This window comes from Gracilimonas halophila, assembly GCF_042684365.1.
Taxonomy (GTDB): domain Bacteria; phylum Bacteroidota; class Rhodothermia; order Balneolales; family Balneolaceae; genus Gracilimonas; species Gracilimonas halophila.
Genome location: NZ_JBHULI010000003.1, coordinates 1 through 57,671, shown reverse-complemented (window position 1 = coordinate 57,671; position 57,671 = coordinate 1). Strand labels below are relative to the sequence as shown.

The 57,671-nt window shown below is 42.4% G+C and carries 52 protein-coding genes (1 of these 52 running past the window's edge); 27 read left to right on the top strand and 25 right to left on the bottom strand.

Annotated elements, in window-relative coordinates; translation table 11 throughout:
* Positions 1–1,415 carry the 3' portion of a M14 family metallopeptidase gene (locus tag ACFSVN_RS02970; RefSeq protein ID WP_390298397.1) on the top strand. 520 nt of this gene lie to the left of the window's left edge, so the window shows 1,415 of its 1,935 coding nt (coding positions 521–1,935); its start codon lies beyond the left edge, outside the window; the stop codon is at positions 1,413–1,415.
* Positions 1,416–1,472: 57 nt separating this feature from the next.
* On the opposite strand, the gene ACFSVN_RS02965 is transcribed toward ACFSVN_RS02970, so the two are convergent.
* Entirely contained in the window at positions 1,473–2,084 is a 612-nt protein-coding gene (locus ACFSVN_RS02965) for a class I SAM-dependent methyltransferase (RefSeq protein WP_390298394.1), read from the bottom strand.
* A 170-nt stretch (positions 2,085–2,254) separates the two neighbouring features.
* On the opposite strand from ACFSVN_RS02965, the gene ACFSVN_RS02960 reads away from it, so the two are divergent.
* Positions 2,255–3,772 (top strand): DUF7282 domain-containing protein, encoded by a 1,518-nt coding sequence (locus tag ACFSVN_RS02960; protein ID WP_390298392.1) that lies wholly within the window; start codon positions 2,255–2,257, stop codon positions 3,770–3,772.
* 58 nt (positions 3,773–3,830) lie between these two features.
* On the opposite strand, the gene ACFSVN_RS02955 is transcribed toward ACFSVN_RS02960, so the two are convergent.
* Together ACFSVN_RS02955 and ACFSVN_RS02950 are read right to left on the bottom strand one after the other, a co-directional pair.
* A complete protein-coding gene (locus ACFSVN_RS02955) occupies positions 3,831–4,268 on the bottom strand; it encodes a copper chaperone PCu(A)C (RefSeq protein WP_390298389.1) in 438 nt (145 codons plus the stop codon).
* Entirely contained in the window at positions 4,265–4,840 is a 576-nt protein-coding gene (locus ACFSVN_RS02950) for an SCO family protein (protein WP_390298387.1), read from the bottom strand. The genes ACFSVN_RS02955 and ACFSVN_RS02950 overlap by 4 nt, the downstream gene beginning before the upstream one ends.
* Positions 4,841–4,913: 73 nt before the next feature.
* Here ACFSVN_RS02950 and ACFSVN_RS02945 point away from each other — a divergent pair, with 73 nt between their 5' ends.
* The gene (locus ACFSVN_RS02945; RefSeq protein ID WP_390298384.1) at positions 4,914–5,408 is read left to right on the top strand and encodes a hypothetical protein; all 495 of its coding nucleotides are present in this window, start codon (positions 4,914–4,916) and stop codon (positions 5,406–5,408) included.
* Positions 5,409–5,424: 16 nt separating this feature from the next.
* On the opposite strand, the gene ACFSVN_RS02940 is transcribed toward ACFSVN_RS02945, so the two are convergent.
* From ACFSVN_RS02940 to ACFSVN_RS02930, 3 genes are all read right to left on the bottom strand, one after another.
* Positions 5,425–6,342 (bottom strand): cation diffusion facilitator family transporter, encoded by a 918-nt coding sequence (locus ACFSVN_RS02940; RefSeq protein WP_390298381.1) that lies wholly within the window; start codon positions 6,340–6,342, stop codon positions 5,425–5,427.
* Positions 6,343–6,495: 153 nt separating this feature from the next.
* Positions 6,496–6,960, bottom strand: coding sequence for a hypothetical protein (locus ACFSVN_RS02935; RefSeq protein ID WP_390298378.1), 465 nt, complete (start codon positions 6,958–6,960; stop codon positions 6,496–6,498).
* A gap of 44 nt (positions 6,961–7,004) precedes the next feature.
* Positions 7,005–8,243 (bottom strand): M14 family metallopeptidase, encoded by a 1,239-nt coding sequence (locus tag ACFSVN_RS02930; RefSeq protein ID WP_390298375.1) that lies wholly within the window; start codon positions 8,241–8,243, stop codon positions 7,005–7,007.
* A 246-nt stretch (positions 8,244–8,489) separates the two neighbouring features.
* Between ACFSVN_RS02930 and ACFSVN_RS02925 the strand changes: the two genes are divergently transcribed.
* Positions 8,490–10,352, top strand: a complete 1,863-nt coding sequence (locus tag ACFSVN_RS02925) for an autotransporter assembly complex protein TamA (RefSeq protein ID WP_390298372.1) — start codon at positions 8,490–8,492, stop codon at positions 10,350–10,352.
* Positions 10,352–14,905: a translocation/assembly module TamB domain-containing protein gene (locus ACFSVN_RS02920; RefSeq protein ID WP_390298369.1), complete on the top strand. Its 4,554-nt coding sequence runs from the start codon at positions 10,352–10,354 to the stop codon at positions 14,903–14,905. Before ACFSVN_RS02925 ends, ACFSVN_RS02920 begins: the two co-directional genes overlap by 1 nt.
* Before the next feature lie 218 nt (positions 14,906–15,123).
* On the opposite strand, the gene ACFSVN_RS02915 is transcribed toward ACFSVN_RS02920, so the two are convergent.
* The 3 genes from ACFSVN_RS02915 to ACFSVN_RS02905 form a co-directional block, all read right to left on the bottom strand.
* Positions 15,124–16,035 (bottom strand): MBL fold metallo-hydrolase, encoded by a 912-nt coding sequence (locus tag ACFSVN_RS02915; protein ID WP_390298366.1) that lies wholly within the window; start codon positions 16,033–16,035, stop codon positions 15,124–15,126.
* Between the two features lie 87 nt (positions 16,036–16,122).
* Entirely contained in the window at positions 16,123–16,782 is a 660-nt protein-coding gene (locus ACFSVN_RS02910; RefSeq protein WP_390298363.1) for a YitT family protein, read from the bottom strand.
* A complete protein-coding gene (locus tag ACFSVN_RS02905; RefSeq protein WP_390298360.1) occupies positions 16,783–17,154 on the bottom strand; it encodes a co-chaperone GroES in 372 nt (123 codons plus the stop codon).
* Between the two features lie 95 nt (positions 17,155–17,249).
* Between ACFSVN_RS02905 and ACFSVN_RS02900 the strand changes: the two genes are divergently transcribed.
* Positions 17,250–18,086, top strand: a complete 837-nt coding sequence (locus ACFSVN_RS02900) for an SDR family oxidoreductase (protein ID WP_390298357.1) — start codon at positions 17,250–17,252, stop codon at positions 18,084–18,086.
* Between the two features lie 37 nt (positions 18,087–18,123).
* Here ACFSVN_RS02900 and ACFSVN_RS02895 read toward each other — a convergent pair whose 3' ends face one another.
* The 4 genes from ACFSVN_RS02895 to ACFSVN_RS02880 all read right to left on the bottom strand — a co-directional run bounded on the left by ACFSVN_RS02895 (position 18,124) and on the right by ACFSVN_RS02880 (position 21,561).
* Positions 18,124–18,327 carry a hypothetical protein gene (locus tag ACFSVN_RS02895; RefSeq protein WP_390298354.1) on the bottom strand — a complete coding sequence of 68 codons (204 nt, stop codon included), beginning with the start codon at positions 18,325–18,327 and terminating at the stop codon, positions 18,124–18,126.
* A gap of 175 nt (positions 18,328–18,502) precedes the next feature.
* Positions 18,503–18,979 (bottom strand): DUF411 domain-containing protein, encoded by a 477-nt coding sequence (locus tag ACFSVN_RS02890; RefSeq protein WP_390298351.1) that lies wholly within the window; start codon positions 18,977–18,979, stop codon positions 18,503–18,505.
* 95 nt (positions 18,980–19,074) lie between these two features.
* Complete coding sequence (locus ACFSVN_RS02885; RefSeq protein ID WP_390298349.1) at positions 19,075–21,339, bottom strand: heavy metal translocating P-type ATPase; 2,265 nt, start codon at positions 21,337–21,339, stop codon at positions 19,075–19,077.
* Positions 21,340–21,342: 3 nt separating this feature from the next.
* Positions 21,343–21,561, bottom strand: coding sequence for a heavy-metal-associated domain-containing protein (locus ACFSVN_RS02880; RefSeq protein ID WP_390298347.1), 219 nt, complete (start codon positions 21,559–21,561; stop codon positions 21,343–21,345).
* A 180-nt stretch (positions 21,562–21,741) separates the two neighbouring features.
* On the opposite strand from ACFSVN_RS02880, the gene ACFSVN_RS02875 reads away from it, so the two are divergent.
* The 7 genes from ACFSVN_RS02875 (at position 21,742) to ACFSVN_RS02845 (ending at position 31,286) form a co-directional block, all read left to right on the top strand.
* Entirely contained in the window at positions 21,742–23,820 is a 2,079-nt protein-coding gene (locus ACFSVN_RS02875; protein ID WP_390298344.1) for a S9 family peptidase, read from the top strand.
* A gap of 169 nt (positions 23,821–23,989) precedes the next feature.
* Positions 23,990–25,030 (top strand): MBL fold metallo-hydrolase, encoded by a 1,041-nt coding sequence (locus ACFSVN_RS02870; protein ID WP_390298341.1) that lies wholly within the window; start codon positions 23,990–23,992, stop codon positions 25,028–25,030.
* Between the two features lie 83 nt (positions 25,031–25,113).
* Positions 25,114–26,934 carry a DNA polymerase III subunit gamma/tau gene (gene dnaX, locus ACFSVN_RS02865; RefSeq protein WP_390298338.1) on the top strand — a complete coding sequence of 607 codons (1,821 nt, stop codon included), beginning with the start codon at positions 25,114–25,116 and terminating at the stop codon, positions 26,932–26,934.
* Positions 26,935–26,976: 42 nt separating this feature from the next.
* Complete coding sequence (locus tag ACFSVN_RS02860; RefSeq protein WP_390298335.1) at positions 26,977–27,324, top strand: YbaB/EbfC family nucleoid-associated protein; 348 nt, start codon at positions 26,977–26,979, stop codon at positions 27,322–27,324.
* Between the two features lie 79 nt (positions 27,325–27,403).
* Entirely contained in the window at positions 27,404–28,009 is a 606-nt protein-coding gene (recR, locus tag ACFSVN_RS02855; protein ID WP_390298332.1) for a recombination mediator RecR, read from the top strand.
* A gap of 107 nt (positions 28,010–28,116) precedes the next feature.
* The gene (locus ACFSVN_RS02850; protein ID WP_390298329.1) at positions 28,117–30,000 is read left to right on the top strand and encodes a M1 family metallopeptidase; all 1,884 of its coding nucleotides are present in this window, start codon (positions 28,117–28,119) and stop codon (positions 29,998–30,000) included.
* A gap of 134 nt (positions 30,001–30,134) precedes the next feature.
* On the top strand, positions 30,135–31,286 hold the full coding sequence (locus ACFSVN_RS02845; RefSeq protein WP_390298326.1) for an NAD(P)-dependent malic enzyme: 1,152 nt from the start codon (positions 30,135–30,137) through the stop codon (positions 31,284–31,286).
* A gap of 56 nt (positions 31,287–31,342) precedes the next feature.
* Here the strand turns inward: ACFSVN_RS02845 and ACFSVN_RS02840 are convergent, their stop codons facing one another.
* From ACFSVN_RS02840 to ACFSVN_RS02820, 5 genes are all read right to left on the bottom strand, one after another.
* Positions 31,343–32,455 carry a class I SAM-dependent methyltransferase gene (locus ACFSVN_RS02840; RefSeq protein ID WP_390298323.1) on the bottom strand — a complete coding sequence of 371 codons (1,113 nt, stop codon included), beginning with the start codon at positions 32,453–32,455 and terminating at the stop codon, positions 31,343–31,345.
* Between the two features lie 11 nt (positions 32,456–32,466).
* On the bottom strand, positions 32,467–33,033 hold the full coding sequence (locus ACFSVN_RS02835; RefSeq protein WP_390298320.1) for a hypothetical protein: 567 nt from the start codon (positions 33,031–33,033) through the stop codon (positions 32,467–32,469).
* 130 nt (positions 33,034–33,163) lie between these two features.
* On the bottom strand, positions 33,164–35,710 hold the full coding sequence (gene topA / locus ACFSVN_RS02830) for a type I DNA topoisomerase (protein ID WP_390298317.1): 2,547 nt from the start codon (positions 35,708–35,710) through the stop codon (positions 33,164–33,166).
* A gap of 13 nt (positions 35,711–35,723) precedes the next feature.
* The gene (locus ACFSVN_RS02825; RefSeq protein ID WP_390298314.1) at positions 35,724–36,200 is read right to left on the bottom strand and encodes a peroxiredoxin; all 477 of its coding nucleotides are present in this window, start codon (positions 36,198–36,200) and stop codon (positions 35,724–35,726) included.
* 431 nt (positions 36,201–36,631) lie between these two features.
* Positions 36,632–37,207, bottom strand: a complete 576-nt coding sequence (locus ACFSVN_RS02820) for an NUDIX hydrolase (RefSeq protein ID WP_390298311.1) — start codon at positions 37,205–37,207, stop codon at positions 36,632–36,634.
* Here ACFSVN_RS02820 and ACFSVN_RS02815 point away from each other — a divergent pair, their 5' ends adjacent.
* The 6 genes from ACFSVN_RS02815 to hemW all read left to right on the top strand — a co-directional run bounded on the left by ACFSVN_RS02815 (position 37,208) and on the right by hemW (position 42,522).
* Entirely contained in the window at positions 37,208–38,389 is a 1,182-nt protein-coding gene (locus ACFSVN_RS02815; protein ID WP_390298308.1) for a phosphorylase family protein, read from the top strand.
* 358 nt (positions 38,390–38,747) lie between these two features.
* Positions 38,748–39,410 carry a DUF2975 domain-containing protein gene (locus ACFSVN_RS02810; RefSeq protein ID WP_390298305.1) on the top strand — a complete coding sequence of 221 codons (663 nt, stop codon included), beginning with the start codon at positions 38,748–38,750 and terminating at the stop codon, positions 39,408–39,410.
* A 2-nt stretch (positions 39,411–39,412) separates the two neighbouring features.
* Positions 39,413–39,619 carry a helix-turn-helix domain-containing protein gene (locus tag ACFSVN_RS02805; protein WP_390298302.1) on the top strand — a complete coding sequence of 69 codons (207 nt, stop codon included), beginning with the start codon at positions 39,413–39,415 and terminating at the stop codon, positions 39,617–39,619.
* Positions 39,620–39,928: 309 nt separating this feature from the next.
* The gene (gene radC / locus ACFSVN_RS02800) at positions 39,929–40,645 is read left to right on the top strand and encodes a RadC family protein (protein ID WP_390298299.1); all 717 of its coding nucleotides are present in this window, start codon (positions 39,929–39,931) and stop codon (positions 40,643–40,645) included.
* A gap of 124 nt (positions 40,646–40,769) precedes the next feature.
* Positions 40,770–41,312 (top strand): gamma carbonic anhydrase family protein, encoded by a 543-nt coding sequence (locus ACFSVN_RS02795; protein WP_390298296.1) that lies wholly within the window; start codon positions 40,770–40,772, stop codon positions 41,310–41,312.
* A gap of 64 nt (positions 41,313–41,376) precedes the next feature.
* The gene (gene hemW, locus ACFSVN_RS02790) at positions 41,377–42,522 is read left to right on the top strand and encodes a radical SAM family heme chaperone HemW (RefSeq protein ID WP_390298293.1); all 1,146 of its coding nucleotides are present in this window, start codon (positions 41,377–41,379) and stop codon (positions 42,520–42,522) included.
* A gap of 1 nt (position 42,523) precedes the next feature.
* Here the strand turns inward: hemW and ACFSVN_RS02785 are convergent, their stop codons facing one another.
* The gene (locus ACFSVN_RS02785; protein ID WP_390298290.1) at positions 42,524–43,561 is read right to left on the bottom strand and encodes an HU family DNA-binding protein; all 1,038 of its coding nucleotides are present in this window, start codon (positions 43,559–43,561) and stop codon (positions 42,524–42,526) included.
* Complete coding sequence (locus ACFSVN_RS02780; protein ID WP_390298287.1) at positions 43,551–43,838, bottom strand: HU family DNA-binding protein; 288 nt, start codon at positions 43,836–43,838, stop codon at positions 43,551–43,553. The genes ACFSVN_RS02785 and ACFSVN_RS02780 overlap by 11 nt, the downstream gene beginning before the upstream one ends.
* 122 nt (positions 43,839–43,960) lie before the next feature.
* Here ACFSVN_RS02780 and fahA point away from each other — a divergent pair, with 122 nt between their 5' ends.
* A complete protein-coding gene (gene fahA / locus ACFSVN_RS02775) occupies positions 43,961–45,265 on the top strand; it encodes a fumarylacetoacetase (protein WP_390298284.1) in 1,305 nt (434 codons plus the stop codon).
* A 95-nt stretch (positions 45,266–45,360) separates the two neighbouring features.
* Here the strand turns inward: fahA and ACFSVN_RS02770 are convergent, their stop codons facing one another.
* Positions 45,361–47,172 (bottom strand): T9SS type A sorting domain-containing protein, encoded by a 1,812-nt coding sequence (locus ACFSVN_RS02770; RefSeq protein ID WP_390298281.1) that lies wholly within the window; start codon positions 47,170–47,172, stop codon positions 45,361–45,363.
* Between the two features lie 78 nt (positions 47,173–47,250).
* Between ACFSVN_RS02770 and trhO the strand changes: the two genes are divergently transcribed.
* Both trhO and ACFSVN_RS02760 read left to right on the top strand, forming a co-directional pair.
* Positions 47,251–48,207 (top strand): oxygen-dependent tRNA uridine(34) hydroxylase TrhO, encoded by a 957-nt coding sequence (gene trhO, locus ACFSVN_RS02765; RefSeq protein WP_390298278.1) that lies wholly within the window; start codon positions 47,251–47,253, stop codon positions 48,205–48,207.
* Between the two features lie 310 nt (positions 48,208–48,517).
* The gene (locus ACFSVN_RS02760; RefSeq protein ID WP_390298275.1) at positions 48,518–49,435 is read left to right on the top strand and encodes a pseudouridine synthase family protein; all 918 of its coding nucleotides are present in this window, start codon (positions 48,518–48,520) and stop codon (positions 49,433–49,435) included.
* 50 nt (positions 49,436–49,485) lie between these two features.
* Here the strand turns inward: ACFSVN_RS02760 and ACFSVN_RS02755 are convergent, their stop codons facing one another.
* Positions 49,486–50,274, bottom strand: a complete 789-nt coding sequence (locus ACFSVN_RS02755; RefSeq protein ID WP_390298272.1) for an alpha/beta fold hydrolase — start codon at positions 50,272–50,274, stop codon at positions 49,486–49,488.
* A 247-nt stretch (positions 50,275–50,521) separates the two neighbouring features.
* A complete protein-coding gene (locus ACFSVN_RS02750) occupies positions 50,522–51,130 on the bottom strand; it encodes a transposase (RefSeq protein ID WP_390298269.1) in 609 nt (202 codons plus the stop codon).
* A 362-nt stretch (positions 51,131–51,492) separates the two neighbouring features.
* On the opposite strand from ACFSVN_RS02750, the gene ACFSVN_RS02745 reads away from it, so the two are divergent.
* The 4 genes from ACFSVN_RS02745 to ACFSVN_RS02730 all read left to right on the top strand — a co-directional run bounded on the left by ACFSVN_RS02745 (position 51,493) and on the right by ACFSVN_RS02730 (position 54,570).
* On the top strand, positions 51,493–52,035 hold the full coding sequence (locus ACFSVN_RS02745) for a ComEA family DNA-binding protein (RefSeq protein WP_390298266.1): 543 nt from the start codon (positions 51,493–51,495) through the stop codon (positions 52,033–52,035).
* A gap of 99 nt (positions 52,036–52,134) precedes the next feature.
* The gene (gene porX / locus ACFSVN_RS02740) at positions 52,135–53,676 is read left to right on the top strand and encodes a T9SS response regulator signal transducer PorX (RefSeq protein ID WP_390298263.1); all 1,542 of its coding nucleotides are present in this window, start codon (positions 52,135–52,137) and stop codon (positions 53,674–53,676) included.
* Positions 53,677–53,845: 169 nt separating this feature from the next.
* Positions 53,846–54,283 carry a tRNA (adenosine(37)-N6)-threonylcarbamoyltransferase complex ATPase subunit type 1 TsaE gene (gene tsaE / locus ACFSVN_RS02735; RefSeq protein WP_390298259.1) on the top strand — a complete coding sequence of 146 codons (438 nt, stop codon included), beginning with the start codon at positions 53,846–53,848 and terminating at the stop codon, positions 54,281–54,283.
* A complete protein-coding gene (locus ACFSVN_RS02730; RefSeq protein ID WP_390298256.1) occupies positions 54,283–54,570 on the top strand; it encodes a hypothetical protein in 288 nt (95 codons plus the stop codon). The genes tsaE and ACFSVN_RS02730 overlap by 1 nt, the downstream gene beginning before the upstream one ends.
* A 170-nt stretch (positions 54,571–54,740) precedes the next feature.
* Here ACFSVN_RS02730 and ACFSVN_RS02725 read toward each other — a convergent pair whose 3' ends face one another.
* Complete coding sequence (locus ACFSVN_RS02725) at positions 54,741–55,073, bottom strand: GIY-YIG nuclease family protein (RefSeq protein WP_390298253.1); 333 nt, start codon at positions 55,071–55,073, stop codon at positions 54,741–54,743.
* Between the two features lie 205 nt (positions 55,074–55,278).
* The gene (locus ACFSVN_RS02720) at positions 55,279–56,241 is read right to left on the bottom strand and encodes an integron integrase (protein ID WP_390298251.1); all 963 of its coding nucleotides are present in this window, start codon (positions 56,239–56,241) and stop codon (positions 55,279–55,281) included.
* Between the two features lie 232 nt (positions 56,242–56,473).
* On the opposite strand from ACFSVN_RS02720, the gene ACFSVN_RS02715 reads away from it, so the two are divergent.
* Positions 56,474–57,430 carry a PD-(D/E)XK nuclease family protein gene (locus tag ACFSVN_RS02715; protein WP_390298248.1) on the top strand — a complete coding sequence of 319 codons (957 nt, stop codon included), beginning with the start codon at positions 56,474–56,476 and terminating at the stop codon, positions 57,428–57,430.
* The last annotated feature ends 241 nt before the right edge of the window (positions 57,431–57,671 follow it).

Below are 57,671 nucleotides of genomic sequence, written 5' to 3'. Positions count from 1 at the left end.
AAAATAACCCGGACGGATCAAACCTTTATCTTCATACCGCACAGGCAAATCGTAGCTCGGTCAGGCCACACGACAATGACAGGGATGGTCTTTTAGATGAAGATTCTTCCGAAGACCTAGACGGTGATGGTGTAATTTATTCCATACGCAGGAAAGCAGGCCCCGATGAAATGGATGAGGCTAATTACATCATTGATCCAAGAGACCCTGAAGGACGCTTAATGAAGCGAGTACTTGCCGGAAAAGGGAATTGGTTTGTTTACTCTGAAGGCATAGACAATGATGGTGATGGTGATATAAATGAAGATGGAGTTGGTGGGTTAGACCTGCACCGAAATTATGCCGAAAACTGGCGACCTGACGTTGGCCGTGAGCTTACCGGACGTGGCTATACTCAGTATGGCGCAGGTGATTACCCGCTAAGCGAACCCGAATCAAGGTCTGTTGTAATGTGGATGCTTACTCATCCCAATATATCTGTTGTAAACTCTATGGATACCCGCGTCCCGATGCACTTGCGCCCGCCATCTACTTCAAAAAGTGAAGAACGCATGTACCCGGATGACCTCGCTTTGTACGAAAAATATGATCGTCTTGGGCTGGAAATCACCGAGTACCCTTGGGCCGGTGATGTTTATGAAACCTACATGACCCGCTACCCTACCAATCGTGTTACAGGAGATCCTTCCAGACCAAGCCCTCTTTTTGGTCACGGCCCTGATTTCGGATATTTCTATTTCGGCTCCATCTGGTATGGTGATGAGCTCTGGAATAACGGTGCGATGGAGGACTATAATAACGATGGCATTTATGATGACTATGATGCCTTGCAATGGGATCTTCGGGAAAATGAAGGCCGAGGTTTTAAGCCATGGACTAAATTTGACCATCCCGAACTTGGTGAAGTTGAGATCGGTGGGTTCCATCCCAAATTCTTTAGCCAGAACGGGCCACCTTGGCAACTTGAACGCTGGGCTGAGAAACAAGCCTTATTCAATCTGATGATGGCAAAAGAACTACCTCAAATTACTCTTGATGAGGTAAACGTTGAACGATCCGAAGACAATATCTATAGAATCTCTGTGAGCTGGACAAACACCGGAAACTTACCGGTTGCTTTGAAGCAGGCTCAATTGGTTAAAATAGTTCGGGAAGACCGGGTTCTGCTCGATTTTGATTCTGAGCTTACCAAAGGACATGAAGATGCCAAACTTAAGATCATTACTCCAGAATTATATGACAAAACAATTCGCGCCGGTTATACGGATGCCGGAGAGTCACAGGAAGTCGTCTTCGAAGTTGAGCTGAACGGTATTGAAGGAGCACGGGGAACTGTGAAGATCCTTTCTACCCGCGGCGGTTATGTTGAAGAGGAGATCGAATTAGGCAATCCACCTGATAAGGACGAAGAGTAACTTCTCTATATATTCTTATTTTTCAGAAGCCCGGATGAGTTTTCTCATTTCGGGCTTTTATTTTTTTGCCTTGATCAGGAAAAAATTCCAATAATTATATTTCCACTTTTCACTTCTATATACTTTAAACGAAGAGGTCTTCAGCATCTTTTTTACATCATCAGCACTACTTGTTCGGATAACCTCTCCAGTAACAACATTGATGAACATATTGATGAATCGAAAAACTCCCTTTTTATTCCAGTCCAGGATATAGAAACTTCCTCCGGGCTTTAATACCCTGTAAATTTCCGATAGCGCCGCTTCCTGATCCGTATAATTATGAAAGGCACTCATTGAAATAACAGTGTCAAAGCTATGCTCTTCAAACCCAAGTCTTTCTACAGGAAATTCAGTGAAAGAAACAGTTTCATTCTCACTAAATCGGCTTTTTGCCATACTTAGCATTTCTTCAGAAATATCATTCAATACCAGTTCAGAAAAAGCATTGTCTTCTTCAAGCAGATGCTGTGCCAATAAACCCGTCCCTGCACTTACATCCAATATTCTATGCTCTGAGTCTGAGCTAAAGTTAACCAGCATTTTATGATGTGTATGAGATAAATAGTTCTCCCACTTTTCCTCATACATTTTTGCCTGCTTGTTATAGGATTCGGCCGTACGACTCATTCTTTTATTATCAGTATACAATATTCAGTCTTTCCTCATTTTTTTGTGCCCTATTCTTTCAAGATACATGAACCATGATTCTCATTAAGAGAATTCATTCCAATCTGCCTTCCGAAAGCTTTCGTATTCAAAAGTGACTAGCAAATAAAATCAAACAAAACACTTTAAATATGAAACTAACAAATAAACTATTCATTCTTATTGTGGCTTCCCTTTTTACCTTAGCCGCATGCAGTAACGATAATAATTCCTCCGGTGAGAACATCGAAGAGGAAGACATTCCATCCGTTGAGGCCAATACTCAAGGCACAATGAACGGGAATCAGGTCGTGATATCTGAAGTTGACTCCCCTGTAGATGGCTGGATCGTTATTCACCGTTCCAACGAAAGTAATGATGGTCCTCAAGTTCCCGAGATCATCGGTAAGGCTTCTGTTGAAATGGGAGCGAATTCAAACGTAAGTATTCAGCTTGAAGAAGGAGTCGCCAACGATGAAACCTTGTGGGCCATGCTTCATGAAGACACCGGAACAATCGGTGAGTATGAATTTGACGGCGAAAACGGGCTCGACCTTCCTGTCACTTTCAACGAAGAGATCGTCATGAGTTCATTTATGATCAGCCAAACCGATCCTTCTATTACTGCAGCAGATCAGGTTAACCAGGGAAATATATTTACCGTTTCTGTAAATGCTGCTGAAGACGGATGGATCGTGATTCACGGACCAAATGCTACTAACGATGGACCGCAAATTCCTGAAATTATTGGTAAAACTGCTGTAAGCGCAGGCATGAATGAAGACGTTGAGATCATCCTTAACGATGGTGAAACTGCAGAAGCAGGCGACAACTTGTTCCCAATGCTACACTATGATACCGGTGAGATCGGCGCCTATGAATTTGACGGGGCCAACGGTTTAGACCAACCGGTATTTTTTGAAGGAGATATTGTTCTGGAATCATTTACCGTTCTTGAAAATACTTCAAGCCTTACGGCCAATGATCAAACCGTTATAAACAATTCTATTATGGTTGATGTGGAATCTGACACTGACGGATGGGTGGTGGTACACCGTTCGAACGAGAGTAATGACGGTCCCCAAGTTCCAGAGATCATTGGAAAAGCTCCAATTGAAGCCGGAATGAATACTGATGTTCAGATCACCTTCAACGATGGCGAAGTAGTGGAAGACGGAGAACAACTGTGGCCTATGGTTCACTTTGACACCGGTGAGAAAGGCAGCTATGAATTTGACGGTGTTGGCCCTCACGATCAACCGGTAGTTACTGCTAATGGTATCCTTATAACAAACATCATTGTCAATGGTTCTACAACACCTTCGGTTGTAGCCGAAGATCAGTCTGTTCAAGATAACACCCTTACTATTTCTGAAACCATGACGGAACAGATCGGTTTTGTGGTTCTGCACAGGGATAACGGCAGCGATGCTCCCGTTGTACCGGCGAGTATTGGACATGGACAAGTATACCTCGGTCAAAATGATGACTTGGTAATCACCCTGGACGAAGGCGAAACGCTTGAGACAGGAGATAAAGTTTGGGCCATGCTTCATATCGATAACGGAACCATCGGTTCTTACGACTTTGATGGATCACAGGGGTCAGATGACCCTCCCGTATCCGATGCCATGGATAATGTAGTAATGGTTCAGTTTACTATTCAGTAAACTGAATGTTAAGTGATAAAAGGCTTTCGGGAAACCGGAAGCCTTTTTTATTTTGTCCTTATGGCTTAACCTGCAATACTGTTGATACCTTACCTGCCAGCTTCAGTTCAAGCTCTATACGAACAGAATCACCTGCACTCAGGTCTTCACGAAGATCCATCATCATCACATGTAGCCCTCCTTGTTTAAAAACCACACTTCCTCCTGAAGGAATGATCACTTCCTTTTGCTCTCTCATTCCCATCATACCATCTTCTGTTTCATAACTCTCATGTACCTGCGTTTCCCTTGCAATCAAGCTGTTAACTGAGATCAGCGTATCAGGCTTATTTAGATTATTGGAATAGCTAAAATAAGCAGCACTTGTCCCACCGGAAGCGGCCGGACGAACCCGTTCTTCTACCACTTCCTCTTCCATCACCTGTTCTTTTTCTGCCCCACAAGAGATCGTTACCAATAGTATTAAAGCTGTAAAAAAGTGCGTTAGATATCTCATCGTATTTTATTGAGGTCTTCTTTGACTAATGATGGTATCATAGGCTGACTTCCCCCATATTCGAATACGATGCGTGATTGCTTGTCAAGCACCATTATCTTGTCAGAATGATTTATAAAATATAATTCACGTCCATCATCTGTTGTGTCTCTCATCGAGATCTGGCTTCGGACTCTTGCGCTATCCATCAAAGCAAAAACTTCTGTCGAATCGCCTGTTAAAAATGTGAAATTCTCGTCTACCCCAAAAGCTTCCCCATATTTTTTCAACGTGGATGGAGTATCTCTTTCAGGATCAAAAGTTGCCGCTATAAAATGCACGTCATCCGGATAATTCATCTCTTTTTGAATTCGTACCAGGTTTTGTGTGATCAGTGAACAGATGTCCGGACAGTTGGTATAAATGAATCCCATCACTATAAATTCACCTTCAAAATCATCCGGGAAAGTAACTGCTGTACTATCCTGATCAAGCAATTGAAAAGATGTACCGCTCAGATCATCGATCACATCAGGACCGCTGTTACAGCTAAATAAAAGTACCGGAAGGAGTAGAAATATTAATTTTTTCATGATTTGAATGTATCTAGGTTAGGAAATAACTTAGGCATTGTTAGAACAAGTAATCAATTCATATTTATCCCTCATGAAAAATTCATTTAAAGTCGGTTCTGTATTGCTCATCACTTCTTTAATTTTTATCGGAATTGCATGCCAACCCAACCATCAGCAGAGGGGCCGTATGGATACTGATGAGCACTATATGGATGCCGTTCCCTTGATCTATCACATGTCTTTCATGCAGCGTTATAGTGTTAAGTTATATTTTGCAGGTATAGAAGAAAACTGGGGGCTGGCCGATATCTACGCTCATGAGATCGAAGAACTTACAGAAACTATCGTTGATGGAAATCATATGGATGATGATGTGGATGTAAGCGGGTTACTTGAAAGTATGTTGCCACCTCAGATCGAACAAATTGAAGCCGCTATAGATGCAAAAGATCGAAATATGTTCGAAGAAAATTATCAAACGATGATACAGACTTGTAACCAATGTCACCAGGCAGCAAACTATGGACTTGTTCAGATCACAGTACCGGAGGCCAATCCATTCAATCAGGATTTTTCTGTAGAATGAGATCTATAAAGCACCTCTAATGCTGATGAGCAACTTCGTGCTTATGATCGTTACAAGGCTCGAACTCGAATTCCAGTGTACTATGGTAGATCTCAAACTTATCATGAAGTAATTTCTTGATAGATGACTTTATAGTCTCCATTTCATCAAGGTCTTCTTTTTCTATCACAATATGGCTTTCTAACAGTGTGCTGTGTTCATCAAGACGCCATACATGGATATGATGTACATCACACACTTTATCTACACCTGCCATTTCCAGTTTCAACTCATCGATATTAATATTTTCGGGTTTAGCCTCCATAAGAATATCTATGGTTTCCCGTAGCATATGATAGCAATGCCATAGAATATAAGACCCGATAAACAAAGTGAGGATAGTGTCAATAATATACCAATTGTATTGAATGATCAGCCACCCACCAATGATTACTCCCACCGAAGAGAGCGCATCAGATAGGATATGGATGAATGCACTCCTCATATTGATATCATCTTTGGAGTTCTTCCATAGCAAGGCTGCTGTAATCAGGTTTGCAGCCAAACCGATCATAGCCACCCAAAACATGGTCAGCCCATCAATAGGCAGGGGATCTACAAATCGCTCAATCCCCTCTTTAATTAAAAATAATGCAACAATAACTAAAGTAATCAGGTTTGCGAATGCTCCTATAATCTCAGCCCTCTTGTACCCAAATGTCTTGGATGAACTGGCTCCTTTTTTAGCAATTTTCTTGGTAACCAAAGTGGTTACCAGCGACATTGAATCATTGAAGTTATGAACCGCATCAGACAACAGAGCAAGGCTGTTGGCTATAATACCCCCAATCACCTGTGCCAGTGTTATAGTAAGATTTAAAAGTATAGACACCCAAAGTTTCCAAATAGAGGAATCGTCTACATTTGGATGATGGTGGTGGTGATTATGGCCCATAGCTTTGAATTAATGTTCTATTACTCTTCTGATGAGGTTAAAATACGACACATTTATAAGTAGCACAGAATTTATTGACCTGAAAGGTGCCTATTTCTGAAGAGTTTGTATCGAATTATGAGCCTGAAAATGAAAAGTGCGAAAAATGAGCTTTTAGCCAATGTACCAAATGCTAAAACTTCCCGCTAAAGATAAGAGGAATAAAAAATATGCTTGTTTTACAGGCTTATCAGGAAGATAATTATCTAAAGGATTTTCAGTAAAAAACTCTTCAAGTTGCTCACGCCTGGTTTTTTCTTCTTCATCAAGTTCTTCTTCTTTTTTTACAAGTACTTCTGCGTCTCCCTGTACTTCCTGAAGACTCTCATTTAAAAAACCGGCGATCGTATATTGATCAACTTTACCCAGATTGCTTGCAATAAGATATGCCGGAGTACCTACCATAAAAACAGCAATGCTAACGATAGTTTTATCCATAACCGTAAGCTCCACAAACTCCCCCAATACCATACTTATAAGCCCGGCCAATCCCATAATGTATAACAATGCACTTAACACTAAACGTAACTTCCAGTTTTGAATACCTTCATGTAAAATATCCGATCCTTTCACTGCCATAGCCATAACATTCTTGTTTTTGTATAAATATGATTAACCCACTGTTAGTTTTCAAGAGCTATTTTATCCCATTCATCCAACAATAATCGCATTAGCGACCTAGCTGCTGAGCGTGAAACGATATCAAGCTGCTGCTCCCCAATACGGTCATCAACTTCGTAGGTAAGGGCATCAATACCAAAGGTATGATAAAACCAATTCTTAGCAATAGGGGATGATGTATCAAATTCTTCAACAGTGAATTTTATATCCGGATTGTCTCCCATAATCTCCTTTATCCATTTCTGAGTAATATTATCCGGATTGGTTTGTATTTCTTCATTTATTGGATAAAAAATATTTTCGTTGGTAGAATGAAAGTCTATCGCATAGAACATTCTCCTCAATTCATGATCTTTGATCCATGAAAAAGCGTCTCGTACGATCCTTGTTTCCGGCTGATTAAAATTCTCCCAATCCCTGTTTAGATCGATACCCCCAGCGTTGTGGCGCCAGTGCCCAAGATCAACACCATCAGGATTTATCATTGGAAAGGCTTTTACAATAAATGTTTCTCTGAATTCCCTGGCTAGATCAGTGTCTGAAGTCAGCTCCTCAAGAAAGATCAAAGATGCCAAATACCCCGTAACTTCAGGAGGATGCTGCCGACTTAAGATAGCCAAAACAGGCGCTTTTTGTTCTTTTTTAACTTCAGTGATCTCCACTTCCCAAACAGTCCTTCCTTTTTTTGAAAGCCCTGCCTCCCTGAACTTTGTAAATTTCTTACCAATAACACCCCGACTACTAAGTTCTTTTTTAAATAAGGGTGTGGTATTTAATGGCTGAGCACTTATTATAATTGGGTCTTCTGCGAGTAAAACATCAAAAGTAGCGGTACCGCTGGCGGTATCATACTCAACAGGAAGCTCAAACTGTTCTTGCCACATGCTGTCGGGCCAAACCCAACTTTGTAACTTGGGAACATATCGGTGGGTGGCATCCTGATAATTTAGCTGTATTTTAGCCATACGTACTGAGTCGCTCCAAATTTTAAATCCATACCAAGGGCTGTTATTGATCGGAGCATTCTCAGGTGCTATAAGTATTTCAAAAGTAGAATCATTAAGAGCGTAAAAATCATTTAGACGAGCACCATCAAATTCATTACTTACCCACACTTTAGGTGATCCTACACCAATAGTTCTCCTGGGCTGCGGGGAGATCTCCTTATCAATGGTATTGGTTACATCAGGCGGATCATAAGAAAAGCCTGAAAACTCTTCCGTGCTCTTGCAAGAAATCATTAAAAACACTGTTATAAATAACCCAACTACTTTATGCATAAATTGAACTCTGAACAAATCCCAAAATTTTGGCTTTAATTATAGTATGAAGGCTTCAAAGATAGTGAACAATCCTTTATACTTGTTACACTCTAAAGATATACCACACATTTGATTACTTCTATTAATTTTAAACAATTCATACCTTTATTGCTATGTGTAGGATTTATTCTCTTACCCTCTAAAGTCATTCTGGCACAAGACGAAATGGTGACACCACGGGTATGGGCTGTAAAGATCCAAGGTAATGAGACTTTTGACGGGCTGGTACTCCGAAGTATCATTACCAATGAGCCTCCTTCCACATTCAAAAAAATGCTCTTCTGGAAAAAATCGGGAATGATCCTGAATGAAAATGATGTGCGGAGAGATGTTATAAGGATAGAGCGTTTCTATAAAAGAAGAGGTTTTGATGATGTGATAGTAAATTACAGTATTGAAGATCTCTCCAAAGAGTGGAGAAAAATGGTTGTTTTCGAGATCACTGAAAATAAGCCTATTCGGATAACCAGCGTAAAATTTCAGGTTAATGCAGCAGAACGCGACAGCGCTATTATTTTTAATAATGAGAGATTCAATACCATTAAAAACCGACTTCCCTATCGTGAAGGCAATAGATATGAAATAGTAACACAGTCAGAGGTAGAAGGAAACCTGATCGGGGCATTGCGCAATATGGGTTACCCTTATGCCAGCAGTGAAGTTTCCGCCACCATTGACAGTGTCTCAAAAACAGCGGAAGTTCTTCTTAAGAGTATTCCGGGACCCCGGGCCCGGTTCGACTCCATCCTCGTTGAGGGGGAAGAAAATCTCCCAGCAAAATACATTGCAAGAGAAACGGGTATTAAAAAAGACAAATATTTCAGTGAAGATCAGCTTCGCGAAGCTCAGCGGGAAGTGTTCAACCATCATATGCTCCGTTTTGCTTTGGTATCGATCCCTGAGCAACCTGAAGATTCCCTCATTAATATTCAAGTTCGGGTACGAGAATCTTCCCTAAGGTCTATTCAGCTTCGGGCTGGTATTGGTAACCTGACACGCATTGATAATGGCTGGGCCGATGCCTACAAACTATTCAGAGGGCAGGCTACATGGATCCACCGTAACATGCGTAACCGAGGTGAACGAATTACAATATCCGGAAATGCTTCGGCAATAGAGCAACGTGTTGGTATTGATTATCTGTTTCCCTATCTATTCAATACTAAGTCTTCTCTTATTACCTCGCCCTTTTTGAGCCATCAGCTGGAACCTTCTTATGAAATTATGCGAGGCGGTCTGATAAATAGTTTTGTGTATCAGTATAGTTCAAATTTTACGGGCACTTTTTCTTATGAGTACACCCTTAATAATGAAGTTACCACCGGCTCCCAGGAAAGCCTTCCTGATAGCATTCAATCTTATAATGTTTCTTCCTTCAACCTGAATGCTTTTTATTCTACCGGACAACGTCGTGGAGAAAGCGGATGGTCTCTACAACCTTTCTGGGAGTTATCAGGTTTATTCGGTGAATCTACATTTAGTTTTCAGGAAGCGGGTTTGGATATACGAAAATTTACTCCGCTGACCGATAAGATCATTTTTGCAAAAAGGATCAATCTTGCCGGTATTTATTATTCCAAGCAAGATTCCCTGCCTTCCGATATTCGGATATATAATGGAGGAACTAACTCGGTGCGAGGGTGGAACAGGCAGGAGTTAGGCCCAAAACGTCCTATTTTGGATGAAGAAGGAAATTTCGACCGCTATGTCCCTATTGGGGGTAAAGCTACATTAAGCTTCAATGCAGAATTTAGGTTTAGGCTCAACCAACTTATAAAGGGATTTGGTGTCGCTGCTTTTTTAGATGGCGGACAGGTTTGGAAGGAATTCAACGACATTGCCACTACCCCCATGCAATTCGGGCTTGGGGGAGGACTTCGATATCAATCACCGATTGGGCCTATTAGAATTGATATTGCTTATAAAGTAAACCCTACCGATCAGGACTTGCGTATTTATGAAGGACATAATTTTGGAAGCAGTTGGGATAAATGGGGAATTCACTTTAGCATAGGACAAGCATTTTAGTGAGTGATAAGAAAAACCATATTGTCATCAAAATACTCAAATACATCGGGTGGAGTCTGTTTGTGCTAACCCTGCTTATTGTTGCAGCCCGCTATTCACTCAAAACATCCTGGGTACATTCATTTGCAAAAAATGAAATTGTTTCGATTGCCAATCAAAACCTAAATGGTTCACTTTCAATCGACCGCATCACCGGTGACCTTTGGAATGACTTTAAGATTCATGGCCTTCATATCATCCAAACTGATACAACTGTTTCATTGGATTCATCCCATATCAAATATAACATATGGGCATTACTAAGCAGTGAGTTCTCAGCTTCTGAGATCTCCGCATCCGGTCTCAGAGTTAAGCTTTCTGAAACCGAAAACGGAGCTTTCAACCTACAGGAAATTGTCAAAAGTGAAACCAGCGAAAAACCTGAAGAGTCAACTTCAACACTTGGAATTGATATACAGAATCTTTTGATCGATGGAAGCTCCATACAAGTACAATCGCCGTCTTATTTACCCGATTCTACCCTTTCTATAGAGCAGCTTTCTGCCCATGCCGGCTTTAGTTTTGACAGGGAGTTATCAGCCTCACTTTCATCCCTTTCTTTTAAACTTAAAGAAGGCCGGCCTCCACAACCTGTTTTGTTCTCCAGTTCAGCTTCCTACAAAGATGAGACCATTTCTTTGAATGAACTCGTGATTGAGACGGGGCGTTCTTTGATCAGGGCAAATGGTTTTACAAACCTCAGTGACTCTACCTTAGACGTTGAAGCCACAACCATGCCTTTTTCCTTAAGGGATTTTCAACCCTATCTGGATTACGACCTCCCCCCTGAAAACCTGCAGCTTTCCCTTGACATAGCCGGAAGCCTTGATGATCTAAAATTAGAACTGAAAGGGGAGGGAAATGGGTTCGATGACCTTTTAATCATTTCGAATGTATCCTTTTCAGAAACTCCTACATTAACGAAGTTTGGGCTAAACGGCCGTAATCTTGATCTCGGTTATTTCACTAACGACTCCACTGATGCTGAGGTAGGTGACTTCCAATTTTCATTTGAAGGACAGTTGAGTCAGCAGCCTGATTCCATCGATATTACCTGGGGATTTACACTCAATAATATCAGATATGAGAACTATATATTTGAAACACTCTTTGGCAGCGGAACGGTAATAGATGAAAACCTCCTGGCTAATATTCAACTCAGCGATGGTTCTGATACCATTGTTCTAAACACTGATGTCGAAAGCTTATTTTCTGATTACCCGGGCTGGAGTGTGGATGCTCGTGTTTCCTATATAGACCTTGGTTGGTGGGCAAAAAATCCTGAATTAAGCGGAAATATCCATTTCAGGGCATTGGCAGAAGGAAAGGGTTTCCAACTTTCAAATGAACCGTGGACTTTTTCAATTTATCCTAACAGTAGCTTAAAAGGTGTAACCAGAATTCCAGACAGTACGGGAACTAAAACGCCTCAACTCAAACCTATCATAGCTAAGGATACGTTGATCATTGCCGACCAACCCTTTTCAGATTTTGACCTTAAGGGAACGATCTCAAAGGATTCAGCGAAAGCAGAGGGGTTTCTTCAGCTTATTGATAACAGAATCAATTTCTCCACAACTTTTGCAGGGCTTTTTTCTGAGGTCCCCACTTTTAATTATCAAATAGATGCTAAGAAATTTGATCTGAATGAAATAACCGCTATTGATGATATTCCGAGTTCTATCAATGTCAAAATTCAAGGAGAAGGAAGGCACTTCGATACCGAGAAAATTCAGCTCAATACTGCTTTATTAATCGACTCAAGTTATGTAAATGGAGCTGACTTTGAACTCATGGATATCAATGCCAACCTTAACGGAAACATACTCACGGTTCAAAATGGCGAATTGATCAGTGAAGTTATTGAAGGGCGTTTTTCCGGACGCAGAAATCTTACTGACCAAACGGATCCTGACAATAATTTTGCCCTTGATATGCAGGTTAAGAACCTGCAACCCCTAGCCTCTTTCGCAGGTGCTGAGATCCTCAATGCTTCAGGAAACATAACCGGGAACGTGACTGAGATCGCAGAAAATGAACTGCTTTTTGATGGAAATATTGAACTCAATGACGTTCAGTACGACACCCTATTTTCAGCTAATACCATCGAAGGCATCACGAAAATATCGATTCGGGATGTATATGGTTACGACTTCTCCTTAAGGATAGATCAACCGCTAATATCAGGAATCCCCCTGCAGGATATTGAGTTCTCCGCAACGGGAATTTCAACCACAGACTCCCTTTCCGGAAACTTTAACCTGGACGTGATCAGCGATGAGGACGGGGAAATTTCACAGGCCGGAGAATATAAAATAAACCTTAAAACTCTTCGCACCTCTCTGTTATGGAATACTTTTGATTTCAGGACCCCGGCAAGGTTACTCTCTTTACAAGCTCCTTTCAACTTAAATTACAGAGACTCCTCCATCTATACGGATACACTTATGCTTAGTTCTGAAGGAGGAACCTTCCTGAATATGGCTATTCCCTATGCCGATTCTACACAACAAGAATTATGGATTGAAGGAGAAGAGTTTGATTTTGGTATTATGCAGGATATCCTCTTTAATGAACGCTTTTTAGACGGCATTTTATCCGGAAATTTTAAGGTTGACCGCTCTCCGACAGAATTAACTGGAAACGGAGCTCTCAACATCGAAAACCTTACATATCAAGGAACAGTATTAGAAAGATTTTCTCTCAATTTTAACTTGATTTCAGAAAGATTAAATGCAAATATCGCGGCAACCATAGATGGTCAGGAAGCTCTGACGGGAGAAATTGATATCCCATTTGTTGCACAAGCTCGGGATCAATTAGATGACTCCTTTTTTGAAGAGCCTATAAGCGGATCTCTCGTTATCAACCCGGTTAAATTATCTTCATTTGAAAATCTGCTTCGTTCTTTCCAGATAACACAAACCAAAGGGATTTTAAGTTTTAATGGCAACTTAAGCGGTACAGCCGGAAACCCGGATTTTGACGGGCGTTTTAACCTGGAAGACCCTACTCTTTCTGGAATTAAGATCGATTCTGCCTTTGCGAGTTTTAAATACCTTCACAATGAAGAAAGGATTACGGGAATAACTGAGATCAATGCACGAGGACAAAAAGCTGCTTCCATCAATGCAGAGATTCCTATCGCCATGAACTTCCGTACTTTTGAGCTGATCATGCCTGATGAAGAAGATGTGTTAACTTTTAATTTGATTACTTCTGACTTCAACCTTTCGGTTTTCAATGATTTCTTGAATAAAGACTATATGAATCGTCTACGGGGAACACTGAATGCGAATGTAAATATTTCCGGAACCAAAGATAATCTTGCTCCAACAGGTTCCTTGCAACTTACAGGTGGAGAAGTTGCCGTCCCCATCGCCGGTATAAATCTAACCAGGATCAATTCTGAACTGGGATTCTCTGAGAACGGAGACCTTTTACTTAAAAACCTCAATATGAATAGTGGCAGTGGTAATTTTACAGCCAATGGTTCTATTGAGCTTGAAGGTATCACACCCGCAAACCTCAACCTTTCTGCAAAGGCAACACGGTTCCGGCTGGCAAATACTTCCGACTACAACCTTACGATAGACCTTGATAGTAAATTGACAGGCAAACCATCTCGCCCGGAAGCATCCGGTATTTTAACTATCAAGAATGGGTTTGTATATCTGCAGGATTTTGGTGAACGCTCAGTTGAAGCCGTAGAGCTGGAAGGTGACGAAACCTCCTCATTCAGCCCATATGATTCACTTAGCATGGACATGCAGTTCGTCATAGAGCGTGACTTTCTGATTCGAAATCAGCGTTATCTTGATATGGAAATTGCACTAACCGGAGAATTAGATGCTCAAAAAGAAACTGGCGATGACCTCCAGCTTTTTGGCACCTTAAATGCAGAACGTGGTTATGTCCGCCCTCTTGGAAAACAGTTTAACCTGGAAGAAGGTCGGTTCACATTTAGCGGCCCATTAACTGAGCCCGACCTATACATCAATACCAGCTATATACCTCAATCTTCCCAAAAACAGGGGGATCCCATTATTCTGTATTATATCATTGAAGGGAATGCAATGGAACCCGAATTCCGCTTCGAAAGTGACCCTCAAATGGAGCAACAAGACATAATCTGCTATACCTTATTCAATAAGCCATGCTATGCTTTGGAGTCTTGGCAGCAGGTAGTGAGCGGTGGCACAGGGTCTTCCCCTAGTGATCTTCTTGTTGGAGTATTGCTGGATGAATTTGAAGCCCTTGCAACACAAGAATTAGGGATAGATGTGGTGCAGATCGAGAATATGCGTTCAGGTAATAATAGCGGAACTTCCATAAAAACAGGCTGGTATCTAAACCGGAAAACGTTTTTTGCAATTGTAAATGAGATAAGTGGAACGACTCCAAAAACCATGTTCATTCTCGAATACATGCTAAAGCAAAATCTTGACCTTCTCATTACTCAGGGTGATGACAACAGGCAGGGAATTGACCTTCGGTGGCAGTTTGATTATTAATTGATGGTGTTTGGTATTAAGCGTAACAAATTAACAGGACACCATAACACTAAAAATCACACTGCTCTCCCCTACAGCATTCCTCAGCATTTGTACCACAAGCCGAACATTGTCCGTGTCCATGAACCCAAACAAGCTCCGCGATTTGGCCACAGAACTGACAGCGCCGATGATTTTCCCCTTGTGAAAAGGACACCGTTTCTGCTCTTGGTCCTGGATCAGTTTTCTTCGGTAAGTTCTGCATAAGCGACTTCAACATTAGCACTTAATGGGAGTCTCCAACCTGGAGCTTTAAATTCTTCAAACCCCGGTAAAGTTTCAATGGCTGTAAGTTCTTCGACCGTTTTCCCATCCTCGATTCCCTTTTGAGTATAATCGAGTAAGGCAGTTAGAAAATCAACTTTTAATACCAAATCTTCTCTGTCCCCGGTTATGCCATAATTCGAATTTCCATGGCCGAAAATATAGATAGCATCAGAAGGTAACTCGTCCATTGTAGAGTTCAATGTATTGATCCAGTTTGAAATGTTTGCACCGGAGCCACGGTCAATAAAAGGGTGAGCCCGGTTGAACATAAGGTCTCCCATGTGGGCCACATTCGCTTTTTCGAAATAAATCACAGTGTCTCCACCGGTATGGGCAGGGCCATAATGTTTCAGGTGAACTGTTTCATCTCCTATAGTTTCACTCCAGGAAGTTTCATAAGTGGTGTCCGGATAAACCTGGGAATCCAGTGCCTCTTGTCCGCTACGTTCTGCAGCTGCTTTCTGCAGATCCGGAACGTTTTGGTGGGCTATAATTCGTTTTACTTTTTGCTTAAAGGCCGGATTGCCTGCAGTATGATCTCCATGATGATGAGTGTTGATCAACATATCAAAAGCGAGATCTGTTTTCTCTTCCAAACCAATGATACAATTACGGGCAGAATCAGGAAACTGAGAATCTATTACGACAACACCACCACTATTAACCAGCCAGCCAATGGTTCCCCCTCTTCCGGTAAACGTTCCGACATTTCGACGTAGTGTTTTAAAAGGACTTTCCTGAGCGGTCGCGAAAAGCTTCTGTACCGGCAGTGTTGCTGCTGCACCCATTAGCATTGATTTCAGTAAAAATTCTCGGCGTTTCATTGGCTTTGGATTGAATTACGGATTTTCATGCCTGAATTAACGAAAAATTTCGCAGCTTTCATTCCCCGTTAATTTACCTCAAAACCATTAACTCATTCCTCTGTAGCGACCCGGTTTATGATTAATAGCCAGAATCACATTTAAAGATACAGCTGCAAGCACTGAAAAAGCCAAAGCTCGCCAATCAACGACGAAAAAAGCACATAGTATGATTAAGGTATCAGCTACCATCTGAAACTTACCGGCACTGATCTGAAAATATTCCTGCACATAAATAGAGAGAATATTCAAGCCTCCTAAACTCGCTTTATGCCGGAAAAGCATCAGCAAACCACTTCCGATCAGAAAGCCGCCGAAAACAGCAGCAAACCAAGGATTGATCTCTCCGAATTCAAAGATCCTGGGAATAAACTCGGTCAGAAAGGAAACACCGGATACAGCAATAAAGGTCTTGATGGTAAAATCCCAACCCAGCTTTTTAATAGCCAACACATAGAAAGGGATATTTATCACAAAGAAAACCTGACCAAAAGTAAAGTCAGTAGTATACTGCGTTAAAAAAGCCGCACCGGCCGTTCCGCCGATCAGGAAATTCATATGGGAGAAAATGGCAATGCCAAAAGCTGCCGTTAATGACCCAATTATGATCCCCTGAATGTCGTCTATTACAGAATGTTTCTGGGCTTTTTCTTCTTTGTTCTCTTGATTTTTTTTGTCTTCGTTCTCGTACTCTGTTTCGTTCTTCATTTAAGTAGTTTCTTCATCCCTGATAAGCAGCAGAATAGCTGCGTGTGGGACGATCAGATATTTTTCGTTTTCAAATTCAATTTCATAGGCCTGCTTCTTGAGGAAAATGGCTAAGTCTCCCTCTACTGCTTGCATTCCTATATATTTTGTATCTGTACTTCCTTTCCAGGTTTCCTCTATATCAGTATTGGGTATGGGATAGCCGGGACCGGTCTTAACGATATACCCACTTTGAATTTCTTCCTTCTCCTTAACAGAAGCCGGCAAGACCAACCCGCTTCGGGTATGGGTTTCCATTTCACGGGGCTTGATAAGGACTCGGTCACCAACTACAACAAATTTCTCAATTGAGTTCAGATATTCTTGTATCATTGCATTCTTGATTTTTGCTAAAGATACGGAATTTGAAACTTTGGTAAACCGTTTGTGTATCTCTAAACTTAAAATGATTTTTTAACCAGCAATTCATGAACAATAAATTATGTGTGATTACCGGAGCCAACTCCGGAATTGGATTTGAAACCGCGAAAGCCCTTGCCCAAAAAGGTGCTTACCTGGTAATGGTATGCCGAAATGAAGACAAAGCTGAAGCGGCTCGTCAGGAGATCATTGAAGAAACTTCTAATCCGGGCATTGATATTGTGTTATGTGATTTTGCCATTCAGGCCGAGATCAGGAAAGCAGCAACAGAGATCAAAAAGAACTACGAAAAGATAGACGTACTGATCAACAATCATGGGTTTTTGGCCTCTGAACAAGAACAAACCGTTGATGGACTTGAAAAGACCTTTGCTGTAAATCATATTGGCTATTTCATGTTTACAAACCTTTTACTGGATCTGATCAAAGCTGCAGATCAGGGGCGAATTATTAGTGTAGCTTCGGAGGCTCACCGCGCCGGGGAATTCGACCCCGAAAATATTCAGCTCAATGAGAACTTCAGCCCCTGGAAAGCTTACGGTAATTCTAAGTTATTCAATATCCTGTTCACAAAAGAACTTGCAGATCAATTGGTTGACACCAGTGTTACCGCAAATTGCCTGCATCCGGGAGTAGTAGCATCCAATTTCGCCCAAAGCGGGAGTTGGATCATGCGGATGTTGTTCACGATCGGAAAACCATTTTTTATATCTCCAAAAAAAGGAGCAGCGACCTCTATCTATTTAGCGACTTCAGATGAGCTGGAGGAAGTAAATGGGGCTTATTTCAGAAACAAAAAGGTCGCCACACCAAGTAAAACAGCCCGCAATAAAGAAGCGGCCGCAGAACTTTGGGATATGAGCAAAAAGCTTTGCAGTGTATAAATAGTGTGACCTTAACCGGGCCGCGCTTCTATTTTGATCATCTAAAATTAAATTTAGTAATCACTATACCGGCTAGCATTACTACTGCTGAGATTATTATTGGTGTATAATCACCGGTACTAACAGCTACATCAGCCCCGAATGCTTCAAAGGACTCCGAGTCCTGAAAATATTGGTATCCATAATATACCACACCTAATACACCGCCTATCATCAATATTCTTCCGATCGTCTCTTTCATGGTCTTTCTCTTTGTTTGTATTCTTTCCTTTTAAACCCCATCGACAATAAATTGTTTCCCGCTGAATGTAAATAGACGAAAAGTTAGAATAATTAAATTTTTACCTGTTCCCATCAATAAAAAAGGCTCAAACCATTTGGAATGAGCCTTTGAAAAAAAATTATTTTCTCAAATGTCAGTGAGAGGCAAACACGCTGGTGGTTCCGTCTTTATTTACTAAAAGTACGTCATAGCTGTCAGCAGCACGGCCCGGCGTTTCCATTCCCGGAGAACCAATAGGCATTCCCGGTACGGCAAGTCCGATCGCATCAGGGCGTTCGGCAAGGAGACGTTCAACATCTTTTCTTGGCACATGGCCTTCTACTACATAACCGTCAATAATAGCGGTATGACAAGAAGCCAATTCCCGGGTGATACCGTTATCTCTCTTAACCTGCATCAATACAGGAACGGGAACTTCTTCAACGGCAAAGTCACCTTCCATCATATGATCGCCCCACCTGGTACAGCATTGGCAACCTTCATTTTTATACATTACCACTTCGGTATTGTCGGAAAGCATGTTACTGGCAGAATTACCCGGCCAAAATAGAAATACAGCTACACCGGCTGTAAATAACAGGCCGTAAATAAGAATCTTTTTGTTACTCATAATAATTGATTGTTTTGATATATGATCGATAATCTGATCTAAGATAACCTTCTTCGCGGAATTTTGTTTTGTAGAGTTTTTCTTTAACTATCAGGTTAATCCAGCCGTGCTTTTCCCAGCCTTTTGGAGTTAAAAACCACATTTATGGAACTGAAAGCCATCGCAGCTTCAGCAAGCAATGGGTGAAGTAACCCAACCACTGCCAGTGGAATCATGATAATGTTATAGAAAAAGGCCCAGAACAAATTCTGCTTTATCTTGGTGAATGTTGCCTTGCTCAACTTAATAGCACGCAGCACCCCGGGAAGGTCTCCCTTAACCAAAACAATGTCTCCCGATTCAATGGCTACATCGGTTCCCGTTCCTATTGCAATTCCAACATCTGCTAGAGTCAATGCCGGAGCGTCATTGATGCCATCCCCAACCATCGCCACAACTCGTCCCGAATCCTGCAATTTCTTTATCTCATGCGATTTCTGATCGGGCAGCACCTCAGCAATTACCTCATCAATACCAACGCGTTCGGCTATGGCATGTCCTGTTTTACGGTTATCTCCGGTAAGCATAACTGTTTTTAAACCCAGCTTCCTGAACTCTGAGATGGCCTGCGAACTGTCATCTTTAACTTCATCCGCAATTCCTAATATCCCCAATAAATTTCCTGCCTGGCTGACATACACCGCAGTCTTAGACTGTTCCTCAAGTTTTTGCTTCTGCTTAGAACGTTCTTCAGTGACCTCCGCGCCAAGTTCCTTCATAAACGAAGCGATTCCCACTCCAACCGCTCCATTTCCGACTATGGCTTTTACTCCTTTTCCGGTGATGCTCTCAAATCCTGTAGAATTCTTCAGTTCAATGCCCTTTTCCGAAGCTGCATTAACTACAGCCCGCGCAAGCGGATGTTCCGAATTATTTTCTACAGAGGCCGCAAGATTAAGTAACTCAACATCTGAGATATCCCCAAATGTGATCACATCGGTCACCTCTGGTTTCCCTTTGGTGATGGTTCCCGTTTTATCCAACACAATAGTATCTACATCTTTCATGCGCTGAATAGCTTCTCCTTTTCGGATCAATATGCCGTTTTCTGCACCAAGTCCTGAGCCGACCATGAGCGCTGTAGGTGTTGCTAATCCCAATGCACATGGACAGGCTATTACCAACACCGCGATCATTGCATAGAAAGCAAGTGCCGTTGAACTAAGTTCCGGGTTTACCCATGGGATAAATGCTGAAGCCCACTCCACTACCCCACCAAAGAATTCCGGGAATACTAACCATGCCGTAAGTGTGGTTAAAGCAAGTGCCAACACCACAGGTACAAATATATTGGTTACCCGGTCAGCAAAATCCTGAATAGGAATCTTACTTCCCTGTGCTTCTTCTACCATTTTTATGACCTGATTCAGGAAAGTCTCCTTCCCGATCTTCGTAGCTTTCACTTTCAGTACGCCATTGGTATTCAGGGTTGCTCCGATCACTTCATCTCCCGCTGATTTCTCCACCGGCATTGATTCTCCTGTGGCTATCGACTCATCAACGCTGCTTTCCCCTTCTGTCACTTCCCCATCTGTAGGAACTTTTTCCCCGGGGCGAACCAGCATTATATCACCGATCTTTAATTTACTTACCGGAATTTTAACTTCCTCTCCATTACGTATCACCGAAGCTTCTTTTGCGCCAAGCGTTAATAATTTTCGGATAGCCTGAGAGGCGCTGCCCTTTGCTTTGGTCTCTATAAAGCGCCCGGTTAGATGGAACGCCATGATCATACCCCCGATCATCGCAAAGCTGTGAAACTCTGGCCCGTAACCAAGATGATGAAGTAGAACCACAAATCCGGTTGTCAAGGAAGCCAATGAGCCCATTGCAATCAGTACATCCATGTTAGGGCTGAGGTTAAGAGTTGATCTCCAGGCGCTCCTAAGAGTTTCCCAACCCGGCACAAAAATGGCAAAGCCGGACAATAAGATCATTCCCAGCTCCATTCCGACATGTCCCATGAATAAATAGTCCGCTATCCACATGGGAAGCATCCAAAGCACCATCAGCACAGTAGGAATCCAGGAATAAAGCATATTACGACGGGCAGTATCATATTTACGTTGCTCCCTTTCTTCTGCTTGCTCTGCTTTAGTAGTGGTCTTTGTATCATCCCGAACCAGCGTGTACCCGCCTTTTGATATTACCTCGGCGAAATCATCCATGCTGATATCACCTTCATATTCCACAATAGCGGATTCCGTTGCCAGATTCACCTGAGCAGATTTCACCCCTTTCAGCGACTCCAGCTGTTTGTCAACTGCATTAACGCAGCCGGCACAATGCATCCCGTCAATCTGTAGTGTAGCCTTTTTCATGAATTAACCCTGCATTCCGGTCATAGTATAACCGGCTTCTTCCACCGCTTTCTTGAAGTGTTCTTCATTAACCTCTTTTTCGTCAAAATTTACTTCAGCGATACCTTTTTCGAGATTCGCGATAGCGGTTTTGACTCCGGGAAGGGCTGCAAGTGTATTTTCGACAGTATTCACGCAACCTGAACATCCCATGCCTTCTATGTTTAGTACTAATGTTTTCATCTTCTTTATGTTGAATTAATTTTCACCCAAATATACTCTTTAGGCCTTATCCTAAAATGCCAAATAACAACATATGCTTATACAATTTTGATATATATGCTGAATACCAACTTTTGCAATTTTTCTCCTTCAAAATTTTTATCCTCAGTCCTTAAATAAGTTCATCACTATCTATCATCTATGAAAAAATACGTTACCGTTGTCTTCTTAATGCTTTTTGTTGGGGTTGAAGTCAGTGCTCAACAGTTTCCGGAAAAACTAACCATAAAGGATATTTTTCATGAGCCTTTTATTCCAGGCACCCGCCCTTCTTTTTCTCACTTTTCACCAAATGGCAAAACCATTTATTTCAATTGGAGTGATTCAGCAACTTCAAATACTGAACTTTTTCAGGTTGGGTTAAGCGGGAAAAATCAAAAGAAAGCTCCAAAGGATATTGTCCGAAATTATGAGCTTTCTCCTGACGGATCTAAATTGTTATATACCGAATCGGGTGACCTGATGTTAGCTGATGCTAATTTTGAGAATGAACGCCTCGTGGTCGCTTCCAAAGGTTTTGATTACAATCCGGTTTGGAACCCCGATGGTACAAGATTTGCCTTTGTACAGAATGGAGATGTTTGGATCTCAGGAGTTGAGGAAGCTTATATAGAACAGATAACAAATAAAGAAGAAGGCGAACCAAATTACAGCGTTGCAGGCTGGGCCGGGGATAAGATCGTACTCAGCCAATGGGATACTTCTGATTATGAGGAATATTATTTCCCCGAATATGCGGGAAGATTAGTAGAGACAGGGGCAACCCGCAGAGGCATACCAAGTCGTATTATTTCTATTGCTGCCATTGATTCCGGTGAAGTTACCGAGATCTTTGACCATCACGGATATTTAAGCGTTGATGTTAGCGCTTCAGGAAAATTTGTAGCCATTGACGCTACCGACCCCCCACAAAAGAAACGAACTATCAAAGTTTTTAACATGAAAGATCTTTCATCCAATGTTTTGTTCGAAGATTCTACAAAGGGTTGGATCTACAATACCAATATGGAATTTGCTCCCGCTACAGATAGGTTGATGTTCCAAAGTGAACGAGACGGCTGGAATCACATTTATACGGTAAATCCTGATGGCTCCGGTTTTGAGCAGCATACTTTTGGTGAGTATGATATTCCATGGGCTTCATGGATCGATGAACGCACCATTGCAATGGCAACAAGTGAAATGGATCCTGGTGAAATTCACCTTTATAAATTGGACATTATTCGAAACCTACCCACAAAACTTACCGCTGAAGAAGGGTATCGGAGAGATTTCAGAATGAGCCATGACCGAAGGTTTATCGTCTATAACAAAACCTTCTTTAATGAACCTTTTGACCTGTATGTAGTGGATACTGTTATTCCACTTAGAGAAGTTCAACTCACAAATTCAGTTCCGGAATCTTTTTACGAATATGACTGGCAAAAAGAACAGTATGTTCGGTTTACAGGAAGAGATGGAAACACCCGTTTATCAATGTCGGTACTAAAACCTGAAAAAAGAAACCCAAAAGGAAACCCTGTAGTAGTATTTGTACACGGAGCCGGCTCACTCCAAAACGTGTATAAAGGTTGGTCCAATAATTACTGGCGGGAATACATGTTCCACCAATATTTAAATCAGCAAGGCTATTATGTCATCGAAGTTGACTACCGTCACAGTACAGGCTATGGCCGAAAGTTTCGTGAAGATGTCACCAATTGGATGGGTAAATATGAGACTGAGGATATCGAAGACGGCCTGGCATTCCTTGCTGATAACTTTGAGAAGGCAGACACTTCTCGCGTTGGTATTTATGGAGGAAGTTATGGCGGTTTCATGGCGCTTTATGCCGTTGGGGTGTCTCCTGAAAAATTCGATGCTGCTGCAGGTTTACGTTCCGTTACAAATTGGGAAAACTATTACTATGCTAATCCCGGCTATACCCTGCCCCGCCTCGGAAAACCTGATGTAGATTCACTTAACTACGCACGCAGCTCACCGATAACCTACGCCGATTCACTGCAACAGCCTGTAATTCTATTGCATGGCTTGATCGATAACAACGTGGGTTTTCAAGATGCCGTACACTACATCGAGCGATTAATCCAAAACGGAAATGAAGAGTTCGAAATGATGATGTACCCAACCGAGCGACACAGTTTCCGGGATGAAGATGCCTGGTATGATGAATACCGCCGTATCTACGAGTTCTTTAATAAACATCTTAAAGAATCGTAATTGTAGAAACTATTTTATTTGCCGTAATTCGTTTTCACGATTATGGTTGTAATAGATTTGTAAAGGCGCTTTGAATGGCGCCTTTACTCGTTAATTGATCTACAGACAACCATGTACAGGTTTATCTCTTATTATTGAACAATTTGTTATGGATTTATTTAAAAAAATTATGATCTGGATCAGTTTCCTGTTGCTATTAGCTGCTGCAACTATAGCTTCGATGGGATGGATGGCATCAAAGCCGGGCTACAAAGGACCTACCTCCGACCACTTTAATGGGACTACCTTTCAAAATTCCGGTAATGTACCTGATAAGACCTTTTTTGACGTAATGAAGTGGTACGTTCAGCGCGATCAGGGAGAATGGACAGAGATTCCTGAACAAGAAGTTACTTTTGCTAAAAAACCGGCTGATAATGTTACTAAAGGAATGGTTATCACTTATGTCAATCACTCTACATTCCTGATCCAAACCTCAGGGGTAAATATACTTACCGATCCGGTGTGGAGTGACCGGGTAAGCCCAGTTAGCTTTTTAGGACCAAAAAGGTACCGACCGGCAGGTATAAAGTTCGAAGACCTTCCGAAGATTGACGTCGTTTTGATAAGTCATAACCACTACGATCATTTGGATCTTGAAACCATCAAGAAGCTGGACGAAAAATTCCGTCCTCAATTCATCACCCCGTTAGGTGTTAGTCAGCTTTTAAAGCGATCGCTTGTTAGATATATCAGTGATCTGGATTGGTGGGAGTCGAAGGTCGTTGACAGCGACATCACGGTTCATTCTGTGGAAGCACAGCACTTCTCAGCACGAGGCTTATTTGACCGTAACAAAACACTGTGGTCCGGTTACGTGATCGATACTCCCTCCGGCAACATCTATTTCGCAGGCGATACAGGTTATGGAGAATTCTTTAAGAAGATCAGGAAAGAACACCCTTCCATAAAAATCGCCCTCATACCTATAGGAGCATATCAGCCAAGATGGTTTATGAAGCCAATGCATGTAAATCCTGAAGAGGCTATTCAGATCCATAAAGATGTGAGAGCACAGATCAGCTTTGGAATGCATTTCGGAACGTTCCCACTCGCCGACGATGGCATGAAAGAACCGGAGAATGATTTTATGCAGGCCATTCGGAAGCCGGAAAATTTAGGGGTGAATTTCAAATTACTTAAAGAAGGTGATTCTTTCAGGATCAAGTAAAACGAACCAAATTCATTCCCTTTTGTTCCTAATTTTTTACCTCACATTTTGTACATTGTTTTGATTGTAAAACCGATGTATCAATGTCAGAAACTTACCGCGCACTTACCCGAAAATACCGCCCAACTTCTTTTGAGGATATTGTCTCGCAGGAACATGTGAGCAACACCATAAAGAATGCCATCAAACAGGGACGGCTTTCTCACGCCTATATGTTCTGTGGTCCGCGCGGAGTTGGTAAGACCACAATGGCCCGGGTGCTAGCCCGTACGATCAATGAGATCGACATCAGTGTAGATGGTGAGTCTCTGAATCAAACCCTGAACATTGTGGAAATGGATGCCGCATCCAACAACAAGGTGGATGATGTTCATCACCTTCGGGAAAGTGTTCGTATCCCTCCACAAAATGGTCGTTACAAGGTATTCATCGTTGATGAGGTTCATATGCTCAGCAAGGCAGCATTTAACGCGCTGCTTAAAACGCTGGAAGAACCCCCAGAGCACGCCATTTTTATTTTTGCGACAACGGAACCTCACAAGGTCCTGCCCACCATTCTATCCCGTGTGCAGCGTTTCGATTTCAAGCGTATTTCGGTTGATGAGATCGTACAGCGACTCCGAAAAATTTCCCTCGACGAAGATATTTCTATAGATGAAGAATCGCTGCATGTAATTGCCAAAAAAGCAGATGGAGCTTTACGTGATGCCCTGGGATTAATGGATCAGGCTATCGCCTTTTGCGGAGATACCATCACCCATAATGAATTGCTTCAGGCACTTAATGTAGTGGGAACCGACCGCTTGTTCGAGTTTATGGCTTGTGTGAAAGAACACGATGCAGACAAGGGACTCGACCTTATCAACACACTTTTGCAAGAAGGATATGATATTCAGGAATACCTGATCGGGCTGACCGAACATCTTCGGAATTTGTATATCGCCCACGAAAGTTCAAAGCTTTATCTGGTGGAAGAATCGGAGGAAACCAAAAAACGGTATCTGCAAACGGCCAAAGATTTTTCACGGGATGATCTGATGAGGATGCTGCATATTATCAGTGAAGCTCAGATAAAATTGAAGGATGCGAGTCAGCCTCGGATTCAATTTGAGATCACCCTACTGAAGCTTATTCATATGGAGCGATCTGAGCAGTTATCTGAGCTGCTTGCCGGACTTCAGGAATTAAAAAAAAACTCCGGTAACTTCGTAAGCACTTCTCAAAACGGTTCAGCCCCTAAAAACGGTGCTACTGAAACCGATTCAACTTCCCAGGAAAGTGAACATAGCGGGAATTCAAATGGGGTTCAAAAAGAGGATGAAGATGAGCCGGAGCTTTCGATGGAAGGTTCAGAAGAACCAGAGGAAGAAGAAGCTTCATACGATCAGGATATAGAAGAAGAAGAAGATGATTTTGATATGGGAGCTCCGGCTTTAGCGACAAGCCTTTCCAAAAAGATCAAAGCTTCTCAAAAACCGGTTCAAAAAAACGAACCAACCATTTCAGAATCTGCTTCCGAGCAAGAAGAAACTTCTCCTGTTAAGATCACTACTGAGTTTGTTCAAGAAAAGTGGGATGAATATGTGAACTCATTAAAAGGTGACTTCCCTATGCTGCTTCATCTTCAGATGGAAAGGGTGAAGGTATTGAAAGTAAAAGGCGGGGAACTGTATCTGGAGTGTGAAAGCTCTTTTGCTCAGAAAATGCTTAATGAGCAAAGCACCGACCTTCAGATAAAACTAAAGGAATTTACAGGAAGTGTGCTGCGTTTTAATATCTCAGTGGGCGAACCCGATGAAAGGAATAAACCCATGAGCGTATATGAACGCTTCAAACAAATACAACAAAAGGACCCCATTATCCGTGATATTGTGGAAATATTTGGAGCGGAACTTGAATATTGATATCCAGAACTAAACAAAATTTTTTAACCAAAAATCAGAATTATGAGTGATTTTAATATGGCCGATATGTTTGGCAAAATTCAGGAAATGCAATCAAAAATGCAGGAAGCCCAGGAAGGGTTAAATGAAGTTATTGTAGAGGCTGAAGCAGGCGGAGGCATGGTAAAAGTGAAAGCCAATGGAAATAAACAGATCGTATCCATTGAAATGGATAACGATGTAGTGGATCCTTCTGATAAAGAGATGTTGGAAGACCTGATCGTGGCCGGCGTAAATAAAGCTCTTGAGAAAGCTGAAGAAGCATCTAAGGAAAAAATGCAGGACATGTATAAAAACATGATGCCCGGCGGCGGAATCCCCGGAATGGACATGTCAAAATTTGGACTTTAGTAATTTTAAATGCTTCAGTTTTAAATGTTAAACGGGGGCTCCCATTTAACATTTACGCATTTAACACTTAACATTATAAATGCAGATAACTTCAGAATTTTTAGAACGGGCTATTGAACAGCTCGCTAAATTACCAGGTACGGGACGGAAATCGGCCCAACGCATTGCTATTCATCTTCTTAAACAGAATGATGACTATGCATTCAAACTTGCCCAAGCCATCGTAGACCTTAAGGAAAAAGTAACACGGTGTTCCATTTGTGGGAATGTAAGTGATTCCGATCCTTGCAAAATTTGCGACAATCCAAGACGTGACCCCTCAGCCATTTGTGTGGTAGAGGAATTCAACGATGTCTACATCATTGAGAAATCGAATGAATTCAGGGGGCGATACCATGTGCTTGGCGGAGTGATCTCTCCAATGGATAATATTGGTCCGGATAAACTTCGTATTCAGGAATTGCTTAAGCGTGTCGGAGAAGATGATCAGATCAATGAGATCATATTGGCGTTAAATCCTGACGCGGAGGGTGAAGCTACTTCATATTACATCAATAAACTGCTGAAGCAATATGAAGTAAAGGTCACCCGTATTGCCTATGGCATTCCCATGGGGACTGAACTTGAGTTTATTGATGAGGCCACGTTAAGCCGAGCCTTCGCCAGCAGGAATTCTTTTGATTGACGATTGTTTTGCCCGATTTTTAATTTTGAATATTTTACACAGCATTAACCACTAACTCTCCGCGAACTTTGCGCTTTCTCGGCGTTATTTGCGATAAAAAATTAAGTATGAAAAACTTACTAACGCTACTAATTGCCACATTTTTAACCTTGCCTGCCCTTCAGGCCCAGTACAGAGATTACTGGCAGCAGCATGTCGATTACACTATGGAGATCGATGTGGATGTTGAGAACCATCAATATGCAGGCAAGCAAACCCTGGAATACACCAATAATTCTCCGGATGTATTGGATCGCGTATATTATCATCTTTATTTCAACGCTTTTCAGCCGGGCAGCATGATGGATGTTCGATCCAGAACTATAGAAGACCCGGATGGTCGTGTTCGTGACCGAATATACTACCTTGATGAGGATGAGGTCGGCTATCAGAGAGTTCGTTCCCTCACCCAGAATGGAACCGCCGTAAATTATGAGGTTGACGGAACAGTTTTGGTCGTAGACCTTAATGAACCCATTCAGCCCGGTGAAACCGTGACCTTCAAAATGGAGTGGGATGCACAAGTTCCCCTTCAAGTCCGGCGTTCCGGATGGAATAATGCTGAGGGTGTTGAATTTTCAATGAGTCAGTGGTACCCGAAACTTGCCGAGTATGACCATCAAGGGTGGCACCCCAATGAATATGTCGGACGTGAATTTCACGGGCCATTCGGTGAATTTGATGTAAAGATCACCATCGATCAGGACTATGTACTTGGTGGTACCGGAACTCTGCAAAACCCAAATGAGATCGGATATGGATATGAAGAAGAAGGTGCTGACGTAAACCGCCCTTCCGGCGATAAAATGACCTGGCACTTTAAAGCCGAAAACGTGATCGACTTCTTTTGGGGAGCCGATCCTGATTTCAAACATGTAACAGCTCAGGTTCCGGACGGGCCAAAATTACATTTCCTCTATCAACAGCCTGCTGTAGTTGAAGGAGCTTCGGATGAAGAGAATGCGCAATACACCAAAAACTGGGAAGAGCTGGTCGATTACACTATCGGTGCTTTTGAGTATGCGAATGAACACTTTGGCGAATATCCGTATCCCCAATACACTAACCTACAGGGCGGTGACGGCGGAATGGAGTACCCCATGGGGACACTCATAACCGGAGGACGCAGCCTCGGCAGTTTGGTGGGAGTAATGGTTCATGAAATGTATCACAGCTGGTTTCAAAATGTATTGGCCACCAATGAAAGTCTCTATGAGTGGATGGATGAAGGCTTTACCAGTTTTGCATCCGCTGAAACCATGGATCATTTATTTGACCGGGGATCTGACTTTCCTTATTCCGGCTCTTACCGTGGCTATCAGTTTATTGTGGAAAGCGGAATAGAAGAACCTTTGACCACACATGCCGATCACTATAACACAAATCGTGCTTACAGCGTGGCAGCATATTCCAAGGGAGCTGTTTTCCTTGGGCAGCTCAGTTATATATTGGGGGAAGAAACGTTCCGCAAGGGAATGCTTAGTTACCACGACGAATGGAAATTGAAGCATCCTACTGATCTTGATTTTATTCAGATCATGGAAAAAGAATCAGGAATGATCCTGGACTGGTACTACGAATACTTTGTTCAAACCACCAAAACCATAGACTATGGAATTGAATCTGTTGTAGGTGATGATGACAAGACCGTAGTTAATCTTGAGCGGATCGATCTCATGCCAATGCCGCTCGATGTCGTAGTTGAGTATGCCGATGGAAGCAGTGAATTATACTATATACCTTTACGCATGATGCGTGGGGAAAAACCAGCTGAAAACAATATGAAGCGTACTGTGCTGGAAGACTGGCCCTGGGTTGATCCTGAATACAATTTCACCATTAACAAGCCCGCTTCCGATATTAAACAGATCTCAATTGATCCAAGCCAGCGATTGGCAGATATCAACAGAGAGAATAATAATTTCGATATAGCTTCAATGTTGAACGAATAATTTCTTATTTTTAGCTAATGATCCAAGGCGTTGCAATTTGCAACGCCTTTTTTGTTGGAAGGAATTTTACATAAATAATCATAGCAGAGAATTTTGGTGTCTTATATTCAAGGACTCCTTAACAAATATCACTCATGTCGAAGAAAGATTACGCTAAACTAGCCATCGAAGCACATAAAAAGTATAAAGGCAAGATCTCCATTGAGCCAAAAATGCCACTTGAAACCAAAGATGACCTGAGTATCGCATATACTCCTGGAGTGGCAAAGCCCTGTGAAGAGATCGCTGTAGATAAAGAAAAAGCCTACCTATATACCACAAAAGGAAATATGGTAGCAGTGGTAAGTGACGGGTCAGCCGTACTCGGCTTGGGAAATATCGGGCCTGAAGCCTCGCTCCCGGTGATGGAAGGAAAAGCCGTTCTTTTCAAAAAATTTGCAGGTGTTGATGCCATGCCTATCGTATTGGATACCCAGGATACTGATGAGATCATCCGTACCGTAAAAAATATAGCTCCGGGCTTTGGCGGAATAAACCTGGAAGATATTTCAGCTCCACGTTGTTTTGAGATCGAACGCCGACTAAAAGAAGAGTTAGACATTCCTGTTTTTCATGATGATCAACATGGAACTGCGATAGTCACCCTGGCCGGCATTTATAATGCGCTGAAGATCACTAACAAAAAAATAGAAGACCTTCAGGTGATCATAAACGGAGCCGGGGCAGCCGGAGTAGCCATCGTGAAGCTCTTATTTGAAGCCGGTGTGAAAGATGTGATCATGTGTGACAGCCGTGGTATCATTTACAAAGGACGTAACAGCCTGAATGATACGAAACAGAAAATGGCAGAGATCACCAACAAGCAAATGCGGAAGGGCAGCCTGGAAGATGCCGTTAAGGATATGGATGTATTCATAGGTGTTTCTGTACCCAATGTACTTTCCAAAGAAATGGTAAAAAGCATGAACAAAGACCCGATGATCTTTGCAATGTCCAATCCCATCCCCGAGATCATGCCGGAAGATGCCCTCGAAGCAGGGGCTTCTGTGGTTGCAACAGGCCGCTCCGATTTTCCCAATCAGATCAATAATGTACTCGCATTTCCAGGCCTATTTCGCGGCGCGCTCGATGCAAGGCTAACCAAGCTAACTACTAAAATGTTCATCACTGCAGCGAAAGCGATAGCCGATTGCGTGGAAGTAGTTTCAGCTGAGAAGATTATACCAAGTCCTTTTGATGAGCGAGTGCCACAGCGTGTAGCAGATGCGATCAAAGAAAGTGCCTGATTACTTATAGGTTCTAACAATCGCTGAGCTGTAGTCAAGATACTTACCTGATCATGCTATAATTCAGCTTTATACACCACGTATTTTTTGTTCTGCTCTACAATATCCACCCGGCTAAAATTCTTCGTAAGATGTGATTTATAATTCAGATGCCTATTGGCTACACACATAAATCGCCCGGTGGGTTTCAAAATGTCAGCTATCTCCTTAAACAACCCGATCGATACTTCAATATTAGTTTCATGCCCGAGATGAAATGGCGGATTTGAGATGATCAGGTCAAAGTAATTTGCCTCAAAATCCTTCAGGGTATCATTCCAATGAAAGTGTGTATTTATAGGGTCAAGGTTTAACTTTGAGGACTCGATAGCTAATAACGAATCATCCATTAAATGGATCTCTGCTTCAGCATTTTTTAGCTGTATGGCTCTTGCAATAACCCCATTGCCTGAAGCAAGGTCCATTATTTTCTTGTCTTCACTGCCAAGCTTCAACTTTTCAATTAATAACTGGGTGGCATAATCAATATTTCCACTCGAGAATACACCGAAATACTGACGAAGCTCTTCCCGTCCTTCTTCTTCAAAAGCAAAAGGAATAGTATGGATAAGTTCTTTCTTTGGCCTTTTGGTTTTCTTTTTTAAGATCAGCAACCGTGCCTTTTTACGGGCACGGCTTTGTTCTACCTCTTCAAAATATTTTTCGGCTATACTCAGCATTTGTGGTGAAAAATATTTCGTCATAAACGAACAGATCACAATGCCATCCTCTGAAAGTGATCTTGAAAGATGATTTAGGTATAACTCAAAAAGATCCATGGTTTTCGGAATGTTGATGATCCCAATACCCACTTTTTCCGGAAGTTCAGTAAGAGGGCCTTGCAACTGCTCCTTATCCCATTGAAGCTCGTTGATCTTCATATTTTGCTCAATGGATCTCTGCTGACTTTTTCGATCCACCACCACCATTGGTTTATACCCATTCAAGGTACAGCTCAAAAAGCCAAAGCGATCATTATAAATCGGGATCTTCTTTGAAGCTTGTTCTAATTCCTGAAACTTCAGCAGAACATATTCATCGGCGGCACTCCATGCTCTTAGTGATTTGTTGGAGGTTTCAGGATATCGGATGAATTTATACTCGATATCTTTTTGTGTAAATAAATTCAAGTCAGGAGGGCTTAAAACAAACTTGTTTGTTCTTTGTCTTCTTTTTGAGCCTGCTCAATTTTGGGCTCGTCTTCAGGAGTAAATGTACCTAGCATTTCCGGCATAAATCGCTTTTCATAGATGCGCCGTGCGATCCCATGCAATGCTTTTTCTCCCCTTGGCGGGATTCGCAGGAAGCCACTGTCATCCTCATTCAAAAACCCAAAAGAGCGCAAGTCGTTGACGATCAGGTAAGCAAGTTTTTCAGTAACCCCTGAGTTTTTCTCTACATATTCGCGATGGGGAGGCTCATTTTCACTCATATACACCATACCTAACACATTCAGTTCTACATCGGTAAGTGGAAACCCTTCACTGCCTTTAGTAAGCAGTTCATCCCAGGTTTTTTGAGAATAGTAGAGTCCAAACCACCACTTGGCCTCTCTTAGTAAATGACCTCCGTGAGCACAGGCAAACTGCTGGCCCGGACCCGCCTTTCGCGGCTCACCCCGACTGCGATACATATTCACCATCGTGGCCAGATCCAACTCGTGGATATTCGGCGGGTATTTAAAATAAAAATCGCTGCGTTTTTGCATGGATCTTAAAGCTGTCTTTGAATTATTGACAGTAGTGATTATAAATCTACAAAAAAAATATTAAACCCACCGCCATTCCGAGAACACTTCCGAAGAATTTCCCGAGATGATCTCTTCGCTGTTCTGCAGCCTACTTTCCCTTCTCCTTGATCAGGTCTACAGCTTTATCCATAGTGAAATCTTCTGGCGTCTCTCCCTTAGGCAAACTAATGTTCTTTTTTCCATGCTTTATATAAGGGCCATAACGACCGGTCATTACTTTGATCGGTTTGTCAGTCTCAGGGTGTTTTCCAAGGTCCTTGATCTCATTGCTTCCCCGGCGTGAATTCGACTTTTGTTTCAGCAGTTCAACCGCTCGATCAAGTTCAATATCCAGTACACTGTCTGATTTTGGAATGGACTTGAACTTTCCGTCGTGAACTACAAAAGGGCCATAACGGCCAACTCCGGCTTTCACCACTTTCCCATCTTCGGGGTGATCTCCCAATGGTCGTGGAAGCTCTAACAACTGCAGAGCCAGATCTAAGTCCACATCTTTTGGCTCCATACCTTTTAGCAGGGAAACCCGTTTCGGCTTTTTATTTTCTTCTGTCACTTCACCGCGCTGTACATAAGGACCATATCTTCCCGAAAGCAAGAAAATTGGGTCACCGGTTTCAGGATCTTCACCGATCGGCTTATCCTCTTCCTCCGATAACCTGATCAACTCATCCAGTTTTTCCCTGGTTATATCGCTCGGATCCATATCGTTGGGCAACGATGTTGTTACATCCTCACCATTCTTTTCCATGCGGGCATACGGCCCGAATCTTCCAACGGCTACTTTAATTCCTTCGAGTCCATCCAGCGGAAGGTCCAGTAATTTAGCCTCCTGAGGATCGATCTTATCTTCCTGGGTATCTACTTTGGCTTTAAGGCCATCTTCACCTTTATAATAGTCGTCCAGATATTTAACAGGATCTTGAGTTCCGGCTGCCACTGCATCCAGCTTGTCTTCCAGTGCAGAAGTAAAATCACTATTCACCAGATCAGGAAAGTGTTTTTCAAGAAGAGATGAAACTGCAAAAGCGGTAAAAGTAGGAATCAGCATTTTACCTTCTCCTTTGGCATAACCGCGGTCCTGAATGGTGCTGATAATAGAAGCGTAAGTACTTGGCCGGCCCACACCGCGCTTCTCTAATTCTTTAACAAGAGTCGCTTCGGTAAATCGTGCCGGTGGCTTGGTTTCATGACTTACAAAGTTCAGATCGTCCAATGCCGTGGCATCTCCTTCATTCATTGCAGGAAGGTAGTTTTCCTGATTTTCCAGCGCTGCTTCCGGATCATCACTTCCTTCCACATATGCACGGAAAAATCCCGGGAATAAGATCTTTTTACCGCTTGCGCGGAAATCAGCATCCGTTCCATTGTTTGTTGCACGGATGGTCACGTTAGTGAACTCAAGCTCAGCTTCTGCCATCTGGGTAGCAATAGTTCGCTTCCAGATCAGATCATATAATTTAAATTCACGATCACGTAATCCTGCTTTGTCGGGCTTCACAAATCTTGAACCTGAAGGCCGAATTGCCTCGTGAGCTTCCTGTGCCGACTTCCCTTTCTTGCTGTAATTTCTGACGCGTTCAAATAAATATTCTTCACCATATTCTTCCGTCACTGCATCACGGGCGGCACCGATCGCCTGCCCCGACAGTTGGGTAGAATCAGTACGCATATAGGTTATAAAACCTTTCTCATATAACTTCTGAGCAACACTCATGGTGTCACGAGCAGAGAAGCCGAATTTACGGTTGGCCTCCTGCTGAAGAGTGGAAGTAATAAATGGAGGGGAAGGGTTTCGCTTCTGTGTTTTTACATCCACATTAATGACAGACCAGTTGGCTTCTTTCAGATCATCAACAAGAACCTTGGCTTTATCTTCATCAAGCAAAACAACGGAATCCGGCTTTTTAAGCTTTCCGGTATTTTCATCAAAATCCTTACCGCTGGCCAACCGCTTTTCGTTTAGATGTGTAAGGTCCGCATCAAACTTATCTTTATCTCCTTCCTTATGAAGCTGTGCCTTCAGATCATAATAGGTCGCGCTTTTGAATTTCATGCGTTCGCGTTCGCGCTCAACCAGAAACTCAACGGCAACCGATTGTACACGTCCGGCAGAAAGACCCGGAGAGATCTTTTTCCACAGCAATGGTGAAACGGTATATCCTGCAAGCCGATCCAAAATTCGCCGCGTTTCCTGAGCATGAACCAAATTCATATCGATGTCTCGGGTATTTTCAAGGGCGTTCAACACGGCCTCTTTAGTGATCTCACGAAACACCATCCGTTTTACCGGAACTTTGGGTTTCAGTATCTCTAACAAATGCCATGAAATTGCTTCTCCTTCACGGTCCTCATCCGTTGCGAGGATCAACTCGTCGGCATCTTTGAGTAATTTTTTGAGTCTCGTTACAACTTTCTTTTTGGAAGAAGGGATCACATATAATGGATCAAAACGGTCGTCCACATTGATTCCTAAATTAGACCAACTCTCTTTTTTATACTTGGCCGGGATTTCTTTGGCCGAGGAAGGAAGATCACGAATGTGACCCATAGAGGAGTCCACTACGTACCCATCGGGTAAGTATTTTTTGATGGTTTTGGTTTTCGTAGGGGACTCTACAATTACGAGACTTTTCATGTAAAAACAGGGATTAATTCAATTGTTCGACCAGCTCTTTCAACTCTCCGGCGTGGTCTTTGGTATTCACTTTTTTGATAGTTCCCAAAATAGTACCATCTGTATCAATAACAAAGGCCGAACGAGAAGGAGCTTCATATTCATTGCCAAACATCTTTTTCTGTACTACAGAATCTGTGGCTTCCCCAAATTTATACTCGGGATCTGATACCAGTGTAAAATCAATGCCCTGTTTCTCTGCATACCTTTTATGCGAACCACAGGTATCTTTACTTACAGCCACCAGATTATATCCCTTCTTGGAAAACCATTCCGACTCATCGGCCAGGTCTTTAGTTTGCCGGTCACAGCCACTGGTATTGTTTTTCATATACACAGATACAATGGTTGGTTTATCCAGCAAGTCTTTAAAGTTGATCTCTTTTTCTTCTCCGTTTTGAACAGCTTTTACAGTGAAATCAAGATCCGCTTTTGCGCCTTGTTCAATCATAATATCAGTTTATTTATTCTTTCTGTTGATTGGATGTGATAACTAAAAATAAGAAGGGAATCGTTCGGTTTCAGTGTTTTTATGATCTGATCTGTTGATATAGCAGATTTGTTTTGTTGATGAAAAGCCATCATCAATCCGTGCCAATGCACAGTATTAGATCCAAAAATCCATCCATAACCATGTCCCGGCAGGGACATTATGTTTGAAAAAAAAAGAGAGAGTAAAAGACTTTGTGCCGTAGGTACACTACCAAACTAATGATAACAAAACATATCGCACCTCTGGTGCGAAAGCATTGGTAAGAGGCAGGGTTTACAAACATACCGTCCCTACCGGGACGGAGCTAAGGTTAAACACTTTACTCTCGTTCGGAATGCCTGCAGGAACCTCCGGTTCCACATAAGAGCCATTGCAAATATCCTGTCGGCTCAGCGAGCCGAGGTACGTTTCCAAAGTAAAAACTTAGCAACCGACGCTACTACCAGTGAATGATGCACCGTGCCCTCTTTCACCATATCCAGGAAATCATCCAGCGGCATGGTGTGGACATTAATTCGTTCGTTGCCATCCAGTTCCTGCTCCTGAATTTTGCGGCAATTTCTGGCTACATACAGATGGGTGTGATTTGTTAAGAAAGCGGGATTTGAACTCACATTTCCCAGATAATACCATTCCGTTCCTGAAAACCCTGTTTCTTCCAACAATTCACGTTTAGCTGTTTCATCATGAGTTTCTCCGGGATCCACCATCCCGCCGGGAAGTTCCAAAGTGGGCTCTTCTGTTCCATATCGGTATTGTTCAACCAACACTACTTCGTTCTCAGCAGTCAGAGGGATCACATTCATCCAATCGGGAGCTTCCAAAATTGAAAACGAAGCTTCATGATCTTCTGATTTCAAAAGCATATCCCGATTTAAAAGTTTGAAGATATTCGTCGTATATTTAAGCTCTTCATTTGTGGTGACCCACGGCTCAATCGAAAATTTAAAATTACCTCTACTCATATGTCCGAAACGCTTAAATTAGTTAAAGATCAGTTTTCTACGGAGAAAGAACTTAAAAAAGCTATTGTTAAAGCGTGCGATCTGATGGAAGAAATTTATGCTTCCGGGAAATACCCTAAGCTGATCGTTGAGCGCACCTGGAGTAAACACAATCCGGTTATAGACGGAGAACTTGCTCAGCCGGCAGCGTACCGATGGTATCTGAAGCGTGAAATTGAGCGCCTGGTGGACAATGGGGCAACAGTCTTTGTAAAGCCTTCCCGAGAAGCCTTACCGATGAACAATCCCGACCTCTTTGACAACCTGGATGAAAGTGACTGGGACATCACCCAAAAGAAACTCTTCTTATTCCGGGCAGAACGGATCGATATCTCACTCGACCGTCTGCAACATTATACCGGCACCAAGCCCGAGGACTTTCAGCGATATATCCTCTTTACCAATTATGATATGCACGTGGAAGTTTTCCTGGAGATGTTCCCCGATTGCGAAAAACCTGCCCGGGAAGGAGTTCAGATGCCGGCCTATCATCACAAGATGGAGAACAACTCAGGACTTACGTTAGTGAATATCGGAGTAGGGCCTTCAAATGCTAAAACCATTACCGATCATGTTGGTGTTTTACGGCCGGATGCCATGGTGATGGTCGGCCACTGCGGAGGATTGCGCAACCACCAGGATATCGGCGATTTTGTGCTCGCCAATGGATATTACCGCGCCGACAAAGTCTTGGATGATCTTTTTCCAATCGGCATTCCCATTTCACCTAATTATATCCTGAACCGATACATGCAGGAAGTGATGGACCAAAATGAAATGACTCACCGCATTGGAACCGTGTATACTACGGCCAACCGAAATTGGGAATTTTCCAAGGCGCGTACCGTTGAGGAAATTCATATGAGCCGAAGTGTTGCCATTGATATGGAGTCTTCTACCGTTGCTACCAATGGCTTTCGCTACCGTATTCCGCATGCCACTCTCCTTTGCGTAAGTGATAAACCCCTGCACGGAAAGCCCAAACTTTCCCAACACGCCCAGTCCTTCTACCAAAACTCTAAAGAGCTTCACCTCAAAATGGTGATCGATGCCCTTCAGATGGTGAAGGACAATTACCCGGAAGGCTTACCCAACTCCAGTATCCGTGCCTTTAATGAACCATTGATGGGCGGTACGGAGTAAGAATATCCAATAGCCAACATCCAACACGGAATGATCAAGTAAGATCACTTGGATATTGGTTATTCCGTGTTGAGTATTGGATATTCTCCCTCATGGTCATTCTCGCGCAGGCGGGAATCTGAATCTCATTATTGGAAACTTACCTGTACTCAGGTTACCAATTAGATCTCAGGCATTCGCCGCGAGATGACTCTTTACTTTGTAGGGCTATCGTTTACACAAGTCTTTCGGATGCCCCTCGTCCTATGCTGGCCCGGAACTCCCAGTATAAAGCAAACTATAATTTCTTTATTCGACAATTATTTATTGATAAACAATAAATAATTGTTGCTTTTCACCTATTCTTTGATTTTCTTTTATGAGAACAGAAATTGACTTTACCATTATGGAATTCAAAAAAGACTGGTCGTTAGCCTATTTCCTGTACTACATCTGCCAAATTGGAATTTGGCTGACCATTATCAATGCAGTAATCATGATCTCCCTAAACTCCACCCGATATATTTCTGAGGATGGCACTTATCTTATCCACAGTGTTCCTGTTATCCTAAATATTGATGGATTAGATGGCTTGGATGATATTGAAACAGACAATGTAAATATCAATATATACAACACGCTAAAAGCCAATGTTGGCATACGAGCTAACTTTCAGGATCATTTACCGGCTTTCTTATTCTATAATGGCTTAAAGGCCTACAGCACGATCCTTGTTTTGGTGGTACTATACTTCTTTGCCAAAGTTTTGAGAAATGTAGCTGAGGGTAATCCTTTTGATATAACCAATTCTAAATATCTATATATAATTGGTTGGACACTATTCCTCACTTCTGCTCTAAATGTTTTCATGAGATTTCTACCGCTGCCTCTTCTTGATAGCCTATCATTGCCTGATGGATACGAGTTTTCCTCACTTCAGGGATTTGATGACTTCATGTTGATCGGGATTTTTATCATAGTTCTTGGTTACGTTTTCAAAGAAGGAAGCCGAATCTATGAAGAACAAAAATTAACGGTATAATCATGGCCATAATCGTAAATCTTGATGTGATGCTGGCCAAACGGAAGATGAGCCTTACCGAGCTTTCGGAGGAAGTGGGAATCACCATGTCAAACTTGTCCATCCTTAAAACAGGCAAAGCCAAAGCCATTCGGTTCTCTACGCTGGAAGCTATTTGCGAAGTACTGGACTGTCAGCCCGGAGATATTCTGGAGTATTCGGAAGAGTAGCATTTCATCAATCTTATGGGGCTCAGATTGAGTGGATAATTAATGCCTTGGCGCCATTGACCCTCCTCTTGATCTCCTCCCAGGAGGAGAAACACTTATATAACTTCAGGGACATTAATAAGCATATAAACTAATAAAAGCGTCCTTCTCCTAGCCAAGGAGAAGACAGAAGAGGTCGAAGCTTGAGACAGCCAAATTTAATACCACTACTTAGGACTTTACGGCTATATAAGTAGCACTTTTAAAAAAATCTGTAAGGAATTCCTTTTTCATTGCTCTAACTAAGAAAGCAAAACAACCTTAGTTATTATGAGCCATGAAGAATCTTTTTCCGTAGAAAACTTTCACAAGCGCACCGTCAAAGAAATGCTTCCCGATGAACAGCCTCGTGAAAAACTAATGAATTACGGGGCTGATTCCCTCTCCGACTCTGAGCTCCTCGCCATCCTGATCCGCACCGGAACCAAAAAGCTAAATGTGATCGATACAGCCAAGGCGTTGCTTGATCAATTTGGTGGATTGCATAATTTGGTCAGAAAAGACTGGCAGGCCTTAAAAGTGATACCGGGCATTGCTAAAGTAAAAGCTATTACATTGGAAGCGGCCTTCGAGTTGGCGAGAAGATTACAAGTCGCTGCACTCGGAGAAGAAATTCAGATCACCAGTCCGGAGGATGTAAATGCTTACTTCGCCCCGAAGCTCCGCCATCTCACCAAAGAAACCTTCATCGTCGGATTTTTGGATAATGCCAAAAAACTGACCGGTTTCTCCAGGATCAGCAATGGCGGAAAAACAGCTACTATTGTAGATACAGCCGAGGTGATGCGCCAGGCCGTGTTGAACGAAGCCAACTCCATCATCCTTATCCACAATCACCCATCAGGACATAACAAAGCCTCCACCGCCGACATCCAGCTCACCAAACGCATCGCCGAATGCGGGAAGTTATTTGGCATCCCCGTGGATGATCATGTGATCATAGCCGGATATAATTTTGTGAGTTTGAGGAGTGAAGGCTTGTTTTGAATATCCAATAACCAACACGGAATATTCAATATCCAAGTGAAAACTTGATCATTCCGTGATGGATATTGGGTGTTGGATATTCATACCTTCCTATTTATAGAACAATCAACTCAACCTTCTATCCATGATCTACGAATTTCTGAAAAGTTCTCCACAATTTGATGAAACCTGTTTTGTGGCACCAAGTGCTGATATCATCGGCGATGTAACCCTTGGCAACGAGAGCAGCATATGGTTCAACGTCACTATTCGAGGGGATGTGAATTACATTCAGATCGGAGACCGGAGCAATGTGCAGGATAACGTGTGTATCCATGTGATGAACCAAACCGGGCCAACCATTATTGGTAATGAAGTGACCATCGGTCATGGAGCTGTTGTCCACGGCTGTACCATCAAAGACCGGGTGCTGATCGGTATCAATGCTACCATTCTGGATGAAGTGGTGATTGAGCCGGATGTGATCGTGGCTGCGGGCACGCTGGTTCCTCCCGGAAAAACCCTGGAAAGCGGCTATATGTATATGGGATCACCGGCTAAAAAAGCGAGAAAGCTCACCGATGAAGAACTGGCTTCCATCCCAAAATATGCCACCAATTACGTGAAATACTCTCGTGCCTATCAACAAAAAGACCAGTACGACAAAAACCCTTTCTACTCTAAGTAATTTTAAGTTTTAAGTGTTGAGTTTTTAGTTAACTCAACACTCAAAACTCAACACTCAAAACTCCATGGCAGGTCTTTATATCCATATTCCATTTTGCAAACAAGCCTGCTCGTACTGCGATTTTTATTTCGTGACCCGACAACAGCATAAACAGGATTTTGTGGATGAGCTGATCCGTGAAATTCATTCCAAAGAAAACACACGATTTACCGAAGATCCCATTCAAACCATCTACTTTGGCGGCGGGACGCCCTCGTTACTTACTCCTTCACAAGTGGGATCCATTCTGGATGCGATCAATTCAGTTTTTGATCTTGACCTGAAGGAAGTCACCCTGGAGATGAATCCCGATGACGTGACCAAAGAATATTTATCAGGATTGAAGTCGGCAGGAATAAACCGTGCGAGTATGGGAGTGCAAAGCTTTGATCCCGAGCTCCTGAAATTCATGAATCGAGCGCATACTTCAAGCGAAGCCCTTAAATGCCTTGAGCTTTTGAAGTCCTCTCGTATAGATGTATTCACCGCCGACCTTATCTACGGGAATCCCGGACAATCATTGGACTCCCTGGAAAAGGACATCGACACGCTTCTTCAATTCGATCCGCCTCATATCTCCGCCTATTCTCTGACAGTGGAACCTCAAACCCGGCTTGGAAAACAAGTGGAACTGGGAAGGATAGCACCTCCTGAGGATGACACTGTATCCGATCATTTTGACCTGGTAGTTGAAAAATTGAAAAGCGCCGGTATTCATCAATATGAAGTCAGTAACTACGCCCTTCCGGGTAAAGAAGCATTGCATAACTCCAGTTACTGGAGCCATGAGAATTATCTGGGATTAGGTCCCGGGGCTCATTCTTTCTGGTGGAGTGAGGAACAAAAATCAGCTCAACGGTGGAGTAATAAGCCGGATCTTAGATCTTACCTTAAAAGCAATTGGAATACACCATTTGAGAAGGAGGTACTGGATCTAGCGGACCTTGCAGAAGAGCGACTGATGCTTGGCCTCAGAACCCGAAAGGGACTTTCCAAAAAAGAGCTACTAAGTCGGTACCATTTCAGCTTCAGCCCAAAACAAACAGACTATCTGCGCCAATTAGAAGCATCAGGCAAAGCAAACATTGATGATCGGATCCAACTCTCAACACAGGGATTAAAGATAGCCGATAGTATTCTGCTCGACCTTGTTACCATGAAACCGGAATAAATTACTCCTTACTTGCTCTTTCCCACTTACGGGAATACCTGGCATACTCAAATGCCTTGTCCTCTCGCCCGGCATTATGATAAGCTTGTGAGACCATCATAGTCGCTTTAAATAAATTGGTGTAATCCGTTTTTGTCAGGTCATCAGCAGACCCCTGAAGTGATAGTATCGATAATATGGTATTCGCCTTTAAAGAATCCGGATGGTGGTTTGCATTAAAATTGCCCTGAAAGATCAGCGGCCAGAACTGTGAATCTTCGTACATTTTCTTAGCGATCACCCAATACCATTCATTTTCTTTCACCTGATAGGTACTTCCATTGATAACCTTATTGGAAGAGGACTGCTCTGTTGGGGGTTCTTGTTGTTCTGTTTCAGCCTGCGAAGACATCTCTGTTTCGTTAGCTGATTCTTGCGCCTGAAGGACTTCCTGCGTGCCGGCTTCCATTTCATTTTGTACAGACGAATTCATAGCTGATTGGGCGGGATCATCTGTTCTCAATAAGAACCAGGCTGATGCTAACCCCACAACTGCTAAAATCAATATAGCAACCATGATCAAGCCGGTATTATTACCACGGGCTCGCTTTCTTCGGTCAAACGACTTCGGTTGTTCATCAACAACATCTGCTGTCTCAAGCTCAAGATCTGAAGTTTCTTTTTCTTCTGATTTAGCAGGCGCTACTTCAGGTTTAGCCTCCTTCTTTTCGCTTTTCTCCCCGATCAATTCACTTTCGAGATGAGCATATTTGGCATTTACTTCTTCTCTTAATGCTTTATATGGGGTGAAAGTAACGCGCTTATGCGCCGGAATAATAATAGGTTCCCCGGTTTGAGGGTTCTTTCCCTGTCGCTCAGCTACTTCCTTTACTTTAAAACTTCCAAAATTGGTAATGGAGGCCTTGCCTGTCTCCTGCAGTTCCTGTTTAACCTCCGCGATCAGCGCTTTGGCAAACGTTTCACTTTTCTGTTTACTGAACCCTGTTTTTCGGGAAAGGGCTTCAATGATCTCTGCGTAGGTGACCTTATTACTCATCATTCTCCTCATTAATTTCACCCTTTAGAGTGCTGCTTTGACTAAAATGCACCACTTTCTTGGGTGGAATCATCATCATTTGCTCGTAATGGGGATTGTAAGATTTATGTTCAGGCCGTACTTCCGAATGAAAACTCCCAAGACCGGGAAGGGTAAATCCCTTGCTCCTGGCAAGTAAGGTCGTAGCCCCATCCACGAAAGAATCATATAGTTTTTCCGTATCCGCCTGCGTGAGATCAAGCTGATCTGCAAGTTTTTTAAGTACCTCCGTTTTAGTCATATCGTACCTGTACTGAATGTTTAACCAACTTTGATTGGAATAAATGTTAAAACGCTGAAATAAGCAATTTAATAAACATACTCATCCTTTGGTTTAATTATAGATTTTTCGGTTCATTAAGGATGCTTATAATTGAGCACCTTATTTCAAAAGCGTTAATACCTGAGAAGATGCTTAGATCCTTTATCCCGGTTTCAACCGATTCCCACTTTCCTATTCAAAACCTCCCCTACGGAGCCTATAGAACCGAACATGGAGAGATTCACTTATGTTCTGCTCTGGGAGATCATATCATAGATCTTTTTGTGCTGGATGAAGAGGGGTTTTTTGACGGCCCTGAACTTAATGATCAGTTTGCGTTTCAGGATTCAACCCTTAATTATTTTATGAGTCTCGGTAAAGCCGCCTGGATGGAAGCGCGCCAAACCCTTCAGCATGTACTTTCTGAGGACACTCCAACACTCAGGGATAGTAAACTGCTTCGGGAAAGGGTATTCAAAAAACGAGAAGAAATTGAGCTTACTATGCCGGTTCAAATTGGCGATTACACCGACTTCTATTCTTCCGAACAACACGCTCGAAACGTAGGGTCCATGTTTCGTGATCCTGAAAATGCGTTGTTGCCAAACTGGAAACATCTTCCGGTAGGCTACCATGGAAGGGCGAGTTCCATTGTATTAAGCGGCACAAGCCTTCACCGCCCAAAAGGACAAACCATACCCAAAGATTCGGAGCAACCCATCTTCGGCCCTTCCAAAAATCTGGATTTTGAACTGGAAGTCGGTTTCCTGACCGGCCCCGGGAATGCTCTTGGAAAACCAATTCCTATCGACGAAGCCGACGATCATATTTTCGGTTTAGTATTGGTGAATGACTGGAGTGCCCGTGATATTCAGAAATGGGAATACCAGCCGCTGGGGCCTTTTCTCGCAAAAAACTGGGCGACCTCCATTTCACCCTGGGTCGTAACTACCGAGGCACTGAGGCCTTTCGAAACTCAGGCTCCCGAACAGGAGCCTCAACCACTTCCATATCTTGAACAGAAAAAAAGAACCACTTTTGATATTCAGCTGGAAGTGTTCCTGAAAACAGAACAATCGGAAACCGCACATAAGATCTGCACTACCAATTTTAAACACCTTTACTGGAGCATGGGGCAGCAACTCGCCCATCATACCATTACCGGGTGTAATGTTCAGCCGGGTGATCTCTACGGTTCAGGAACCATCAGCGGGCCAACAGAAGATTCCTATGGCAGTATGCTGGAGCTTGCCTGGAAAGGAACCAAACCACTCAAACTTCCATCAGGAGAAGAACGCACTTTTCTTGAGGACGGTGACGAAGTGATCATGACCGGATTTGCTCAGGGTGAGGATTACCGGGTGGGATTCGGAGAAGTTAAGGGTAAGATCTTACCCCCTTTGTAATAGTTACCGTTTTAAAGTGTTAACGTGTTTATTTATTGCCAGATAATTAGTGATACGTAAACACATTCACACTTATATACATTAACACGGTCCAACTATTTAACCAGCGTCATTTTTTTTGTATAAACCTCATTATCAATTCTTAACCGGTAAATATATACACCAGAACTCAGTCCTTTTGCATTGAATTCATATACATATGGTCTGCTTCTTAATTTTAGTGTTTCATTTGCTAAAGTTTGTATTTTTCTACCCATTATATCATAAACTTCAAGAGTAATTTTGGAGGTTTTTGATAACTCAAAACTAATATTAGTAATAGGATTGAAAGGATTTGGGTAATTTTGAAACGCACTTACTGACTCAGGTAGATCTGCGTATTCAGGATCACGTAAATCGACAAGCCTTCCTGACTTTCCAAACTGTAACAAAAGACTCTTAGTATCTACATCAGTGCTAAAATTAGAAACCACCACACCTAATCTCTCAATATCTTCCCAATATGACGTACTGGGTAAAAACACCTGTTGTTTATCTCTTCCGGTTGCCAACAATTCAACAGTTTCTCCGGATTTCAAATAGATCAAGAATCCCAACCCAACCTGTGAACTGTCAAAATCCACCGCAACTTCGATTGGTCCATAATCATTTTCAGAAGGACTAACCTCTAAAAAGCGAGAAGCCATCGGCTTAATATTTCTGATTAACACCTCCTCGTTTGGTACACTGAAAAATGATGCCTCAGTATTTGCTTCTGGATAAAATTCTTTTTCCTCAAAGCCATAACCATCATTTCCTGATCGCGATCCTGACACAAAATGCCACATATAAGATCTGACCACTTCTTCGTCAAAGTCATATCCTCGTGAACTCAACTCATCATCAACTGCTTCCAAAAATTGTATAGAGGGTTGTGCTTCTATCCGCTCCCAAACCTCTACCCAAAAATCCGGCCCAATATATTCTTCGAAAAAGAGTGCCCACGTGATGTCTTCATACGAACCAGGGATCAGTGAAGTTGAAGGGCTTGAAAACAAGTCTGACGAAAAATTATAGATATAGTTGTAGTAATCGTTTACGTTATCATACACTACCTCCTCCATTAGGGTGGCGTCCATTTCTAACCAAAGGTCGGACTCACCCGACCAGTTATTTTGAATGTACTGAATAGCGTGTTTGAACTCATGGGCCATTGTAACGTAAATGGCTCCTACTGTAATGCCGGCGGGATGAGTATTATCGGGGAATCCATCGAAATTGTTATTAATTGCAATAAAAGTATCAGCAGCTAAATTTCTCTCAAACCCATAGTCTGCGAATCCATAAATACCACCCATACTTTCTATATATACAGGGTAAGGATTCGTGTTACCATAAATTGGATCAGGATATCCCAACGTATTTACCATGTGCCGATAAGAAGAGTCCGCAGCTTCAGCCACCCGTTCTACATAATCGGGGGTACCATTGTTGTCGTTGTCTTCCAGAGACACCGAATCGCCACCGCTTGTATAATAAATGACCTCGAACTTGCCGGAGGGTGAAATATAGCTTTCCTCTGCAAGCATAGCTGAGGACTTTATTCTACTTTTCCGGTATTCCTCCACCTTACTCCGGGTTTGCTCAGAGAGTTCATTCCGGTGACGGTGCAAAAACATATGAGCCGGTGTCGCACACTTTTCTATCAGCTTTTGTCCATCCTTAAGATTTGTCGGTTCATACATCATCCGAAATTGTTCCAGAACCGCCCGATCCACATCAATTTCACCCCGCTGATACGACTGCTGAATATCGAGTAGCTTCGGCCTTTCAGTTTGAACTTGCCCAAACACCAAAACAGGGCCAAAAGTCAGCATCGCGACTAAAGTAAATGCCGCTTTTTTAATTTGATTCCGGACCTTATGCATTGTTTGGATTTTCCTTAACTTTGGGATTCGATAATATTGAACGCAAGAGTTTATCAGTTCTTACAATTTAAGAGAAAAATGTTTCAAGTTATACTTTACTACAATTTCCAGCCCATCAATGAGCCGGATCGATTTTGCAAAGCTCACAAAAAATTCTGCAAGGAGATAGGCCTGAAGGGAAGAATCTATATCTCTGATGAGGGAATCAACGGCACAGCGGCCGGGACTGATCAACAGATCGAAGAATACAAGAACTACCTGTGGTCACTGCCCGGATTTGAAGACACCGAGTTCAAGCAGGACGAATCTGATTACATCCCGTTTCCAAGACTGACGGTAAAAACCCGGGATGAAATTGTAGCCTTGCACGTGGATGACGTTAATCCTGAAAACGGAGGGAATTATCTGGAGCCTCAGGAATGGCGGCGAGTGATGGAAGAAGAAGACTATGTGATGATCGATGTTCGCAATAACTATGAATCGAAGATCGGACACTTTGAAGGAGCCATTCAACCTGATGTTGAGAATTTCTATGACTTCCCGAAATGGATGGAAGAAGCTGAGATCCCCAAAGACAAAAAAGTGCTGATGTACTGTACCGGCGGAATTCGCTGCGAGAAATTTTCTGTACTGATGAAAGAAAGCGGCTGGGAAGATGTAAATCAGCTGCATGGCGGAATTTTGCGCTATGCCAAAGAGGAAGGCGGAAAACATTTCAAAGGAAAGTGTTTTGTATTTGATGACCGTTTGGTGGTTCCGGTAAATCCTAAAGATCTGGAACCGATCGCCCGATGCGAGATCACAGGTAAACCGGCAGACACGTATATCAACTGCGCAAATATGGAATGCAACAAGCTGTTTGTGTGCTCCGAGGAAGGTGCCCACCAAATGGAAGGCTGCTGCAGCGAAGAGTGTCGCCAAAGTGAATACAAGCGCCCGTTTGATCCTAAGAATGCCTTTAAACCATTCCGCAAGTGGTATAATTATTTTGGAGAGGATTTCAAGGAACGAGAAATGAGTTCCGCTGCTGAGTAAGGGATAAAAAAGCTCCGATAAGTTGTCATCCTTGTGGATGCCTAGTAATTCATTGACTATGAAATGAAGTGTGCCAGAGCTAATATTGAAAACTCAACCCTAAGTTGTTATTTCGACCGTAAGGAATGAGCCTGAAAGGCGAATGACTGGAGCGGAGAAATCTGCGGGGGATTGAATACAGCGACAATGCTCTTTATGATCTCTTTAGAATTCTCAGCTTCGTTTCCGTTTCGTTCGTTTTCACTCACTACACTACGTTCGAAATGACAAACAAGGGGATGGCAGCTAAAATCAAAGAACCAAATCCGTAATGATCTCTCATCGCCCTGTTCGAATTGTCTCCCCTTACTCCATCACCTATCGGTTTAGGGTCAAGTCAGAGTTTGCCGGTAATAGTTTACTCCATCTCATGCACACCCGTTTTCCTTTTCACGGGGTGAAAGTTTGGGAAACCAAGATCCAAAACGGACATGTTGGAGTAAATGGAGAAGAAGCCTCGGCTGACCACATCCTCCAACTGCACGATGAGATATTTCATCATAACCCCAAAGTAAAAGAACCGTCCGTCCCTGATGAAGTCAGGATTCTGAAAGAGACCGAAGAATACCTGATCGTTTACAAGCCTGCCCCCATGCCTATGCATCCGGGTGGTCGATATAACAAAAATTCTCTGACCAAGATCCTGGAAGAACAGGGATACCAAGACCTCCGCATCGTACATCGGCTGGATGCCGTGACTTCCGGTCTCGTACTCTTAGCACGTAACAAGGAATTCGCCCAAAAGGCGATGATCTGCTTCAGCAAGTCAAGGGTAAACAAGACCTATTATGCAGTAGTCTCCGGAAACCCTGAAGAAGAATCGATCACCATTGATACTCCCATTCGCCGTAAAAACGGATTCGTATTTGAAAGTGAATTGGGGCTGAAATACGCAAAAGAGGCCATCACCCATTTTGAAGTGGTAGAACAGGGAGAACATTCATCCATTGTAAAATGCTCCCCTAAAACCGGCCGCACCCACCAAATTCGTTTGCATCTTGAACAATGGAGATACCCTATTATCGACGACCCGATCTATGGAATTGAGGGCGATAAAAGCAGTAAAAGAGCTCAGAAAGTTGGGATAAGTTTACTTAATGCCGGCTTGGAAATTGAAGAGCTTGGGGTGAAGTGGGAACTAGATCTTGATAGATATAAGATGTTAGACATAAGATTAAAGACTGTATAAAAATCTTACATCTTTAATCTTATGTCTAACATCTTATATCTATCTAACATCTACTTAAAAAAAGCTTCCGCTATCTTAGCAAATTGCTTGGGTTTATCCAGGAAAGCGTAGTGGCCGGCATCTTCAATGATCACCAATGCTGCATTCTCAATTCCTTTCTCGATTCGCTTCCCCTGGTACACCGGGGTGGCGTTATCATTTCGCCCCCACAGCAGAAGTACTTCATGGGGAATATTTGGTAAACTTGATTCCAGATACTCAGACACTGATTTCACGAAGGTTTCTCTCATCACGCCGGATAGTTTGGAGTAATCGGATGAGCCAAGGCTTTTCCAAAGTGAAGTGGATCGAAGCCACCCCAATGCTTTATCACGCATGGACCCGGGAAGGATCATAAACGGAGCTTTCAGGGTCTTGGCGGTATATTTCTTGATGTAGAATTTCATGGAGCGCTTGGGCTTCATTCCTGCTCCGCCTGTGATCAGCACTTTATCAATATGTGTTTTCCCGAAATCGCGGGCGCAGAGTTTTAGAATGATCCGCCCCCCGAAAGAATGCACGAGTACATCAACCTTGTCTTCATCCAAAGATCCGATGAAAGCCTGAACGGCATCGGCATAGTCGTCAATGCTCCAGGAGCGGGAAGGTTCGGGAGAATCACCGAAGCCGGGTAAGTCCAGCACATAGTTTGTTCGGAGGTGAGAAAGGTTCTGAGCCACAGGCATCATAACGCGCTTGCTGCTCCCCCAGCCATGAAGGATCACCAGGGGGGGTCCTTCGCCGGTTTTCTCGTAAAAGATCTGCTGATCCTGATATGTAAAAGTGTGGAAGTCTGACATAATATTCGTTTGGCCAAAAATCCCACATCCTGTATTACCAAACAAATTATTATCGTGATTTTTTAGGGAGTGAAGAGATGTTTCATCCGACGACTAAAGCTCGTCTGATGAATGATCAAGGCTTGTTTTGGTTTTCCCAGGATCGGGAGCCTTGCCTTTCATTCGTCAGACCACTTCGGGGTTTAGGTTTGGCTGGGGTTGCTTGTTTCAGTGGTCGGACGAAGTAAGGAGTGTCTTTTTAGGTCGATCAGTAGAATTTCTTTATGACCTGATCTGGTATTGTTCGATAGGAAAGTTCGTAGAAATCTCTTGCATTATTTGGGAGGTTGAACAGGTCTTTTCCCAAATCTATGTTGCATAGATCTCCGTTTCTTATACCAGCATAGTCTTTAAATGAAGAAAACTCCCAACCCTCAAGGCTCTCTACCAAACCGGCCTTCAGCGGATTTTGATGTATATAGAAAAAACAATTTACAGCAGTGTCTACTCTACTTTTACTCTTATCGCTTAAAATTTTGGCTTTTGTTCTTTGTCTGAATAGCGAGCCAGTCCTATTGTACCTGTTATTAATTGCCTTTGTATATGAACTTTGAATAGAACCTATTTTCCGGTTTAATGGATTTACAATTTTCTCTTTATTATTTATAGCATTTTGATGAGTGTAATCTTCATGCACCTGTATCAAAAAATGAAAATGATTAGGCATTAAGCACCAGGCTATAATGTTACAGTATGGAAGCAATCCCTTTCTAACCTTTTTAAGGAAATAGAGATAATTTTCTGATTCAAAAAACAGCTGCTGTCTATTATTCCCCTGATTATAAAGATGATATGTATGCCCGGGATAAAATTGCATCTTTAACTATAATAAACGTAAATCAAAGCTGAAAATATTCGATTGAATTTTTAGTGCATTGACTTAAAAATCGTCAGACCACTTCGGGGCTTGAGTATGGCCGGGGTTGCTTATTTCAGTGGTCGGACGTTGGAGTGGGTGAGATTGCGGATGAACTTCATCCGACGACTACAGCTCGTCTGATGAATGATCAAGGCTTTTTTTGGTTTTCGCAGGATCGGGAGCCTTGCCTTTCATTCGTCAGACCACTTCGGGGCTTGGGTATGGCCGGGGTTGCTTATTTCAGTGGTCGGACGATGGGTTTTTTGCTTTTTTTTTAAATTACCATTGAGTTTTTGCCCTGTCACGATCATATTAAGCATATGAATTTCAACAATCTAAAACGGAAGGCTTTTTTCTGGCTGGAGAAACTTCAGATCTCCCGCAAAGAACGTATTGCCTTTAGCCTTCTATTGGGCATATTGGTTGTCTTATTTTCCATGTCCATATTTTTGGAACGCTCATTTCAATATGATCAGGCAGAGTATGAACAGATTGTTGCTGAATTTGAAAGACGAAGCGCGGCCATTCAGCAAGAAGAAAAAGAACAAGCTGCAAAATATCTTCCACAGGCTACAGTTGCTCAAGATGATGAGCAATCTTCTGAAGCTCAGGCCAACACCACAGCTTCAGAAATGGCTCCTGAACCCGACGCATCAACCATCGAGGTTTTGATAAATATCAATACGGCAAGCAGCGCTGAACTACAAAAGTTGGATGGCATCGGGCCAAGTTATGCTCAGAATATTATCGATTACAGAGAGGCTAATGGCGACTTTGATTCCATCGACGAACTCATTAACGTTAAGGGAATCGGGGAAAAACGCCTGGAAAATATACGGCCTTTTATCACCCTCGAGGATTAATCAATTATTCATCATTATAAACACTGTATCAAAAAAGTAAGATTTGTAGTGTCTTTCGTATTTTAAGGTACAGCAGTAAATTTTAAGTACAGGAATTCCATGCCAAAAATACTTTGGGCAGACGATGAGATCGATCATCTGCAATCACACATCATATTTTTAGAGAAAAAAGGATTTGAAATTACTCCTGTCACAAATGGTGATGACGCTGTAAGTTTGATCGCCTCCGAAGCCTTTGACATCGTATACCTGGATGAACAAATGCCCGGCATGGGTGGTATCGAAACCCTTGAAAAGATCAAATCCCTGCAACCTTCGCTGCCTGTGGTCATGATCACAAAGAGTGAAGAGGAGTCGATCATGGAAGATGCCATTGGCGGGAAGATCTCCGACTACCTCATCAAACCGGTAAACCCTAACCAGATTTTATTGACCACTAAACGTCTGTTGGAGCGTAGCCGCATTCAAACCGAAAAATCTGCTCAGATCTACTTGCGACAATTCAATGAGTTGTCTTCAAGAATTCATCCCGGCTCGCACTGGAAAGAATGGATCGATGTGTACAAAGAACTGACCCAATGGGAAATTGACCTTGGGGACGGAGATGAAGGGTTGCAACAAGTGCTATCGGATCAGTTTCAGCAGGCCAATAAAGAATTTGGGAAATTTTTAGATCAGGAATATCGCGACTGGATGGGCAAAAGCGATAGCCGGCCAACACTCTCTCCAGAAATATTTGAGAAGTATGTAAATCCCCGTCTCGATAAAGATGAGCACGTGATGTTCTTCATCATCGATTGCATGCGGTATGATCAGTGGCTGATCTTTGAGCCATTTCTTTCCAACTACTTTTCCATTGATACTGATTTCTATTATTCCATTTTACCGACCGCTACTCCTTACTCCCGAAATTCCATTTTTGCAGGATTATATCCTGCTGATATTGACCGGATGTATCCGGACTTATGGCAACAGGGTCAGGACGAGTCATCCCTGAACCGCCACGAAGAAGAGTTACTGAAACGACAGCTTGAACGCCACGGCATCGACATCAATTTTAAATATGAAAAGATGCTTAACGCAACCAGCGGCCGCAGGGTAGCTGAAAAGATACAGAGCTATGCGCAGTCAAAACTGGCTACTTTTGTATTTAATTTCGTGGATACCCTTGTTCATTCCCGCTCCGATTCTGACGTAATCAAGGAGCTGGCTCCCGATGTCTCCGCTTTCCGCTCGGTAACGGAAGCCTGGTTTCAGCATTCTTCTCTTTTGCAGATGTTCAAAGGCCTGGCCAAGGAAAATGTCACGCTTATCATCACCACCGATCACGGGTCGGTACGCGCATTACGGGATACCAAGGTATACGGAGATAAAGACACGGCCACCAATCTCCGCTACAAATATGGAAGAAATTTAAAAGCCAATGAGTCTGATTCGGTCATCTTCATGGATGATCCCAAGCAATTCCGGTTACCTGCGGTTGGTAACATCAATAATTATATGATCGCACGGGAAGATTATTACTTTGTATACCCTACCAACTATCACCGCTATCAAAACCGCTACCGTGATACTTTTCAGCACGGCGGAGCTTCGATGGAGGAGATGATCTTACCCATTGCCACTCTGAAGCCGAAGTAGCTTTGTGTGATGGTGCGACCGTGATATGGTGTTAATGTGTTACCATTTCCAACCTTGGTAACACATTAACACCGTCGCACTTTAACACCAGAAAACTCAAATTTTCGCTAAAGATGTTTGAATTCCATGTTATCTTTGGGCTTTACGAAATTAACCCCATAATTCTCTGATGGATCTGTCATCACCTTTTGAAAGCTCTTCCGTTGAGGAAACCATTGAGGCCGGATTCGAGTTAGGAAAGCAACTCAGACTCGGAGACGTGGTGTGCCTGGAAGGAGATCTGGGTGCAGGAAAAACGCATTTTGTAAAAGGAGTGGCTTCCTTTTTTGGAATAGCCCCTGAATCCGTAAGTTCACCAACCTATACATTGATCCATGAATATTCCGGTAAACTTCCTGTATATCACTTTGATTGTTACCGACTCAAGAGTGAACAGGAAGCCCTTGAAATTGGTGCGGAAGAATATTTTTATGGAGAAGGCGTTTGCCTCGTTGAATGGCCTGAGATCATTGATTCCCTGATTCCTGAAGAAGCGATCCGGGTTCATATCTCACATGTATCGGATTCGAAACGAAGCATCCATATTCATCAAAAGCAGCATGAGTGATGGCACTCTCAAGAAATCGCAAACTATCTTATCGGCTTGACCTCCTCCCGGTGATACTTCCCTACCACCGGCGGGCTAAAAATACACTTCGTACCGGTGACCTGGTTTATTATGGCCCGAGTCCTGAATATTATGGTATCGGTGAAGTGGTGCAAACGGCAGAAAAAGTGTGCATGGTTGATTTCAGAGGAACGGGGGAGTTGGGTATTCATAAAGACGAAATGCTTTCTTCTTATCTTATTCCCATTCATAAGCTGAATTTGTCTGGGGTTTTGAAGGGGCGGTAGTTGCTGCAGTCATCAATGTTTAATTACAAAGTCATTCTGAGGGTGCTCCCAAAGAACCTTACATAGATGAGGCTGCCAACTAAACCCCGGCAACAACTTATCCACTGCAACTGTTGATGTTGCAAACAACACCCATGCTCCGCTAAATGCGAGGTCCTTCGGGGGTACCCTCAGGATGACTCGGGAGGCAATGTTTTGTTCGGCGGCCACTCCCCAAGAACATTTTTATTCAATGAATTCCAATACGGATTACGTTTTCTGATCAGTTTTTCTTTCCACTTTCTGTTCTTCCCCTTTATCCTTTTCTCAGCTTGAATAGCTTCGTTCATGATTGGAAAAACTTCATACCAAATGAGAAGATAACAATAATATTTCCCTGCAAAGGATTTGGAGGCACCTCGGTCCAGATAATGCTCTACAATCCTCCTTCTCAGATCATTGGTTACCCCGGTATAGAGTGTGGTTTTTTTAGGATTGGTTACTATATATGTATAAGCTTCCATAACTAAATATAAATAAAAGTCATTCTGAGGGTACCCCCGAAGAACCTTGCATAGTTTGGGCTGCCAACTTAACCCCGGCAACAACTTATCCACCGCAACTGTTGATCTTGCATACAACATCCTATGCTTCGCTAAGGCAAGATCCTTCGCTTTCGCTCAGGATGACGCCCTTTTTTTTGTTCCCATTGAAAGCTGGTTACTTCTTTTAAATAACATCAACCGGGGATTTGATGTAGTTGCCGCCTTTGTTGATGACGTGGGTGTAGATCATGGTTGTCTTCAGGTTTTTGTGGCCGAGGAGTTCCTGGACGGTGCGGATGTCGTAGCCGTTTTGAAGTAATTGAGTTGCGAAGGAATGCCGGAAGGTATGACAGGTTACTTTTTTCTCGATATTTGTTTTGAATGCCGCTTTTTTAAGTTTTCTTTGAACCTGACGGCTTGAGATATGATAGCGGTGCTCCAGATTCGTCCGAGGATCTTTAGAAATAGTTGAAGAAGGAAAAAGATATTGCCATCCCAAACTCATTTGTTCTTTGGGATATTTACGAGCCAGTGCTTTCGGTAGTATTGCTCTCCCGAATCCTTGGGTCAAGTCTTTTTGATGGATGCTTTTCACTTTCTGTATTTGCCGGCGAAGTTTTGGCATACATTTCTGTGGCAACAAACTTACCCGGTCTCTGTTGCCCTTCCCGGAACGAACCCATAGCTGTCCATTTTCGAAGTCAACGTCTTGCACACGAAGGCGGAGGCATTCAGATATTCTGATCCCACTTCCATAGAGTAGTTCACAGATCAAGAGCGTGCGCCCATTTAACTGCTCCAAAATTACCATTGCCTCTTTATGGGATAGTACAACCGGCAACCTTTTAGGCTTTTTAGCTCGTTTCAAATTATCCAGATCCAGGGTTTCTCTATTCAGAACCTGTTTATACAGAAACACCAATGCTGACAACGCCTGATTTTGTGTACTTGCCGCTACATTTCTGTCATTGGCCAAATGATTGAGGTATTGCTCAACCTCCGCATCTCCTAAATTTTTGGGGTGAACCGTTCCATGAAACCGAATATACCTTATGATCCAATTGGTGTATGCCTGTTCGGTTCGGTAGCTGTAGTTTCTTCTTCGGATTTCTTGTCTAACTTCTTCTAGTAACTTTGATCTGCCCATAACACAATTGCTAAAAATAATAATGTTGCTATATTGTTAGAGCGATGAGAAAGCAATTCCTTACAAAAATAATTGAATTTTATCCGACGAGGTTATGCGACATTTCCTTCGCATATAAACCAAAAGGTGTTTCAGGAGTTATTGTGAGGGATGTTTTAGAAGATTATACGACGTCTTATAAGATACCCCTTGTCGCATATTAATATGTTATACCCATTTTTAAAAACTTGCTATGGAATTCAAGATCGCAGACGTAAGAGAAAAGGAGATTGACTTTTTGCTTGCTGAAGAATTTGCTTCTTCCTCTACTTTTGCTTCCTTATTTCTCAGGAAATTTGAAGCCTTCAAGGATTCCAATTTCACAGTTAAAAAAGTTTACCGCTCTCATACCGATAGCTATGGAGAATCAGATTTAGAAGTTTATCTGACTAATGACGCTGATCAAAGATTGGTGCTATTAATCGAAAATAAGGTAGCAGCGCAATTTCAAACTAATCAACTGCAGCGATATAAAAAGCGTGGTGAAACTTATCTTAGACAGGATAAATGTGATGACTATAAAATAATTTTAGTAGCTCCTAAAGAATATTCCAACGATTTTGAATCCTTAGAAATCGATGCCTGTGTTTTTTATGAAGACTTAAGAAACTGGTTTAAAGAAGGCGCTGTAAATTCACACAGAAGTAAATTTAAAATTGCTCTTTTAAAGAGAGCTATTCATAAAGCTAAACACGGTTATCAACTAATAGAAGATGAAAAGGCGAGTCAATTTTGGATAAATTATTGGCACCTAGTTAATGACGTGGCTCCAGTACTAAATATGCCTCGACCAAACAAAAAGCCATCAGGCTCTTCGTTTGTGTATTTTTACCCACCAAATTTGCTTTCCAGATTAAGTTTAATTCATAAATTCACTTATGGAAATGTAGATCTGCAAATTTCCAAAGCTGCTAATAAAACTGGAATTATTAGAGAATCTATGAGTGAAATAATTACCGACCGAATCTATATTCAACAAGCAGGGAAATCGGCTGTGATCCGAAAGAAAGTTCCCGTTTTGGATTTAAATAGATCTGTAGAATCTCAATCAGAGAAAGCAAAAAAATGTATTCAAGAAGTTAAAAGTATTTATGAGTGGTTTTTAGAAAATAAAGAGTTGTTTCACCATCTCTTTGAAAAATGGGCATAACCAGCGCTTCAAGGGTGACAGGCCTCGCCGTTGTTTGCCAGTTTCTCGTTTTATAGTTACAATTTCTTTAGCAGTCAATTTCAAAGCTCTGGCGCCTGCACCTTAAGCGCCAGGCCGTTATGCTACCTTTTCTTATAACTTGACAATATGTACGGAATGACGTACGTTAGTTTTATAAATGAACTTAAGTTACCAACCCATGAAAACACTAACAGCTACGCAAGCTCGCAAAGAAATTTAT

Coding starts and splice junctions, on each gene's coding strand:
- ACFSVN_RS02965 (WP_390298394.1), bottom strand. CDS start 2,084: ATGAGTCGTACGGCCGAATCCTATAACAAGCAGGCAAAAATGTATGAG.
- ACFSVN_RS02960 (WP_390298392.1), top strand. CDS start 2,255: ATGAAACTAACAAATAAACTATTCATTCTTATTGTGGCTTCCCTTTTT.
- ACFSVN_RS02955 (WP_390298389.1), bottom strand. CDS start 4,268: ATGAGATATCTAACGCACTTTTTTACAGCTTTAATACTATTGGTAACG.
- ACFSVN_RS02950 (WP_390298387.1), bottom strand. CDS start 4,840: ATGAAAAAATTAATATTTCTACTCCTTCCGGTACTTTTATTTAGCTGT.
- ACFSVN_RS02945 (WP_390298384.1), top strand. CDS start 4,914: ATGAAAAATTCATTTAAAGTCGGTTCTGTATTGCTCATCACTTCTTTA.
- ACFSVN_RS02940 (WP_390298381.1), bottom strand. CDS start 6,342: ATGGGCCATAATCACCACCACCATCATCCAAATGTAGACGATTCCTCT.
- ACFSVN_RS02935 (WP_390298378.1), bottom strand. CDS start 6,960: ATGGCAGTGAAAGGATCGGATATTTTACATGAAGGTATTCAAAACTGG.
- ACFSVN_RS02930 (WP_390298375.1), bottom strand. CDS start 8,243: ATGATTTCTTGCAAGAGCACGGAAGAGTTTTCAGGCTTTTCTTATGAT.
- ACFSVN_RS02925 (WP_390298372.1), top strand. CDS start 8,490: ATGGTGACACCACGGGTATGGGCTGTAAAGATCCAAGGTAATGAGACT.
- ACFSVN_RS02915 (WP_390298366.1), bottom strand. CDS start 16,035: ATGAAACGCCGAGAATTTTTACTGAAATCAATGCTAATGGGTGCAGCA.
- ACFSVN_RS02910 (WP_390298363.1), bottom strand. CDS start 16,782: ATGAAGAACGAAACAGAGTACGAGAACGAAGACAAAAAAAATCAAGAG.
- ACFSVN_RS02905 (WP_390298360.1), bottom strand. CDS start 17,154: ATGATACAAGAATATCTGAACTCAATTGAGAAATTTGTTGTAGTTGGT.
- ACFSVN_RS02900 (WP_390298357.1), top strand. CDS start 17,250: ATGAACAATAAATTATGTGTGATTACCGGAGCCAACTCCGGAATTGGA.
- ACFSVN_RS02895 (WP_390298354.1), bottom strand. CDS start 18,327: ATGAAAGAGACGATCGGAAGAATATTGATGATAGGCGGTGTATTAGGT.
- ACFSVN_RS02890 (WP_390298351.1), bottom strand. CDS start 18,979: ATGAGTAACAAAAAGATTCTTATTTACGGCCTGTTATTTACAGCCGGT.
- ACFSVN_RS02885 (WP_390298349.1), bottom strand. CDS start 21,339: ATGAAAAAGGCTACACTACAGATTGACGGGATGCATTGTGCCGGCTGC.
- ACFSVN_RS02880 (WP_390298347.1), bottom strand. CDS start 21,561: ATGAAAACATTAGTACTAAACATAGAAGGCATGGGATGTTCAGGTTGC.
- ACFSVN_RS02875 (WP_390298344.1), top strand. CDS start 21,742: ATGAAAAAATACGTTACCGTTGTCTTCTTAATGCTTTTTGTTGGGGTT.
- ACFSVN_RS02870 (WP_390298341.1), top strand. CDS start 23,990: ATGATCTGGATCAGTTTCCTGTTGCTATTAGCTGCTGCAACTATAGCT.
- dnaX (WP_390298338.1), top strand. CDS start 25,114: ATGTCAGAAACTTACCGCGCACTTACCCGAAAATACCGCCCAACTTCT.
- ACFSVN_RS02860 (WP_390298335.1), top strand. CDS start 26,977: ATGAGTGATTTTAATATGGCCGATATGTTTGGCAAAATTCAGGAAATG.
- recR (WP_390298332.1), top strand. CDS start 27,404: ATGCAGATAACTTCAGAATTTTTAGAACGGGCTATTGAACAGCTCGCT.
- ACFSVN_RS02850 (WP_390298329.1), top strand. CDS start 28,117: ATGAAAAACTTACTAACGCTACTAATTGCCACATTTTTAACCTTGCCT.
- ACFSVN_RS02845 (WP_390298326.1), top strand. CDS start 30,135: ATGTCGAAGAAAGATTACGCTAAACTAGCCATCGAAGCACATAAAAAG.
- ACFSVN_RS02835 (WP_390298320.1), bottom strand. CDS start 33,033: ATGCAAAAACGCAGCGATTTTTATTTTAAATACCCGCCGAATATCCAC.
- topA (WP_390298317.1), bottom strand. CDS start 35,710: ATGAAAAGTCTCGTAATTGTAGAGTCCCCTACGAAAACCAAAACCATC.
- ACFSVN_RS02825 (WP_390298314.1), bottom strand. CDS start 36,200: ATGATTGAACAAGGCGCAAAAGCGGATCTTGATTTCACTGTAAAAGCT.
- ACFSVN_RS02820 (WP_390298311.1), bottom strand. CDS start 37,207: ATGAGTAGAGGTAATTTTAAATTTTCGATTGAGCCGTGGGTCACCACA.
- ACFSVN_RS02815 (WP_390298308.1), top strand. CDS start 37,208: ATGTCCGAAACGCTTAAATTAGTTAAAGATCAGTTTTCTACGGAGAAA.
- ACFSVN_RS02810 (WP_390298305.1), top strand. CDS start 38,748: ATGAGAACAGAAATTGACTTTACCATTATGGAATTCAAAAAAGACTGG.
- ACFSVN_RS02805 (WP_390298302.1), top strand. CDS start 39,413: ATGGCCATAATCGTAAATCTTGATGTGATGCTGGCCAAACGGAAGATG.
- radC (WP_390298299.1), top strand. CDS start 39,929: ATGAGCCATGAAGAATCTTTTTCCGTAGAAAACTTTCACAAGCGCACC.
- ACFSVN_RS02795 (WP_390298296.1), top strand. CDS start 40,770: ATGATCTACGAATTTCTGAAAAGTTCTCCACAATTTGATGAAACCTGT.
- hemW (WP_390298293.1), top strand. CDS start 41,377: ATGGCAGGTCTTTATATCCATATTCCATTTTGCAAACAAGCCTGCTCG.
- ACFSVN_RS02785 (WP_390298290.1), bottom strand. CDS start 43,561: ATGATGAGTAATAAGGTCACCTACGCAGAGATCATTGAAGCCCTTTCC.
- ACFSVN_RS02780 (WP_390298287.1), bottom strand. CDS start 43,838: ATGACTAAAACGGAGGTACTTAAAAAACTTGCAGATCAGCTTGATCTC.
- fahA (WP_390298284.1), top strand. CDS start 43,961: ATGCTTATAATTGAGCACCTTATTTCAAAAGCGTTAATACCTGAGAAG.
- ACFSVN_RS02770 (WP_390298281.1), bottom strand. CDS start 47,172: ATGCATAAGGTCCGGAATCAAATTAAAAAAGCGGCATTTACTTTAGTC.
- trhO (WP_390298278.1), top strand. CDS start 47,251: ATGTTTCAAGTTATACTTTACTACAATTTCCAGCCCATCAATGAGCCG.
- ACFSVN_RS02760 (WP_390298275.1), top strand. CDS start 48,518: ATGATCTCTCATCGCCCTGTTCGAATTGTCTCCCCTTACTCCATCACC.
- ACFSVN_RS02755 (WP_390298272.1), bottom strand. CDS start 50,274: ATGTCAGACTTCCACACTTTTACATATCAGGATCAGCAGATCTTTTAC.
- ACFSVN_RS02750 (WP_390298269.1), bottom strand. CDS start 51,130: ATGCAATTTTATCCCGGGCATACATATCATCTTTATAATCAGGGGAAT.
- ACFSVN_RS02745 (WP_390298266.1), top strand. CDS start 51,493: ATGAATTTCAACAATCTAAAACGGAAGGCTTTTTTCTGGCTGGAGAAA.
- porX (WP_390298263.1), top strand. CDS start 52,135: ATGCCAAAAATACTTTGGGCAGACGATGAGATCGATCATCTGCAATCA.
- tsaE (WP_390298259.1), top strand. CDS start 53,846: ATGGATCTGTCATCACCTTTTGAAAGCTCTTCCGTTGAGGAAACCATT.
- ACFSVN_RS02730 (WP_390298256.1), top strand. CDS start 54,283: ATGGCACTCTCAAGAAATCGCAAACTATCTTATCGGCTTGACCTCCTC.
- ACFSVN_RS02725 (WP_390298253.1), bottom strand. CDS start 55,073: ATGGAAGCTTATACATATATAGTAACCAATCCTAAAAAAACCACACTC.
- ACFSVN_RS02720 (WP_390298251.1), bottom strand. CDS start 56,241: ATGGGCAGATCAAAGTTACTAGAAGAAGTTAGACAAGAAATCCGAAGA.
- ACFSVN_RS02715 (WP_390298248.1), top strand. CDS start 56,474: ATGGAATTCAAGATCGCAGACGTAAGAGAAAAGGAGATTGACTTTTTG.